Below are 57,671 nucleotides of genomic sequence, written 5' to 3'. Positions count from 1 at the left end.
TGGAATATAAATCGTATAGTCCTTTAGTTTATCTTCCATGATAAACCGGTAGCTGAAAGAGTGAGCGAATCTGATTTTTTCCAATTCAAGGTATCGGGTCAGAAAAGCAATTTCTTCTTCCAGTGAGATATAGGATTTTCTGGAATTATTCAGCATCTGACGCATCAGCGTAGCAAAATCTGCCAGAAAATTAAGTGCTTGTTTTTCTTCTTTTTCAAGGATCAGATGCTGTACAGAATTCAGCGAATTAAATATGAAATGCGGATTCATCTGGTTGGTTAGCGCCTTTGCTTCCAGTTCGGCAATTCTTCTATTGTATTCTGTTTTACGTTTCTCTGCCTGCTTAATCCGCCGTACAATATAGCGCAAAATTACCAGTATTACCAGCAATCCTAATAATAAAAGTATTCCGCGTGCCCACCACTGCTGATACCAGCGTGGCAAAATATTCACATTGATAGTCAACGGCTGCGACCAATCGCTCTTATATTTCCTCGCCCTTACCATCAGCTTGTAGGTACCTGGTTGCAGGTCCGGGAAAGGAATAATATTAGACATGGTTGTTACCCAACCGCTGCTACTGTCAGTAGAGAAATTATATTGATACTCCACCATGTCTGGCAGATCAAAGACAATGGTTCCGAACTCCGCTTCAAAGGAGGCTTTGCGTTGGTATAGATGTACGAAATCCTTACCTGGAAGGAAAGTGCTATCACCATACCTGATATTGCTCAGGTAGATCACCGGCGGTACTGAATCTATTGGCAGATGATCCCCCTGAAAATAGCACAAACCATTACTGGTAGCGATATAGAGCATACCATCATCTGAATAAACGCCCCTGATATCGTCTGACATCAGGCCATCATTAGAGGTGATATTCCGGACAATATGCTGGGTTTTGACATCTATAACAGAAACGCCCTTATTAGTAGCCACATAGAGATTGCCAACGCCATCATAATATAGTTGCTGGCAAATATCACTTGCCAGATCATTGGCGCTGGAAAGATGCTTCACCACTGAATCATGGTGCATCACATAAATACCCTGATCACTGGTACCTATCCAGAGATAGCCATTGATCCATTTCAGGTCTTTAATGCTTTGCTTCAGATGCGTATTATTTCCAGGCCTTACCAGTTGCCGGTTGTTATCATCACAATAGTATAATCCATTGTTGGTGCCAACAAAATAGGTAGAGTCATCGATGCAGGCAATAGATGTTACCAGCATGTCCAGATCGTTGATACTGTAGTTATCAAGACAGATCACCTGGTTCTTGGCGGCTATACGAATTTTGCCTTTGGGCGAAACATCTACATCTTTCAACATCTTCACAGCCTTCAGTAAGGAGGGCTTCTGCGTAAGTGTATTAAACTTGAAAAGTGCATTATCAGTGGCTACCAGCACATCATTATCCTTATAAGGCAGGATAGAGAGCAGGCTATTGCGGCCGGTGGTAGTATCCAATGTGAACTGCCGGATAGCACCTTGCGCATTCATCGTATTGAGGATACCCGCATTTTGCCCTATCAGCAACAGGTCATTTTTTTTATCCTTGTAAATGCTGAAGATCGAGTGAGAATATAGCCCGTTGGTATTATCAAGATATCCGAAATAGAAATTTTTATAAGGAATATAGTATACGCCATCTCCGAAGGTGGTGATCCAGATATTACCATCTCTGTCTTTCAGCAGAGAAGTGATATAGTGGTTCTCAAGCAGTCGGGTAACTTTCTTTTCTCCCTTAAAAAAGTTTTTAATGAGATATAAAGCCTTTTGTGTGCCTACCCAGAGATTATTACCATCCAGGCAGATGTTGGAAATATCTTCGCGAATCCCCCATTCACTGCCGTTGAAGAAACAGATAATTTCTTTGGTGGTGAAGGAGCAAATTGAGTTTTTTACAATTACCAGCGGGTTTGTTTTGAGTCGGGCCCGGAATGTGGAATCATCCAGTGGTATTGGCGGGGCGGTTACAATTCGTTGGTCTGTACTGGTGTTGGGGTCTTTTACTGATTCGAGATTAAATGCGGTTTGCAGGGGTTTGAATATCGTATCATTACGAAGCATGAAATAGATATCACTTTGCGTGGCTCCCAGTTTGTCGTAGATAATCTGTTTCCCGTTGTATTGCAGGATGCGGTTGTTGGTATTGAGAAACCAGATATATCCTGTTTTTCCTTCGAAAGCGTATTGTATATAATGACTTCTTGGATTAAAGGCTAGCGTGGTGTCATTATCTTCGTTATGGATAACGGAGTTGGCATAAAAAGAAGGTTTGCCATTGAGCGTAAAAAACCATACCCTTCCTTTGGAATCTGCTGCTAGCCGGACTACATCATTGTCTGTGAGTCCATCTTTTTTGGCGTAGTTCCTGAATCTCTTTCCATCAAATTTGCTAACGCCGGTGGGAGTAGCGAACCAGATAAATCCATCTTTATCCTGTACGGCCGCATAAACAGTGGCATTGGCCAGTCCGTCCTTTACGTTGTAGTTTCTGATCATCAGCCCCTGAGAGCGGGCAGCAGTACTCACGCAAAAGAAGGCCAGCATCCAGAACGGTATGTAGCGGATAAAGGGCATCGGATAAATTTAGTGGTTTCTTTTGAATGCGGGGAAAGAAATTATAATTAATTGCAATGAATTGCCGATTTATGGGAGTTTATCCTATAAATCAACAATTCATTACACATATAAATATTTAGTAAGCTCTTGCAAAGAGTACACGCTCTTTAGAAGGTTTGCCGGTAAGCACGCATTTACCTTCTTCCTGAGGGTTGTCCAGCGGAATACAGCGGATAGTAGCTTTGGTAAGCTCTTTGATTTTCTCTTCTGTTTCCGTTGTACCGTCCCAGTGAGCGGAGATGAAGCCTGTTTTTTCATCCAGGACTTTCTGGAATTCTTCGAAAGTATCTACGCGGGTGATGTGGGAATCGCGGAAAGCTTTTGCTTTGTTGAAGAGGTTCTGCTGAATTTCTTCCAGGAGTGCCTGGATACGGTCCGCCAAACCATCAAGCTGCATGCTTTCTTTGGTTTTTTCGTCGCGGCGTGCCACTTCAGCAACACCGTTTTCGATATCTCTTGCACCAATTGCTACACGCACAGGTACACCTTTCATTTCGTATTCTGCGAATTTCCATCCTGGACGTTGGTTGTCGCTATCGTCATATTTAACGCTAACGCCTAAACGTTTCAGGTCGGCCACCAGGGCATTCACTTTAGCGTCGATGAGGGCTTTCTGTTCTTCTCCTTTAAAGATAGGAACGATTACCACCTGGAGTGGCGCAATGCGTGGAGGCAGTACCAGACCTTGATCGTCGCTGTGGGTCATGATCAAACCACCAATCAGGCGGGTAGAAACACCCCATGAAGTAGCCCAAACATATTCCAGTTTATTTTCCTTGTTGGAGAACTGTACATCAAAAGCTTTGGCGAAGTTCTGTCCGAGGAAATGGGAAGTACCGGCTTGCAGTGCTTTACCATCTTGCATAAGCGCTTCGATGCAATAAGTATCGATTGCGCCGGCAAAACGTTCGTTCGCGGTTTTCACACCACGGATAACTGGCATTGCCATGTATTGTTCTGCGAAATCGCCGTAAACATTCAGCATCTGGGTAGTTTCTGCGATAGCTTCCTCAGCGGTAGCGTGTGCAGTATGCCCTTCTTGCCAGAGGAATTCGGCTGTGCGCAGGAAAAGGCGGGTACGCATTTCCCAGCGAACTACGTTTGCCCATTGGTTGATGAGCAGCGGGAGGTCGCGGTAAGACTGGATCCAGTCTCTATATGTATTCCAGATAATAGTTTCAGACGTAGGGCGAACGATCAGTTCTTCTTCGAGTTTGGCGGTAGGATCAACTACAACGCCGCCGCCGTTAGGATCGTTCATGAGGCGGTGGTGAGTCACAACAGCACATTCCTTGGCGAAGCCATCCACGTGAGCGGCTTCTTTAGAGAGGAAGCTTTTGGGGATAAATAACGGGAAATAGGCGTTCTGGTGTCCGGTGTCTTTAAATTTACGGTCCAGGATGTCGCGCATGGCTTCCCAGATTGCATAACCGTGTGGTTTGATAACCATGCAACCTTTTACGGCAGAGTAATCTGCCAGTCCACCTTTCTGCACCAGGTCAGTATACCATTTGGAATAATCCTGGGACCGGGCGGTGATCTCTTTACTCATAGAAAATTTATATAATTTATATACGCTTATTTTTAAGCTAAAAGATTATTAATTTATCGAGCTATAAAATTTCTTTATATCAGGAAAAACAAATAACAAATTGGCTTAATTTTTGACTAATATTCAAAAAGAAAATGCTACAAACCTACGTGAAAATCATAAAGAGACAAATATTTAGGCCAAAATAAAAGAGGGATGTCGGCAAATTGTAACTTTACGTCGATAAATTCCGTTAAAATAGAGTAGATTTACGTACAGATCACGCTTAAATTATATTTCAAATGAAGCCTATATCATATTCCATCATGCTGGCCGGAATACTTGCCCTGGGGGCATGTTCCAGCGCCTATAAAACGGCGTCTACCCCGGATGATGTATATTACTCACCGAGGCAGCGTCAGCAGACACAAGGCTACGCTACCAATAATCCATCCAATGGCAATACCCGCCAGGACGATAATTCATTCACTGCTGTGCCAGCTTCAGAAGATGATGGTGGTACCTATGTAACCTACAGCGATGAGCAGGGCGATTACGAACGCCGCCTGGATCGCTTTGGTGGCAACGGTAATAATTATTCCGGCAATTACATGGATGGTTATAATGCTGGTTACTCTGCCGGCAGTATGAATTATAGCATGTCTATGGGATATGGCTACGGCTATGGCATGGGATATGGCTATGGCATGGGATATCCTTATTCCGGCATGGGCATTGGTTATGGCTACAACCCTTATTGGGGTTCCAGCTGGAGCCTTGGCCTGGGTTATGGTTGGGGAGTCAACCCATGGTATTATGGTGGTGGCTGGCCTTATTACTCCTACTACCCTTACTATGGTGGCTACTATGGTTATCCATATTATGCAGGTGGTGGTTACTATGGTCACGGTTCTTACTACAGCCGTTCTACCTACGCTCCAATAAACCGTGTAAACAACTTCACCCGTCCTGACGGTTCCAGTGGTGTTCCGCGTCCGGGCAGAGGTGGTTACCAGCCAGTATATTCCAACACCGGTAACGGAGGCAGTTACTCCCGCCCTAGCAGGATTAACTACCAACCTTCCAACACCAGCGGCGGTAACAGCGGTGGTTATACAGCTCCTTCCAACGACAGACCACGCAGGATTTTCCAGCAGTCTGGCAACGAAAGACCAGTATATCAAAACAGCAACAACAACAGCGGCAATAACGGTGGTTATAGCCGTCCATCAAGAGTTGAATACAGCAGACCAAGTCAGCCTTCCTACTCTCAACCTAGCTACAGCGCGCCTAGCAATAGCGGCGGTGGCGGCGGAAGAGTGAACAGCGGCGGCGGTGGCGGCGGTGGTTATTCCCGCCCATCCAGAGGTGGTCGTTAACCATATTTGAGATAAGCGTAGCCTGAAAAACTACGCTTATCTTTTATACACCACATACGATTACAACGTTACGGAGCGTTTATAGCCAACTACACAAAGCAAAAAGGTTAAGCAATCATTTATTCCATCCGCAAATCGCATTATTTAAGATCTAGCAATATGATTAAGAGTATCTATCCTCTTTTGGGAGGGTTGTTTTTATCTGTTTCCGCTATGGCACAGACTCCATCAGGAGCGCTGTTGTTCTCTAACCAGGACCCTGTCGGAACAGCCAGGACACAAGCATTAGGAGGCGTTTCAATAGGTCTGGGCGGTGATTATTCTTCCGCATATTCTAACCCTGCCGGTATCGGCTTTTTCAAGACAGGTGAGTTTCTTATTTCCGGCGGTGTAGGCATTACCGGCAATACTTCCACCTATTTCCCAATGGCGGCACCAGAAGATAAAAAAGGTAGCCGTACCAACTTTCAGGTTCCTAATATCGGCGTAATCTTCGCCAGCAACAGAAACAGTGGCGCTAACACCTGGAATAACTTCAGCTTCGCTGTAGGTATGAATCGCCTGGCCAACTTCAATAATAACATCAACATCGGTGGTGTTACCAGCACTACTTCCATTACAGAAAACTGGATCGATGATATGTGGGCCGCCGGCATGGATCCGCGGTATGCTTCTTCCATTGGTGCATCTCTTGCCTGGGACCAAAAGCTGATCAGCACCTTCACCAATTCAAAAGGCGAAACTGATTTGATTTCACAGGCATCTCCTGCAAGACAAATCCAGACGCCTAATCCACTGACAGCGATTTATCAGCGCGCCAATATTCAGACACGTGGTGGCATCAATGACTACAACTTTGCTATGGGCGCTAACTACGGCGATCGCCTGTACATCGGTGGTAGCATCGACTTCCCTAATGTGAACTATAAGGAAGATATGCACGTATCTGAAGATGATAATGATTCACAAGCTAAATCCAACAACTTCGGTTACCTGGATTACAATCAGTATACACGTATGTCTGGCCTGGGTTTCAGTGCCAGCCTCGGTCTGATTTATAAAGTGGCAGACCGTTTTCGCGTAGGGGCTTCTTTCCACCTGCCTACCTGGTATAGCCTCAACGTTACCCAGAGCGGCGACCTGACCACCAATACAGAAAACTGGAATGGTGTACAGTCTGGAAGCGCTGCTGGCAGCGGTTACCTGAAAGATTTCAGCTATAACTTAAGAACACCTTTCCGCGCAGGGGCAGGTGCATCTTACTTCTTCGGTAACCTGAAAGATCCAAAGAGCGTAACAGGTTTCATTGCCGCAGATTATGAATATGTAAACCACTCTTCTTCCAAATACAACTACCCTGATTATAAGGCATCGCAGGATGCTGCCAACGCAGGCATCAAGCAACTGTTTACCAATGCCTCTAATTTCAGAGTGGGTGCGGAAGTAAAGTTCCTATCTCTCTTTGCAGTGAGAGCAGGTTATGCGCAAACTGGCAACCCATATTCCGGTGATAACTATAATATGAAGGTAGACGCTAGCCGTAAAACATACAGTGGTGGTGTAGGTTTACGTACTAAAGGTATTTATGTAGATCTTACCTACAGTTATACACAAACGAAAGACTACTACCAATTATACACTACAGAGATTGCGGACCTCTACCCTCCTGCAGCAATGCTGGATTATACAAGGAGCAATATCATGGCTACAGTTGGCTTTAAGTTCTGATCTGTCCATAAATAATTCTATAAAAGCGGAGGCAACCCAGGTGGTTGTCTCCGCTTTTTTTATCTCCCTAAAACCTTAACAAAGCTATAGCAACAATGCCTTTTCCGCAGGTGTTACCTCATATAGATTAGCCTCAATAGCAATGCCAATGCGACAATAGCTCAAGTAAAACAAGATTCACTCATCAGGATTATTACTTACCAGATTATTCATCGAAAATCAAGCATTATGACAAAACAATTTTTTCTTGCTTTAGCTGGTATATTGGTAATACATACTGCTATTGCACAGAATTCAGCCACATTGACCAAAAAAGAAACGAGGAAAGAAGAAAAGGCTATCAAAAAAGAAGAAAAGCCTGAGAAAAAAGAGGAAAGAAAAGCTATGAAGCACCTGGAAGGAACGGAGGTCAGCCAGGCGACAAGAAATCAGTTTTATGAAGACTTCGGTAAGGTTCCCGTATCTAAATGGGAAAGAGATCCTTATCTTGACCTGATTTACTTCAATAAGGATGGCGTGAATGCCATTGCTTACTATGATGCGGACCATAACCTCGTTGGTACCGTTTACGACAAAACTTTCGCTGATTTGCCTGAAAAGGCCCAGAAATATATCGACGATAAGATGTCTGACTACACAAAAGGAAAAGTTATCTATTATAAGGATAATGAACAGAACGACACTGACATGATCCTCTACCGTACCCAATTTGATGATGCCGATAACTATTTTATAGAATTGGCTAAGGGTGGTAAAACAAATGTCTATGAAGTAAGTCCTTTAGGAAATGTTACTTTTTTTAGTGTAGTAGAATAAAAAAATTCGGGCTGAACAGATGACCTGTTATTTGTTCAGCCCATTTTAAAATCGGCCACCATATTGATTTTGCCAAGAGATGATGGCATATTACGAACCGCGCGGCTGATATTCTGACGTTTCTTTAACAAAATTCCCGGAACAATACGGGCATACCTGCTGTTATACCTTCTGCATTAACAATTGAATAACCAGATTAATCGAAATGACCAGTTGACCCGCAATTCTAAAGCATCGATAGCCCCGATTTAGGACTGACAGACTCATCACCGTGATTCATTTCAAACATATTGTTAACCGTATTTTTTCGTACCGATTAACTATCCAAATTTCTAATTAACCGAATTATCCGAAAATCCGATTTATTATGAAAAAGCTATTTTTTCCTGTAATAGCAGGGGTGCTCTTCGTGCACACTGCTGTTGCACAAAGTAATATTGATCCAGCCAGTGTGGCCTTTAATACGCCAGCCGTCATTTCTTCCGCTACCCTTGCTGCTACCCCTGCCGCTTCCTCAAAAGCCATGATGCGTGCCGATAAAAAAGCAGAAAGAAAAGAATTAAGAAAACTGGTGAGCCTACAAACGCAGAATCAGTTTTATTCTGATTTTGGAGAAATCAATGTATCCAAGTGGGAACGTATGCCTTACTTTGATAAGGTATTTTTTGAAAATGACAGCGTAAGCGCTGTAGCCTTCTATGATACAGAATCCAAACTGGTAGGCGTTGTTTACAACAAAACCTTCGGTGATCTTCCACCAAAAGCCCAGGATTATATCAATGAAAAGATGGGAGAATACACCAAAGGAAAAGTCATCTATTACCGTGATCTGACAAGATTTAACAATGCTACTGTGGCTTATCGTGCGCAGTATGACGATGTTGACAATTATTATATAGAGATGTCGAAAAATGGCAAATCTGCCATTTACGAGATTACCCCTGTGGGAAGCGTAACCTACTTTAATACCTTATTACATAAATAGACTGGTTAAGAAATTGCGGCTCGATTAATCCCTAAAAAAGGCTATCTCGATGGAGATAGCCTTTCTTTTTAGCTAATAAAAATTACGTATTTAATAATTGACTGGTAATCCATTTCTCCATCTCCTCTCCTTCTCTGGCATCAAACCATTGGTATTCCTTATCTTTTCTGAACCAGGTAAGCTGGCGTTTGGCGTATTGGCGGGTATGTACCTTAATATCTTCCAATGCCTGTTCCAGTGTGCCATTACCATCGAGGTAGTTGAATATTTCGGTGTAACCTACGGTACGCAATGCATTGTGGTTGCGGTAAGGGAGTACGGATTGTACTTCTTGCAGCAGGCCTGCCTGTGCCATGAGGTCAACGCGTTTGTTGATATTCGCATGGAGCAGTTCTTTAGGCAGCGTGATAGCCGTTTTAATGATACGGAAATCGCGTTGTCTTTTAACGGCGGTGCGGAATTCGGCGATGGATTTACCGGTGGCTTCAAGCACTTCCAGTGCGCGCATAAGGCGGGCGGGATTCTGGGTTTCGGCGCTGGCGTAGAATACAGGATCTCTTTTACTGAGTTCTTCCTGCAGCCATGGGAGACCTTTTTCCGCAAATTGTTCCATGATGGCGTTGCGGGTAGCAGCGGGGATTTCCGGCATATCGTCTATCCCTTCTGCGAAGGCTTTTATATATAGGCCGGTGCCACCGCATAGGATGGCCACATCTTTTTCTTTAAAAATATCGGCAGCGTATTGCAGGGCTAGTTTTTCGTATAGGCCTGCATTGACTTCTTCGCGGATGCTGTGGGAGTCAATAAAATAGTGAGGCACTGCTGCCAGCTCTTCGTGAGATGGCTTTGCAGTGCCTATGCTAATTTCTTTATAACATTGCCTGGAGTCTGCCGAGATAACGGAAGTATTGAACAGCTTTGCCATTCGTATAGCCATGGCCGTTTTTCCGGAAGCAGTGGGTCCTGCAATGACGATTACTGTTTTTTGCATACTAGAACATCAGGTCATCCTCTGCGCCCATTTCTTCAGCTTGGTCGCCGGAATCTTCTCCTTCTTCACCTTCTTCTCCAAAGCCATCCTCGTCTATACCTTCTTTGTTGAGGTCATATTTTTCTTCCATTTCAACGAGTTTATCGCCAACGAGGCCTTTGGTACCATATTGACTTGGCGCCAGGCCTTCTTTACGAACGCAGGTAGGATAAGAGAGTTTAATATTTTCTTCTTTAGAAACACCGATCAGTTCTACGAGGAAAGTCCAGTTTTTAGCGAAATCGTATACGTATATAAATTTCTGGTTAGGATCTTTTACGGCAGCACCGATAGGTACTTCAGACATCAGCAATGGTTCAACTTTGCGTGGGCTATCATCCTTTTCAAGAATGATTTCTCTGCCACGTTGCCAGTTATCGTTGCTACGGAAGAATGTTGCTTTATGCTTAGAGTCGAATTCAAATGCTTGCAGTATAGCTTGATGAAACTGGAGGAACATTTGATCAGGCTTAATAACTATATCTCTGTAAACACTTTCGTCTTCTTCCCAGTAGACTCTGAATTTCAAAACCGGCATGACAAATTAGGTTATAAGTTAGTTAGATAAATATATAAAGATTTAACACTCGTTGCAGAGTATTGTTGTTAAGTTAATATCACTTCCTGAAACAACAGTGCCAATATTGTAAAAATACCAATTTTATTTTACAGGGGTCAGGTTGTATTCCTTTGCTTTTTCGAGCATGAAGTTATATGCAGCGTCGTAGGTATTGGGGATGATGCCGTCGAGAATAGCTTCCCTGATGGCATTTTTCAGATCGCCTACTATGCGGCATGGTGTCAGGTTAAAGGTTTCCATTATCATTTCACCTGTAACGGGAGGCTGCCAGTTGCGGATGCGGTCTGTTTCTTCCACTTCCTTCATTCTGGCGCGTACCAGTTCGAAATTTTCCAGGTAACGTTTTACTTTCGCCTTGTTTTTGGAGGTTATATCTGCTTCGCAGAGCATCATCAACCCGTCTATATCATCGCCGGCATCGAATAATAATCTACGAATAGCCGAGTCAGTTATATTTTCTTTTGTGAGGCTGATAGGTCTAAGGTGCAGTTCTACCAGTTTTTTCACCAGTTTCATTTTATCGCCCAAAGGCAATTTGAAGCGGGAGAAAATGCGGGTAGTCATTTTACCACCCACGGCATCGTGGCCGTGGAACGTCCAGCCATGGCCGGGTTCGAACTTTTTAGTCGCTGGTTTTCCGATATCATGCAATAATGCTGCCCAACGGAGCCAGAGATCTTTGGTATTTTCTGCGATATTATCGACTACCTGTAAGGTATGATAGAAATTATCTTTATGTCCTTTGCCTTCGTACATCTCTACTCCTACCAGGTCTATCATCTGTGGGAAAATAATTTTCAGGAGGCCTGATTTATAGAGCAGGTCCAGTCCTACAGAGGGTTTTGGTGAGAGCAGGATTTTATTGAATTCGTCGGTGATTCTTTCCTGGGTGATAATTTTTATTCTTTCTGCATTTTCCTGGATGGCATTGAATGCTTCAGGGATGATGGTAAACTGCAGTTGGGAGGCGAATCTCACGGCACGCATCATACGCAGCGGGTCGTCGCTGAATGTTTGTGCAGGTTCCAGTGGTGTGCGTATAATTTTGGCTTCGAGGTCTTCGAGGCCATTGAATGGATCGAGCAGGGAGCCATAGTCTTCTTCACGGAGACTGATGGCCAGTGCGTTGATGGTGAAATCGCGGCGGTTCTGATCATCCTGCAGGGTGCCAGCGGTTACTTCCGGGTTGCGGGATTCGCGCTGGTAGCTTTCTTTTCTGGCACCTACGAATTCTATTTCGAAGTCGTGCCATTTTACCTGCGCTGTACCATAGGTTTTAAAGAAGTTTACATGAATATCGGGACCAAGGTTTTGGGCTACTTTGTGCGCAAGTGCGATACCATCGCCGACACACACAATATCCATATCTTTCGTTCTTCGGTTCAGCAATTTATCGCGCACAAAGCCGCCAATCAGATAGGCAGGCACGCCTAAATCCTTGGCTGCCAGTGCTATCTTTTCCAGTACTTTTCTTTCCTGCAGTGAGCAGGGAATATCCATCGGCTTGTTGCTTATCATATTAAAATTATCCAGTTAGGGTTGGTCTGTTCGCGAAAACCAGGGCGCAAATGTAAGAAATAAACGCCTTTAGTCGCGAATTATGGTGATAGTACCGTCTTTATGGATCTTAATTATCCTGGAAGCCTTGGCAGCGGCGGCCTCAGACTGACGATATTTCACTACATAGTCTACCCCATTGACGATGGCTGGGTCTACTTCTGCAAAAGAGGCCGGGGATGGCTGTCCGCTGATATTTGCAGATGTAGAAACCAGTGGTTTACGTAATCTTTTGATCAGGTGCCTGCAGAACGGATCTTTTACAATACGTATAGCGATGCTACCGTCGGTATTGATCACATTGGGAGCCAGGCCCAGTGCACCTTCATAGATGACGGTGGTAGGGCGATCAAATTCGGCGATTACCTCGGCGATATCGGGGCGAGGGTTAGCCACATAATGTAGCAGGTCGCGGACATCTGCCAATAATATTACCAGGCTTTTGCTTTCTTCCCTTTGTTTCAGGCCATATACTTTTTTCACGGCAGCTTCGTCTGTAGCATCACATCCAATGCCCCAGATGGTATCTGTAGGATACAGGATCAGGCCACCAGAGCGGAGTACAGGCATGGCGGCGCTGATGTCGTCTTCAAAAATCTCCATCTTCACAAATTATTTTAACTGGTTATAAACATTCATCATGGCAGCGGCACATTTTTCAGGTGCAAAGCGCTGTGCATGTATAAACCCTTTGTTACGCAGGGTATCAACGAGGGAAGCATCTTGCTGGATCTTTATCATTGCATCCGCTATGGTAGCTGGTTTAAGTGGATCCACATAAATAGCAGCATCTCCTGCTGTTTCTCCAAAGCAGGAACCGGCGGAGGTAATCACTGGCGTGCCACTCCACAGTGCTTCAAGGATGGGGATACCAAAACCTTCGAAGAGGGAGGGATATATCAACGCCTGGGCGCCCTGGTATAGCAGGGGCAGTTCGGCATTTTCCAGTCTTGCTTTTTCGTTGAGGAAGATCACGTCGTTGGTCATGCCATTGGCTTCCAGTGCAGCTTTCACTTTCTTTTTATAGCTGCTGCCATTTCCCAGCACTACCAATGGTAAGCGCTGTGCCGGTGAAAGTGTATGCATGGCCGTTACTATGCCTAATAGGTTTTTACGTTCTGTGAGGGAACCTACGTAGAGGAAGTATTTAGGTGGCAGCTGATATTTCTGGCGGAAGGCCTCCACGGCCACTTTGGGGTGGATGGTGGCGAATGCCGGATCGCAGCTTTGGTAAACTACTTCTATTTTTTCGGCAGGCGTATTATAGTAAGTAATGAGATCTTCTTTTGTTTGTATGCTGATGGCCACTATTTTATCCGCATATTGGCAGGCGTAGCGTGCTTTACGGCGGTAGGTGATCACATCGATCGGGTTGTATTGTTGCGGGTAGCGTTCAAAAATCAGGTCATGCATGGTTACTACTGATTTCACGCCGCTGCTATGGATACCGAAAGGGATTTCGTGACTGAGGCCATGATAAATCTGGATACCTTTTTCCTGCAGGGAGGAAATTACATATTTCGTTCTCCAGGCGGATTTGAACCAACGATGTAATTTTTTTTGTGGGGTGACCAGCTGCATATCGGGATGCTTTTTCCAGTCGTACATGATGGTTTCCTTAGGAGCGAAAAGGTAGTAATCATTTTCCGGGTAGCCATAAGCCAGTGCGTCGATGAGACTGCGGCTATAGTTTCCCAGACCGGTATTGTTTTGAAAGGCGCGTTTGGCGTCGAATCCGATTTTCATGGCTGCAAAATAGTGATTTCGGGCAACTGTTCTGCTTTTGGGGCAACAATTGCATGAAACAAAAATTCGCACTATGTTTGCAAAAAAATAAGAAGATGGATTTACAACAACAAATACTGGCTGCCTGGGCAGATCGTAGTCTGTTACAGGAAACAGTGTATTCAGATGCAGTCAAAACGGTTATTGAAGCGGTTGACAAAGGTCATCTGAGAGTTGCTGAGCCAACCGAGAACGGCTGGCAGGTGAATGAGTGGGTAAAGCAGGCCATCCTGATGTATTTCTCCATTCAGCCAATGGAAACGATGGAACTCGCACCATTTGAGTTTTATGACAAAATGAAATTAAAGACCAACTATAAGGACCTGGGCGTTCGTGTGGTACCTCATGCAGTAGCACGTTATGGTGCTTATATTGCTAAGGGTTGTATCCTGATGCCTTCATATGTAAACATCGGTGCTTATGTAGATGAGGGTACTATGGTGGATACCTGGGCTACAGTAGGTTCTTGCGCGCAGATTGGCAAACACGTTCACCTGAGTGGTGGTGTTGGTATCGGCGGCGTACTGGAGCCACTGCAGGCTAGTCCGGTAATCATCGAAGACGGTGTTTTCGTTGGTAGCCGTTGTATCGTTGTAGAAGGTGTAAGAGTAGAGAAAGAAGCAGTACTGGGTGCAAACGTAGTATTGACACAGTCTACCAAAATCATTGATGTGAGTGGTCCGGAGCCTATTGAATACAAAGGCCGGGTACCAGCCCGCAGTGTGGTAATTCCAGGTACTTATACCAAGAAATTCCCTGCAGGTGAATACCAGGTTTCCTGTGCACTGATCATTGGTCAGCGTAAAGCATCTACTGATCTGAAAACTTCCCTGAATGATACCCTGCGCGAATTTAACGTGGCGGTGTAATCTTTATTAAGGATATACGAAAAGCGGCGAAATCAATGATTTCGCCGCTTTTTTTTGTCATAACTGTGGGTAGTAATATCTCGCGATAGCGATTATTCTGCTTTTAAACTTTTTGCAGGATTAATTAAGGCAGCACGTACAGACTGCGTACTTACGGTTGCCAGTGCGATGAACATTGCTATCATGGCTGTTCCCAGGAATACCCACGCGTTGATGCTGATATGGTATTCGTAATGTTGTAACCAGTTATTCATCAGGTACCAGGAGAATGGACTGGCGATGATACAAGCTAGTAGCACTAACCATATAAATTCTTTGGACATCAACACCCAAAGCTGTGTGGTAGTGGCTCCCAGTACTTTGCGAATACCTATTTCCCTCGTCCTTCTTTCTGCCATGTACATGGCAAGGCCAAATAATCCAAGGCAGGAAATGAAGATAGCAAGGGCTGCAAACAAAGTGGAGATCTTTGCTACCTGTTGTTCCATTTCAAACTTCTTTGCAAATTCTGTGCTGGTAAAACTATACGAAAATGGTACTGTTGGATTATATTTCTCAAAGATCGGGGAAGCTGCAGCCAGTACCGCTTTCATGTCTGCATTAGCTTTGGGTCTGAGGAATACGGAATTGTAAGCATCCTTTGTATACATGATTATCATTGGCTCCACCGTACTGAATGGATCTGTCAGCAGTACATTATCTACCACTCCTATCACATGTAATTGTTTATCTCCCAGTCTTACAATTTTATCTAAAGGATCTTTAAAACCCATTACTTTCATGGCAGCTTCATTTATCAGAATACTGCTGCTATCTGTTGCAAATTGCTGTGAGAAACCACGTCCCTGTTTGAATTTGAGCTTCACGGTTTTATCAAAGTCGAAATCAGCCATGATCACGCTAATGGCTATATCTACATTCTGATCTTTGCCTTCCCAGTTAAAATCACTCCAAATATTGTATATGGCCGTCATTGGCTGAGAGGCGTGTCCAATGGATTCGAATTGGCCGGTATTCAATAAATCCTGGCGTAGTGCTGTATAATTTTTATTCAGTTCTTCGGTGGTGGTTACGTTGATCAGGTTATTAGGATCGTAGCCTACTTCTCTTGTCTGTCCATGTTTGATTTGCTGGTAAACGATGACTGTGCAGATGATCAGTGCAGCAGAAATGGCAAACTGGGATATTACCAGTGAGCGGCGGAACCAGCCGGAAGCGGCGGTGAGCTTCATGGTACCTTTGAGTACATCCAATGGTTTGAAGGAAGAAAGATATAATGCAGGGTACATACCAGCGACAATACCAGTGCCCATGCATACTGCCAGCATAATCAATATCAGTTTGATGTTGATGGCATTAAGATTAATATGATCAAAGCCAACATTGGAAAGCAATGGGAAAAGCAGCAGCATTATTATCAGCGAGAAGAAAAATGCGATGACTGCGGTGAGCATTGATTCAGCGAGGAACTGTATCATGAGTTGTCTGCGACTGGAGCCTGCAGCTTTACGTACGCCTACTTCTCTGGCTCTTTTGGCAGATCTGGCGGTGGTCAGGTTCATGAAGTTCATGCAGGCAACCAACAGTACGAACAGGCCAATTATGGTGAAGAGTCTTACGTACGTGATTCTTCCACCATCCAGTTGCCAGTTTTTGTAGTTATCATACAGATGTAAAGTAGTAAGCGGTTGTATGGTAAGCAGACGATTTTTTATAGATGGATCTCGTTGTGAGGGCAGGTGCGCAATTTTATTACTGAGGGCTTCCAGGCTGCTGTTATCCTTTACCTGTACTATGTTCATGAGGAAATTATTCCCCCAGTTGCTGCGGTTCCTTGCTTTGAATGGGTCTATTTGAATCTGAAAATCGTAGGCGCCGAGGAAATCGAAATTATAGGTAGAATTTTCAGGAACATCTTTCAGGACGCCTGCTACCAGCATATTGTATTTGCTATTAAGTTTAACGGTTTTACCGATGGGGTCTTCGTTACCAAACAATGCTTTGGCCATGGAGGCGGTGACGAGGATACTGTTAGGATCATGAAGCGCTGTTCGGATATCTCCTTTTTCCAGCGGGAAGGTGAACATCTTCAGAAAATCCGGATCTACGTACATCCCGTTTTTGATGATTTTTTTGTCGCCGGCCATGATGCTTTCCGGGAAGGCCCAGGACATACGGGAGTTATAGGCGATTTCGGGATAGTTGTTTTTCAGTTCGTGATAGAGAGCTAATTGGGTAACAGGCTGTGAGCTACGTTGGTGGTTGAACTCTGTATGCTGTATTACCAGGCCGATTTTATCTTTGTTGACATTAAAGTCATCGAAGCTTCTTTCGTGTAGCACCCACATATATATCAGCAGGGCGAAAGCCATACCGGTGGCTAATCCGAAGATATTTATGAACGACAGCATTTTATTCTGTCTGATATGGCGCCATGCTACTTTCAGGTAGTTGGTAAGCATATTGAAAATTAGTTTAGGGTAATATGATATGTCCCCAGGTTCAACAAGGATACCAGAAAGCGAAGCAATTACGAATCAATTACTTACATGGCATTGTTGTATTGATAGCTGTCCGCTATCAATACAACAACTGTTCATAAATGGACAGGAAGTTAAACCTTCCTGAAGATAACGATTCCGTTGTGTCCACCAAAACCGAAAGTGTTGCTCATGGCTACGTTGACGGTTTTTTCCAGGGCATTGCCTGTAACGATCTGGATACCACTTGGGATGGCAGGATCGAGATGGGTGGTGTTGATGGTGGGCGGCACGATATTGTTGCCGATACTGAGAATAGAAGCGATGGCTTCTATAGCGCCTGCGGCGCCCAGTAAATGCCCTGTCATAGATTTGGTAGCACTTATATGCAGATGTCCGGGATCGTCTCCAAAAAGGCGGGAAATGGCCTTTATTTCGCTAAGGTCACCAACTGGTGTGGAGGTGGCGTGTGCGTTGAGATAATCGACTTGTGTTGCATTGAGTGCAGCATCTTCTAGAGCGAACTTCATGGCCTGGAAGGCGCCGAGGCCTTCCGGGTGAGTGGCAGTCATGTGATATGCGTCGGCGGTCATGGCGGCGCCGGCGACTTCTGCGTATATTTTAGCCCCTCTGGCTTTAGCGTGTTCGTATTCTTCGAGGATGAGGGCGGCGGCGCCTTCCCCCATGACGAAACCATCGCGGTCTACGTCGAAGGGACGGGAGGCAGCTTTAGGATCGTCGTTGCGGGTGGACATGGCCTTCATGGCAGAGAAGCCACCAACAGAGGCGGGTGTGATGGGCGCTTCAGATCCACCGGTGATCATCACTTTGGCTTTGCCGAGGCGGATATAGTTGAGCGCGTCCATGATGGCCGTGTTGGAGGTGGCGCAAGCGGATACCGTTGTATAATTGATCCCCATGACTTTGTAGCGCATGGAAATCATGCCGGAAGCCATGTTGGCGATGAGCCGGGGTACGAAGTAGGGAGAAAAGCGCGGATTAAAATCACCTTCCACATATTCAGTTACTTGTTCTTCAAAGGTTTGCATACCACCTTGTCCGCTTCCCCAGATGACGCCCGTATCGAAGGGGTCCATGGAGGAGAAGTCTATGCCGGCATCGGCTACAGCTTCTGCGGCGGCGGAGAGGGCGTATTGCGTGAATGGGTCTGTTTTACGTATTTCTGCTTTATCCAGTGCCAGGGTTGGATCGTAGTTTTTGAGTTCACAGGCGATCTTCGTTCTGAAGCGGGATGCGTCGAAATGTGTAATGGTGGCGGCGCTGCTGGTTCCGGCGATGAGGTTGTCCCAAAAGGATTTCACGTCATTGCCCAGTGGTGTGATAGCGCCGATACCGGTAACTACAACTCTTTTCATATGATTAGATTTAAGGCAGGATGTCGTCCAATAGCTGGCGGGTGATCCTGGTAAATTTATCGGGGCCTAGTACTCTGGAGAGCAGCAGGCCAGACTGAAGATTAGTGATAATGAGCAGGGCGCGGTTTTCGGCACTGCCATTGAAGCTGAAGTATTTTTTCTTTCTTCCGTTTTCGAGACACTTAGTGAGCCATTCGAGAATATCTGTTGCCATTTGTTCCACTTTAAGCTGCAGTGATTCTTCGAAAGTGAAGAAGTCTGGCGCCAGTGAGCCCATTAAGCAAACATTGCCAGCGTGACAATGTTTAGTGAAGACTTCGCAAAGATTTTTTAGTTGCTGGTCTTCGGGAAGTTTTGCCCATTTGCTGGTGTTATGGTGGAAGCTGTTTGTTTCCATGTCTACCACGGTGACGCCGAGGTCTGTTTTTGTAGGAAAATGGTAGTGGACAGCGGCGTTTTTAATAGCTAGCGGTACGGCAATATCTTTGTAGCTAAAGTCATTAAATCCTTTAGTACGCACGAGTTTGTCGGCCAGCGCTACTATTTTATCTTTTGTTTCTGACATAGTTTCATCTAAAATCCATTGTAAAAATACTTACTTACTAGTAAGTAAGCAAATATATTATTCGTATAGTCTTGATAGTTAGATATAATAAGCTTTTAAAAAAATATTTGGCAGAATAAAATCAATCCTTATCTTTGCAGCCCTGAAACACAAAATCAGTTGCCCAGATGGCGAAATTGGTAGACGCACTGTGTTCAGGTCGCAGCGCCTGCAAGGGTGTGCTGGTTCGAATCCAGTTCTGGGCACTAGAAAGGCTTGTAAGAAATTACTTACAAGCCTTTTTTAATTCTTTCAAGTGTCAATTTTCGCGCTTTCTTCTACTATTATTGACAGTCAATTTTTTCAACTCTTACAGGGTAACACATAATGCAGCACATCAGCTTCTTGCGCCTTGTTCATAAAAGTTATTAAAAATAATACGGTGCAGCCGTTTCGGCGAAACTCCGCCATTGGTTTTATTTCTACCATGCATCCATATGCGATCGTGCAGCATATATCCTTGTCCTTTATTCAATTTAATATTGAATTTATGTTTATCAATTACCTGCTTTAATTTTTCAGACCAAATATTATCGGCATCATAAAGCAGGCTAAAAAATTCTTCATAATTATCTTGTCTGATATCCGTATAAATCAGTTCCTTAATTCTGAGCGCAACACTTTTAGGCAAAGTGCTTACCTGCGGAAAAACCTGCTCAAATAAATCATCGAGTCTTAAAAAAGCAGATGCACCACTCTTATCTTTTGGTACACTTTCATATACATTGAACAAAATTTTAGGGATATAGAGATCGCAGTGCATAGGAAAATCACTTTCTGTTTTTCCAGCAGTCAACGGCGAATACAATGCTCCCATTTTATCCTTAGTAATCTGGATTATCGTAGACCTGAACAGCGCAAATAAAAAATGAAACAGCCTGGCATTTATCTTATTATCTATTAGATCGGAAAAAAAGATGATCTTCTCACCAGGATTAAAGTGGTATAGTGCGTATGCAAAATTCCAGAAATCATGTAAAAAAGATTTATCTATTCTGGATAGCGGTACAGAGAAACTGTAATTATAGTCTTTATACTTTTTCAAGTAAATAAAATCCACTTCTTTTATCTTTCTCAACTGTGTATCAAAATGCTTATAATCATTTCTAAAGCTGTCACTCCAGGTCAACCAGGTAAGATTATTCGCATTTGAAACCATTTTATGGTCAGCCTTAGGCTCAATTTCTTTAAAAAGTATCATAAATAATATTTTGGGGTTAGTGAAGATAATGCTGTAGAATAATGGGGCTGTTGTTTATACAGTTAAATTTAGAACATTTAAAGCATTTTTTTGTTCTGTAACATTTTTTGTGGCTATATAATTAAAGGGATCAAGCATAACCCAATCCAGTTGTGGGAACTAAAAACGCCTTTCTTTACTGAGTAAAGAAAGGCGTCTTGTTTTGGGTGAGGAATGAAATCTAATAGCTATTCATTACGATTCAACTGCTGCCATTAATTTAGGTTAATGGATTTCATTGGGCGTCTTATTAATGCAGCATTCAATCATTGCAACCTTCTTCGGGGATATATATTTTATAACAGCTCAATGGATTTCATAACCATCTATTAGCACGTGTTGCTTCAATACTATTGAATAATGCTGTTCATCCGAACAGCTGTCTTGATGGCGGCAACATAACACGCTGACATCACTTGTTTTCATCAAATAGGCATAAAAAAACCGCAGCTCATGGCTGCGGTTTTTTTATGCCTATTTTGTCACAATAATAAAATCACTATGTTCTTTATTTTTGTAACTGGACTTGAAGTCTTTCAAGTGAGAATGTTCATTGTCTCCCATTACCTCAATCTGGCTATGTTCTTCATACGCTTTTTGTAAAAATCCTATTAGATCCTGTATTTCATCTAGCGTTACCACAAGTGCGACTTCTGATAATTCCAAGGGAGTTAATTCGTCGTCACCAATAGCATACCCGAATGCGTTCATAAAAATTTATTTTAGATTTCTATTAGTTCTATTGTGAATACAGCATTACCCAACCTCAATAATATACTGCCAATCACGATTATCCTGATCCCAGATATGTCGTTTTTTATCGAATCTGGAATAACTAACTGCTTCTTTATTCATATCTCCGAATAAGAAAAGATATTTGGAAAAGTCAACGCGGCCCTTTGTTAGTGCAATCTCAAAGAAGAATGGCTCTGTCCATTCCTCTGTCGTGCCTCCTACTCCCCAGATTGCAATTCCTCCGAGAGACAATTGCTGGTCTGTTATCCAGATATCAGTAATTAAACAATCGTCCATCCACTTTGCCTTATCCCACTCGTTTCCATCTTGTCTTAAATGAATTTGAAGCAATCCTACTAACATGTATGAAACCCCATCGAGATATTTATTATAGGATGTCTCACGTTCTATTATACTCATGATCACAGGAATACTGCTATTTAAGGCAGATTCAAGGGTTGGCCTAATATCTTCAATTGGTATTGATTTCAATTTTCTAATCTATTACTTGGAAAAGTTGTGAAGAGAATATTGTCCACTTAAACCGATAACGGTGGTCGTTTTCTTCACTCTTTTTATCACGATGCGAAGAACGTTATATACGAACAAAGAAAATCGAATAATTTATAATTAGTCAACAACAAAAAACTCCTATCAGGTGATAGAAGTTTTTCGTTATTGGCTAAATCAATATCAGAGTGGTTATTTCAAGGTAGCGAGTTTCCAATCAATTAAGATACTATCAGCCTGAAATTTTGTAATGCTTTTTCCAGCTGTACCTTCATGTGAATTAAAATACTTGCACTCCCAATCTCCACCACTGCTAAAATTATAAGTTAGCGTTAATTGCTCATAAATTTCATTACCAATATGAAGGTAGGTATCTCCATCATAAATGATATTTCCATCTTCGATAAGTATTTCCTTTGCATCCCAAAAATATCCGCTATCAGGTCTGTTTAGTGGATGCCATACCTTTCTATTCTTGTATTTGTCGTTAGTCACCCATGTATCAGGAAGTACGTTTATTCCCAATTTGATACGTACTGAATTATAATCGAAACCATAATTCTGTCCTGGTGGGAAAAGGAAGTTCATTAGCGTGTTTTTCGTCAATAAAAAGACAACAGCAATACATGAGAGAATAAAATATTTTACATTATCTTTTTTCCAATACTTCATTAAGCTAAAAATATAACTATAATTTATAGGTTCATAAGAGAAAAACACAAATTCTTGATAACGCGATTCTGTGCAAGTCCATTCTTCTTTTCATCCAAAAAATGTTCTTGCTTATTTCCTGGCTTAATTTCACGCTTTCCCACTTCACCTATCAGCCGATCCATTTTAACTTACATTTTTTACCAAGGTTATCTATTACCACGAAATTATTTAAATAAATACACATCCCCTCAATATTCATTTCACTTTCACACAAAAACTCGGTCTTATAATATTAACAATCGCATATGCCTACTAAAAAACACCACGGGAACCACAGTACCTCTCAGCACCGTAATTCCCGCAGCCAAAAAATTTGTTCCACTTTATAATTACTGGCGGCTGATACGCCCTGTGCTCAGTTTGCCCTCATTGTTGAGTATCAGCAGGTAGTTGCCACTGCTCATTGAAGACAATGGCACGGCGTATGTATGTTTGCCAGCAGGAAGTTTACCTCCCATGATGTTGCGGACAAATCTGCCACTTACATCATACATGTTTAGTGTAACCCGTGATGGCTGTTTGAGCGTGAACGAAACAGTAGTTTGTGCACCAGCAGGATTTGGATATACCTCCAATGTAGTTTCAGATGCTGCAGCTGATTTAGCAGATAATGTTGTGGCGGTGGAAGTCAGGCTGCTACTGGTAATCGCTTGTACTTCTGCATAACTATTCCATAGATTAAGACTGTTGCCATGTCCGATAATTCGTACATACTTGCCCGTTACTGCACTAAAATTGAAAGTTTCCAAAGCGGTGGTGGTGCCGCTGCTTACCAGTCCGGTGGCGGCGGTAGTAAGACTACTAGTATCGTTGCCCACTTTCACATCAAAGGTACTGGTGCGGGTAGTACCGCTAACGAAAGCGATTTTCACGCCCGTTACAGTTTGACTACTACCTAAACAAAGTTGTATCCATTGACCATTACCATTGGCAGACCAGCGTGTATTCAGGTCATTGTCCAGCACATTTGCAGGTACATTGCCATCATCAGCACTAGCAATTACAGGTACACAGGATGAGGTAGTATTGGTAACTACCTGTACTTCGGTAAAGCTGTTCCATGCATTTAAGCTATTACCATGGCCTACAATACGTATATACTTTGCAGATACTGGTGTAAACGAGAAGGTTTCTAAAGTCCTGGAAGTGCCGCTGCTTACCAGGCGGGCAGCTACAGTACTAAAAGTGCTGCCATCAGTGCTTGCAAGAATGTCAAAAGTACTGGTTCGTGTATTGCCACTATAAAAAGCAATTTTAACAGCAGATACAGGAACGACAGCATCCAAGCAGAACTGTATCCACTGGCCGTCGCCACTGGCAGACCAGCGGGTAGCAGTGTCACCGTCCAGGACATTGGCAGCCACATTACCATCATCCGCACTGGCGCTGGCAGGAACACAGCTGTTTGGCACATCGCTACCATAAACGCCAACCATGGTGGAATCCATGATACGAGCGGTAACAGGAGCAGAAGATACTTCATCAGCACCGATATCGAAAGTGCCTGTGCGTGCTTGTCCGTCCATATCTGTATTCAAAGTAGGATAACTACCGGTAGCAGCATTGATAGCCGGACTACCCGTCTGCAAATGGAAAGTGCCTGTTGCATCTCTTGCCAGCAAAGGATTTGCAGTAGTATAAGTACCAGCAGGAACAGCGCCGGCACCATTAGTATTGTACAAGATATTGCTCGCCCAGGTAGCATTGGTATAAGGGCCGGCAATAGAAGATGCCGGGCCGCCACCTTGAATAATGTTGTTCACAAACGTAGTATAGGTGGCACCTAGACCACCACTACGGCCAGCCTGGACATAGTTGGTAGCGCAATTAACAAGTGTATTAAATGCGATCACACAACGATCAGGCCTGTCATGGCTGGTAAGTGGCGCACCATCGGCTACCTCTCCATCTCCGTTGCCAATGTTGATACCAGGACTACAATTTTCGAAATGATTACTGAAAATTTTATGATCATCACCAAATATGCGGATGCCTTGCGTATTCAGGAAATAGTTGCCATACACCACACAAAAATTGCCATGGCGCAGGGTAAATTGGGATACACAATCTCTGATAGTATTGTATCGCAGGGTAACCGCCGAAGATTTAACTGAAATCATTTCATTTTCTCCCTGGCAGGACTGGAATACATTATATTCTACAATACTGTTGGAAGAAGATAAACTGTAGCCGCTTAAACCGAATTGCAGTGTTTCAGCACCGTTGGCGGTTTGCGGTTGCTGATCATAGAAGTAATTGTGATGGATATAGAGGCGCTGCGCAATCTGACTACCACTACCACGAACGGCAATGTAGCGGCCCATTGCATTTTTATGCTGGAAGGTATTATAATCAACTTCATGATCGCTACCATTCAGCAAGAGATTTTCTCCATCGCCAGGGGTTTCAAATAAGTTACGAGTCCAGCGGCAGAAGCTCGTACCGGCAGCCATGGTGGCCTGGCTGGCATTAAATTTAAATTTAAAACCTTTAATAATGATATACTTTGCTGGACTTGCGATTGTAATACCAGCAGTACCATTGATTTCTACGCCACCTATTGTTTGCGCCTGAATGGTAATCGGTGCAACGGCAGTTCCTTGTTTATTAATGGTGATGGTGGTGCTAGCAGTATAAACACCATTGGCAAGGATAATTACATCTCCTGCAGCGGCGTTATTGATAGCTGTTTGCAGGGCAGATAGAGAGGATACATTGACCGTGGCGGCAGATAGTTGCAACGTACAGAATACCGATAGAAGTAGCAACAAGCACTTGTAGGCACGACGGTTTAACCGTGTGTAAATTACGGGGATCATTTGGGTGATTTTAGATGATGATAGATTTTGGATTACACAACTGCTCATTTGTGTGACGGGTCCTCACACACTATTCTCATAAGTGGAACAAAAATTTTTGTATTCTAAAAATAGTAAAAAAATCAATACAATGCAAACGATTGCAAAAACAGTCATTTTTAAAATAAAAACGGCCACCACAAAAGATTTGAACAATAAATCATCAATAATACTTCCTTCGCTGTTTACAGTACTTTTTTAACCATCTGTTTTTTAGCAGGATTTTTTGTTTGTTATAGATGAGGTCTTAGAAAAAATAACGGCCTGTTTCTACAGAGCAGAAACAGGCCGTTATTCTTTCTCCTCTTTCATCAAGAATGCGCCATTATTTTCCCCGCCCCTGTTTTTCTCAACCACATCTCAAACGTCATCAGGCTTGGATGAATGCTACGTAAGCTGTCCTCATCAGCTTTCGTGGCTTTTCCTGAATTGAGGAATTCATAGCCCCTCGCAAATTTTGGATTTAGTTGTCTTAGCGTTTCCATGGGAAGTAATTCATATTGAATATTTCGTCCGGTGGTTTTATTCATGGCCGCTACCATCTGGGGCGGTGTTAAGGTATCGCCGGAGAGTTCAATAATTATACCATTAAAAGCTGCAGGCCGTGCGAATGCTATTGCAGCGAGTTTGCCGATATCTTCCAAGGCAATCAACTGCATTTCTGCGGTGGGCAATGCCGCGGTGGTAAAGGAATTCCCTTTAAGGCCAAATCTTGGGTCCAGGAAATTTTCCATAAAGGAAGATGGTCGTAATATCGTATAGGAGATCCCCAGGGATTGAATATACTTTTCAACGGCGGCCTTTTCTGTTTGCATACCTGTTAATGCAGCCTGATCTACGCCAATGGCTGAACTATATACCAGATGGCTAACATGATGCGTCCTTGCCGCATCTGCTATATTTTTTCCGGCCTGCACTTCATCCTGATGAACATCTAACGGTCCTGGATGTACGTAAAATATGCCATAAACATTTTCCATGGCAGCATCGATAGAAGCGGTATCATTCAGATCTCCCTGGACCATTTCCACACCTAATGCAATTAAAGCTTGTGCGGCTGCACTGCTGGCATCTCGTGTAAATCCTCTCACCTCCCATCCGTCTGATAATAACACACGGGCTACAGCGCCCCCCTGCTGCCCGGTGGCGCCGATTACTAAAATTCGGTTTTTGCTTTGCATAAAATTATAATGGTTTCTTTACAAAGCTATTAACCACCGCCTACTTAAAATTGTATCATACCGACATTCCTGCTGGTGAAGCACTACAAACCTGGAAATGTTTAGGACTCACTCCTGTAAAGCGTTTGAAGTCAGCGATGAAATGAGACTGATCGAAGTATCCTGCCAGATGGGCAATATCGGTGAGACGCTGAGAAGGCAATGCTGCAATGAGTTGCTGCGCTTTCTCAAAGCGCGCCACCTGCAAAAAGCGGCCGATGCTGACACCAACGGAACGTTTGAAATTTCGTTCTATCTGACGTACACTTAATGGCAGTTCCTTTAACAATTGGAACGGAGATCTATCTACTTCTCTTTTTATACTATCTGCTAAATCAAAAATAACCTGATGTGAAGCATATGGCGCTATAAAACGCTGCAAGAGAAATGTTTCGAACAGAGATACTCGTTCTGCAAAGGGCAAGGGCTGCAGCTGTGCGTAAAGTTGATGAAAACCATTACCAAAAATATCTTCCCCTGTGACCATGCCATGGCTCAGCTCCTCCATTGAAAGCTTTGTAAAAACACTTAACCCATAAGGCGTAAAACTGATAAAAAATTTGTCTGCAAGCATAGGCTCAGCGGTAACAGGATGCAGCTGCAATACATTTTCTCTTCCGACAAATAATCCCGCGCTCAATAATTGTCCATCATAAAAAGTAGCTTGATCAAAATCAATAAGAAAAGAAGTATTCAGGCGGGAATAGATGGATTTCGAAAAAATACCAGCGCCTTGCAGTTGAATGAAACGGTCAACATATGGCGTTAATAGCTGGTGATGCGGTTTTGCATACTGGTAATTAAACATGGCCCGATTTTTTAAGAGAGGAAATCTACCCTTGGTAAAGGTAGTAAAAGTCTATTGGAACTTCATTGCTTGATGCATGGGGCCAAAAGATTGCTATATTTAATCACTATACCCTTTAAAATCAATAGACTTGACAACTTTAACTAACTGTCCCAATTGCGGCGCTAAATTAAAAGATGGCATTTTCGGTACGAATACACTGTTAAGTGACGTAAAATCAGAGCTGATGGCGGAAGTTTATCGTTCCCCAAAAATAACCGGATGTCAAAAATGCTTATCCGAAAGCTATGATAAAGCACTAAGCCAATACATGAGCAGCAGGAAAGCTGTGCAGGAAGAAATGGTAGAACATATCAAAAATGTACCGGTAATTACCAGCCATAGTCCTTTTAACTGGGATTATAATGTGATGGGACTAGTTACAGGACAAAGCACTACCGGAACAGGACTCTTTGCAGAAATAGGCGCATCCTGGACAGATTTATTTGGCATGCAATCTCAAACATATAATAAGAAAATCGCTGCCGGGGAAGATCTCTGCTTACAACAACTGCGATCTAAGGCACTGCGAATGGGCGCCAACGCAATAATTGCCGTTGATATCGATTACAGCGAGTTAGGCGCAGAGAAAGGAATGATCATGGTGTGTATGTCTGGCACCGCCGTGAAACTGAATAACCTGGACGTACTTGATCCGTATAAAATAGATTCTATTCGTAAGATCTCCTATCTGGCAGATAAATTGAGCGCAGGAAATAACAAATATGGCGATTTACTCCAAGGCTCCTGATGAAACACAGGAATGTCTTTACTGAAAAGGCATTCCTGTGTTTTAATATTGCAGTGTCCATAGCGTATCAGTTAATTCAGTACAGCCATTTTCTCTTGCTCCTTCAAAAACTGCGCTACATAAGGTATTGCATCTTTCCCTATTTCCTCGGGCGAATTATGACCGCTGAAATCGAACTTCACTACTTTATTTTCCGGGAAAGCACTTTTCCAATTGACAAGGAATGGTTCAGGGAATCCTTTGTCTTTCAGCCCCCACAGCAGCAGTGCAGGAAGCTGATCTAATGCACTTCTCTTCTCCCATAAACCAGCCAACCAGTGATCCTGTTTTAAGAATGATGCGGGGAAAGTCCAGGTACCTTTCCTTGTTTTGGGAGATGGAAAAGGTTTCACATACTGTTCATGAATTGCTTTAGGGAAGCGGCTTTTATCGCCTACATCTCCTTTGAGCAAGACCTTTGGAAAAAAGTTAAAATACTTGCAAAGCATTCTCCCGAATGCGGAGCCCAGAAAGCCACTGAACATTTCTAATGTTTTAACGCCTTTGATGGACCAGAACCAGCTGTTAAACGCAATGACAGCTTTTACATTTTCACGGTGACGTTCAATATAATTAATGCTTATGGGGCCACCCCAATCATGCATTACAATGGTGATATCTTTTAAACCTAATTCCTCAATAAACCACTCAAGGTTAGCAGCATGGAATTGTGGTAAGTAAGAAACGTCATAAGGTTTATCAGACAAGCCAAAGCCAATATGGTCAAGGGCTATGCACCTGTAGTTTTTACTGAAATTTTTGATCAGTTCCCGATATCCGAAAGACCAGTTAGGATTACCGTGAACAAAGAGTATTACTTCACCTTTTCCTTCATCGATATAATGCATTTTACCATGGGTGGAATCAATATATTTTGATTCAAAGGGATATTCATTTTTATCGACCCAATTATATGTTGTTTTCATAGTTGTATTGATTATTTAGCGTTATAAGCAAATGCGAATTCTTTCGCAAAGGCATCAAATTTTATTTTTCCTGACAGAGCAGTTCTTTCTTCAAAATATGTTTTCAGCAAACTACCATCCTGTAGCGCTTTGCCCATATTGATTACATAGGTGGTAGCCATTTCTTCCGTCATACCTTGCTGCAGAAGGCTTTGGAGCATTGCCTCATCTGGGAAGCGCACCCAGTTTAGTGCAGGGTTGCCAATAGCAGTTCCCAGGTGTTGCGCTATTTCTTTTCCAGATACTTCGTCACTCACGATATACCTATATGCATTGCCGGAGAAATTTCGGTGGTGGATTGCATCAAAGGCTGCATCTGCAATATCTCGCGGATGGGTTAAGGCGAGTATTACATCTGATTCAAAATTATTTCCGATAATATGCTGATGTTTGATCAAGTCGATGAAGCCGTAGAAGTTTGAGTAAAACATACCTGGGCGAAGATGCAGCACCTGCGTATGTTCCAGGGTACGAAACAGATTTTCAATGTGATGGTTAGCGCTGGAAGGGCCCGGACCATCTGGGAGATGAGCTCCGATACCACTGAGGTTTACCACATATGGGACCTTGTTATTGGCAATGGCGTTGGCATAAGTTTCACCTACCTGCTTAATTAATGCTGGTGTGCCATAATTAGGTGGTACCATGGTGTATACTACTTCTGCACCTTCAAACGCGTTATTTACAAACTCGCGGTCATCTACCTTTCCGATTACCGGGATGGCGTTCAACTGCAAAATTTCTGCGGCTCTCTCTTCATTGGAGGTAATTACTTTTACTTCATGGCCTGCTGCTGTCAGCTGCTGAACAAGGCTACGGCTGATGTTTCCTAAAGATCCTGTTATTGTTGTTTTCATTTTTTTGTCGTTTTTAAATTTCTTGTACAAAAGTAGAATTGTACTTACTTTTGTACAAGTACTTACCCTTTAGTATGTATAAACATGACAGCAATAAAAGAGACCTCCGTTATACAGGAAAATAAGACCAATGCCTTTGCGGCCTGCCCGGTAACCTTCGTCATGGAGCGCATTGGCGGCTACTGGAAGCCTATCATCCTATTCAATTTACTGACCGGAACAAAGCGATACAGTGAGCTCAAAAAGACGATTTCCACCATCACAGAGAAGGTGCTGATCCAGCAGTTAAAGCAATTAGAAGCAGATGGACTAGTGATCCGTAAGTCCAAGCCTGTGGTGCCGCCTTATGTCACCTATGAGCTTTCAGCTACCGGCAAGGCTTTGAGACCAATACTATTTGAGATGGCGCAATGGGCTGTTAAAAACGGTGGTAAACAATCCAGGCAATTTAAGAAGCAGATGGCGGATTTTCCGGAGTAAAAAGAAGTATCAGGACGATACATTCAAGAATAAAAATAATGGGAAACAGGCAACTGTTCCCCATTATAAAAAACTATAAGTAACTGAATGTAGTTATTATCTTACCTGCGTTATCTAACAGTACAGCTTTGTCGCCACCCTGATTATTCCAGACAGCATGGTTCAGCCCCCAATACAAGTTATGCTCATCATCAATTCCCTGCCCAGTCCATACTGATATATCCTGACCTGGTGAAATGGAGACATTGCCAAATACGTACGTCCATGGGTTTGAAAGAGGGTGATTTGCTGAATCATGAAGTATCCAGTTCTTTAATGATACGGTAGTCGGGTGATCATTTCTAATCACTACCCTTTCATTGGCAACTTCGTCACCTGGAGGATCAAAATCTATGTAGGTAATTCGTAACTCCTTCGTTTTATCGGGCCCTAATTCCCAAATCCGGACCATTACATTCTGACCAATTTGTTTTTCAAATCGTATACCAACAGAACCATCCGGTGTGATTATCGCAGGGTCTTCCGGTGATTCAAGGCCTTGCCTTCCTGTCTCCAGTGCATATGAGCGGGAGTCGCCCGGCCTTGTTTCATGGATAACAATAGTTGGACGCCTAAGGCCCCAGTCCCATTTTGAAACATCATGAAGTTCAACCCAATAAGTATTGGTGCGCCGGGATGAAGGTGGAATTTTGATCAACAATGCGCCAGGGATGTCGCTATGCCCCAATGGCGCCAGCATTATTGTTGTTGCAGCACCGACAGCCGGCACCAGTTGTAGGCGGCCTGCCGGAATCCCTCCAAGTTGGTTTACATATACTCCATTAAGCGCAGGACCAGCCTCCATATTTATATTCATAAATGGCAGAACAAACCTGAAACCACGCGTTGCATAACTCATGATGCAATAGTTGTCAAAGTAGGCAGTATCGGTTGTTCCTGTGGTATTATATGCTTCATTCAGGCCAAGCGCATGTCCAAATTCATGCGCCATACGCGAATGACTCCAATCATTTTTATTTGTATGTGTCAATAATACTGACTTTCCATTGCTCACCCCTCCCCAATCAGATTCCTGATTGATGATAACTACTTGTCGTTTAAAATTATCAATATTTATTTTGGTTTTACGTGCAGCCTCTATACCCCAATTAAAAGCCTGCGCGCGCTGTTCCCAATAATGCATAGCGTTATGTTCTGCGATGGTGTGGCCAATATCGAGCCAGCCTATCACCAGCCCTGTAATATTTATATGGCCATGCGTCACATCATCATAATAGTCGCGAAGGCTACCGCCTACATGACGGCCCAAAAAAACATCATGATAAAACATATAGTCGGCCACTTTTTCCGTAAGTGAACCATCATTATTCCTGAATCGACATAAGATTATACAAGTAGTTTCTTCATTTCCGGTGGTTATAGCATTTCCATAAAATACTGCATCACCATAACAATAGACACGACCGTCAGCAGCGGCCAGCCAATAGCCTTTGCCACTGCGGGTTGCTGCAATACCTACGATGGTACTGCTGAAGGGCTCCCCGACAATCGATCCATAAAATGCAGCATCGCCGAAAGAAAACACGCCACCATCACCAGCAGCCAGCCAATAACCTCTACCAGTGGGAGTTACAGCGATACCTACTACTGGTTTATTCAATGGTTCTCCACCCTTGGAGCCAAAAAATCCAGCATCGCCAAAAGAAAACACCCCACCATCACCAGCAGCCAGCCAATAGCCATTGCCAGTTGGTGACGCCGCAATTCCTACTACTGGTTTGTTTAAACGTAGATCCGGCAAGGATCCTAAAAACGGAGCATCGCCAAAAGTAAACACGCCACCATCGCCGGCGGTCAACCAGTAGCCTGCACCAGAGGGAGTAGCAACTATTCCAACCACTGGCTTGTTTAGCGGTTCACCACCTTTGGAGCCGTAGAATTGAAGCGTACCCAATGTAAACACGCCACCATCGGCAGCAGTCAGCCAATAACCATTTTTGCCAGGTGACGCCGCAATACCAACAATCGGCTTATTTAAAAGTTGGCCGGCCATAGAGCCATAATACGTGGCGTCTCCAAATGCGTAAACACTCCCATCGGTATCGGTGAGCCAATATCCTTTACCAGAAGGAGTTCTTGAAATTCCTACAATGTACATGGATGTAATTTTGGGGTTAATGATTAATAATACTAGAACACTGTTATTCATAGCAAACTTTTGCACAGCTATTTTTTGTCGAATCATTGGTAATGAAGAAAGTATCAATGCTACGCCTGTATACTATTATAGCAATAGTATTATTACATAGCATTAAGGATGACTATGCATCATGCTTAGAAAGATTTTTACCTATAAGTTGCACTTTATAAAGTAACAAAAATGGAATACATTCTTTGAAAGGCGCTACAGTATTAGCTTCTACAAAATTTAAATCAAAAGACATCGGGGAACAAACTACTTAATGGGGAAGTTTGAGCATAGTCAAATTAGGTAAAAACACTGCAATAATACTGCAACCAGCATGTCCTAAACAAAAGACACTAGATATGTTAACCATCAAATCGTATTATCAGGTTTAAAATCCTCAATTTGGTAGCATTTATATAAGAAAGGGAAATAATTACAATTAAGCGGGAAAATAGCTATCTGTCTATCGAACCATCTCTTCTCATCTTTGTATCACAAAACAAATTAATCACATCTCAAAAAAATAAAAAGATGAAAACAACAACCCTTAAACACAGTATCCTCGCAGTAGTTATCGCGCTTTTCTCTGTTGCAGTATTATCCATGAAAGCAAGTGCACAACAAATAAAAAATGTGGTATTGGTACATGGCGCATTTGCAGATGGTTCCGGCTATAGAGCGCTGTATGAAACCCTTACCAAACAAGGATATCATGTAACTGTAGTACAAAATCCACTGAGTTCTTTAGCAGATGATGTAGCAGCTACCAAGCTGGCATTAGACAAGCAAGATGGCCCGGTTATCCTTGCAGGACACTCCTGGGGCGGTGTCGTAATCACCGAGGCAGGCAACCATCCTAAAGTGGCAGCCCTGGTATATATCGCAGCATTTCAACCAGATAATGGAGAAACAGCACTGCAGTGGTTCCAGACCGCCAAACCAGCTCCAGAAAACGGCGTATTACCAGCAGATGCCAATGGCATTGTTTATTATGATCATGCAAAATTCCATGCAGGATTCTGTGCTGACTTAAGCAAAGCTGATGCTGATTTCATGTATGCTTCACAAGGTGCTTTTGCTGGTAAATGTTTCGTAACACCAATCACTGAGGCTGCCTGGAGGACCAAGCCTAGCTATGGTATCGTTGCTACTGAAGATAAAAGCATTTTACCTGAAATCGAACGTAATATGTACAAACGCTCCAATACAAAAATCACGGAGATAAAAGGTAGTCATGTGGTATTTATGTCACAGCCTCAGAAAGTAGCTGATGTTATAATGAAAGCAGCGAAAGAGGTTTCCAAATAAACAGGATATTTGTCTGAATGAAAAAACGGCTTGTAAGTTAACCTTACAAGCCGTTTCGTTTTATGTGAAACCTGATTATTTACTAGTAACAAAAGAGGCCATTTTAGGGATCATATTCGCTAAGCAAACGCCTATATTAAAAGCAGCTGTAAAGTTCTGCGCTTCTGTTTTCACGTTACCATTTGCATCTTTGCCGTTTACATCATCATCAAAATGTCCTTCTCTGTCTGTAATACCTGACATAAATATGAATGGCGCCTTGCACAGCAAACGGATAACACCATGCGTAGTTTCCACGGAGCCTACAGGCAATTTATTACCAGTATTTGCAAGCGCCTGAAGACCGCTTGTATCAGAAGTGGCATAATCTGCATAGTTGGTGATATTCACTACGCTAACGCCTATATAATCTTTGTCGGACATCACCTGGATATTAGCTGCGGGATTGCAGAAAGGCTTCAGTAACCGCGCTCCTATTGCACTAGTGGTTGCCTGGTCCAGAAGTTTGAAGAAGTTAGGAGAGATAGCAGAAGGAAGTACTTTCTCAAAATCGTTAGGATCGTCCCATTTGCTTTGTGGATTTTGTCCGTTAGGATGAAAATTATGAATGAAGATATTACTACCCATCACCACGCAACCATTGTTGTTACCGCCATCCAGGCCAAGTGCCGCAGTACCTAATGCCACTACGAGATCCGGCGTTTCCTGGCGATAGTGCAATACTTTAGGCAGGTCGGCATGCTTGCCCTGGGAGCTGGAAGGGTTCCATTGGGTATCCATGATATCCTGGATGCACCAGAGTTCAATGGTTACACCAGGGAAATTATCCCAGATAGCGCGTGGCTGCGGAGAACCAGGCAGGAAGGTCCAGGGATAGTTCAGATGAGTAGGATTCGGAAGTTCTGCGGGGCGCATTCTGACATTTAACAAGGCATTTAAAATGGGTTCTACTTCCCATGATTTGTTACCAATTAACAGGACTCTTTTAAGACTCATAATTTGAGATGTTTTATTATGAATGAAACAGTGAGACTGTGTTTAAACAGGGGCTTGAATTACAGTGGTTAATTGAGGCGTTTAAATTTAACCTGGCAGGCCAAATTTCGCAGTTGTAATAACATCGGAAGAACAAAAAGGTTTTGTTGAGATCATCTATTATTCAAATTCCATTTTAACTTACCTTTATTAACTAACCCTAATTCCCTATAAAGGGAAATATATACAACAAATCAGGTAATCTACTAAATATCCCACCCTGTTAACGGGTGTACCTTTGAATCATCAAACAAACATTAACCTTAAAACTTACCTCAAATGGCAAATCAAAATGTAAAAAACGTCGTATTGGTTCATGGTGCTTTCGCTGATGGATCTGGTTACAAAGGTGTTTATGAATCCCTTACCAAACAAGGATATAACGTTACCATAGTACAAAATCCTTTAACATCTCTGGCAGATGATGTAGCGGCTACACATACCGTACTTGACAACCAAGACGGCCCTGCCATTCTTGCCGGCCACTCCTGGGGCGGCGCCGTTATCACAGAAGCCGGCAACCATCCTAATGTAGCAGGTCTTGTTTATATCGCGGCCTTCCAACCTGATAACAATGAAACTGCTTTGCAGTGGTTCCAATCGGCCCCTCCTGCTCCGGAAAATGGCGTGCTGCCTCCAGATAGCAAAGGCATCGTGTATTATGATAAAGACAAGTACCATGCAGGATTCTGTGGTGATCTATCCAAAGAACAAGCTGCGTTTATGTATGCCTCTCAAGGCGCCTTCAAAGGCGAATGTTTCTTAACTCCTATCTCCAATGCCGCCTGGAGAAATAAACCTACTTTCGGCATCATTGCCACTGATGATAAAAGCATCAACCCAGACATCCAGCGTAATATGTACCAACGCTCCAACACACAAGCAAAAGAAATCAAAGGCAGTCATGCTGTCTATATCTCCCAAGCCGAAGAAGTGGCCAATGTAATTGCATCCGCTGCACAGCAAGTAAGCAATTAATCTTTCTATTTGCTGCATCCCGGCTGCTGCATACTCGCTGCAGCCGGGATGTTGTTTACAAAGGATTTTCGTATATTCGATTTGCCCGTAAACCGGTATATACAGGTTAATCGATATAAATATGAAACTGAAAATATCTGACGACAGAACAGGTGGGGAATTACTACTGATGAAAGATGAAGCTGCCATTGACAGAAAGCCCTACATGCGGGATCGGTTTCACAAATATTTTACCATTGTATGGAACCCAGGCCCGGATCAAACAGTTACCATCGACGGAACTGAAAAAGCCTTTCCTTCCAATACCTTACTGACACTGCTTTTTGATCAGACATTTAGCTTTGAGGATTCTGCTTCCTTGATCGCCTGGCAATTTAACCGCGAATTCTATTGCATCCTGGACCATGACAGTGAAGTAAGCTGCGTGGGATTCCTCTTCAGTACTACCGATCACCTGCTGATACAACTGGAAGAAGAGGCGCAGCAAAAACTTAAACTCCTGACGGAAGTCTTCATAGAAGAACTAAAAACAACAGACCATATCCAGCATGAAATATTGATAGTGCTACTTAAAAGGCTGATCATCTATATAACGGGATTGGCTAAACTGGGTTATGTTCCCAGTAAAAAGATTGATGAATCCCGGTTTCACATCATCCGAAAGTTCAACCTATTGGTAGAAGCCCATTTCAAATCTGAGCACATGGTCAACTTCTACGCACAGCTGCTTTATAAATCTCCCAAAACATTATCTAATCTCTTCTTGCTCTTTAATCAAAAATCACCCTCTCAAATTATCCAGGACAGGATTATACTGGAAGCGAAAAGGCTGTTATCATATACAGATAAATCAGTGAACAGTATCACCTACGAACTGGGATTCAATGATGTTGCATATTTCTCCAATTTTTTCAAGAAAAAATGTGGCGTGTCGCCATCGGATTTCAGGAATATGGTGCCGGTGGAAACGCTGGCGCAATAAGGTATCACTGGGCTATTTATCTCCGTTGAAAATAGTATATTTACTGCATGAATATTGTTTTGTCGGCCGGACATTATTTTGGGAAAGAACAACAGTGTAATGATGCTGGTCTGTTCCGACTGAACATTACCGACTATCAGCCAGAAACACATATTCACAAGCACTATCATGAAAATGCTTACCTGAGTATGCTAATCAGTGGCGGCTATCGGGAGATCAATAATAAAGCAGAAGATATAATACTTCCCGGGCAGGTGCTGTTTCGTCCTTCTGGATATACACATGCCAACCATTTCCATGCACAGCCTGGCCGATGCCTGAATATAGAATTCAATCATGAAGCATTACAGGAAATATTGCCAGACAAAAGACTACCAGGCGCTTTGATGATTTTTAAAACCGGCGTATTGGAAGATTTATATAAGCTGTTATATACGTTTTTACAAGATCCACACAGCAGTTTATCAGAAGAGTATATGCTCAATTGCCTGGCAGATATGACGGCGGTTACGATTCCCAGCCGTCTGCCCTGGTTTGGGACAGCACAAAAAATCCTTGAAAACGATTTTGACACCCATCATACCATCAAGTCTTTAGCTGCCAGTGTTTATGTGCATCCTATTTATCTGGCAAGAGCTTTCAAAGAACGTACAGGCCTTACCGTAGGAGAGTACCAAATGAAAATGAGGACCCGCAAGGCGATGCAATTATTACTCAGCTCTTCCTTATCAATAGCGGATATTGCTTTTGCTGCTGGCTTCGCCGACACAGCCCATCTTATCAGGTCATTCAAATCGAAATACCGTATCACACCCCTGCGGTTCAGGAGGTTGTTGAAATAGTTAATCTGGTTCAATTTTTTCTGCACGGACTGGTGTTTCTTTGTAAAAAAAGAACATGCGCCGACTTATAGCCCTACTGTATTTGTTATCTCCCCTGACGCTGTTTGCATGGCAAAAGCCGGATTATCAACTACAAGTAACTGCCGATCCTCAACATAAAAGCTTTGCTGTAAAAGGCACGCTTACATTTGAAAGCAGCCCTGCTTTTGCAGATTCAGTTGCTATTACTATCAGTAAAGCTAAAGGCCCTGTAAACATACAGCTGAAAGGCGCCGTTGGCAGTATGGATACCAGCCTGAATGCCTCCGGAGATGTGGTCTATCGCTGGCGTTTTAAACATTCCCTGCAATCAGGCACCCGCCTGACTTTCAGCTATGCTTACGACAGAGGCGATGCACCTGCGTTTCAATATTATATGGATAGCAGCTTCTGTATGGCCGGAGGTTATGGTGCGTCGTGGTACCCTCAGCTGTTATCTCCTGCCGCTGATGGAACAGACGATCCTACCCGTGGTACCGGTACTATTCGTGTAACCGTTCCCGTTGGCATGATGCCTGTAATGGCTTCCAGCAAGGTTAGCAACAATAATAGCACTTATGAATTCCAGTATACCCAACCAGACATTTTTTCTTTGTATATAGGAAGATATTCCCGCAGCGAATACCAAAGCAAAATTCCGTTTTATGTATATAGTCTGAATAACACCAGCAACCATGATGATATTTGTCGCAAAGCCGCTGCAGTACTGGATTACCTGACCACTAAGTTTGGACCACTCGATATTCCGAATTTCTCCGTTATTGAATTTCCAGATGTAGTATCTGAAAACACGGGTATAGGTGGCGCCAGCATATTGGGCGGTGTGGTGATGCCAGCCAGCGCGTTAAGAGATTTTAACTATGCATTGTTTGGCCATGAAATAGGCCACCAGTGGTGGGGAAACAAAGTATTGTCGAATGGCAGCGCCGGCGCAGATATGATGTCGGAGGCCATGGCACAGTATGGATCTTTGCAGGTGGTTATGCAGTTCGACAGTGCTAATGCTTTGAAATACCGTACCACAGGCTATCCTGGCTATATTTCCAACCAGAGTGGTATTGGCTATTTGAAAAATGTGGCAGCAGGCAATGATGAACCACTGACCCGGATGACTGGCGGCAATGGTCATATAATTGGTGACAGCAAAGGATTTCTTGCCTGGGAATTGTTATCCAATGTTGTTGGCAAAGATAAATTTCATAAAGCGCTGCAGCGTATAGGCGAGAAATATGGAAAAGATGGAATTAGCTGGAATGAGTTTCTCCAAGAGATTTCTTCTGCCCACGGCAGCAACCTGCAATGGTTCTACCAGCAATGGTTTGAGCGCACCGGCGCACCGAAATGGGAAAGCAACTGGCATCAGCAGGAGCATACCTTACATCTTACCATCAATCAAAAAGACAGCCTTTACCAACTGCCTCTGGAAGTATTGATCACCTATAGCGATGGTACAACGGCCTTGCAACAGGTTTCGTTGCAGCATTCCCAGGATATGTTCATGTTACCGGTAAATAAAACAGTAACAGCAGTAAAAGTAGATCCATATTTCAAGGTGTTGCACTGGGATGAAATGCTGACGCCGATGGCTACTGCACAAGCTAAAGTAATCCGTGTTGTTAATCTGCGTATTCAACAAAAGCCCGCTGAGGCTGCGGCGCTGGCAAAGTCTTACCTCGCAGAAGGCATCCCTGATGATCAGTATGGTGTGGCGTTTTCTTTATATTTCCATCTGGGGCGTATTAGTTCCGCTTCCGGAAAACCAGCAGAGGCAATTGGTTATTATTGTCAGGCCTTGCAGTGTGTATCACGTCCGGCGGAGTTATTAGCTTATACATATTATCGTATTGCGCAGCTGGCAGCGACTATCAATGACAATGCCCAGTTTGAATGGGCATGTAAGAATGCGGTGCTGGCGGATGAAGCCAATAATAAATTTGATGGTATGGAAGAGAAGGTGGGGTTGATAAGAAAGTAATTTTTCTGCCTCTCATAAGCAAAACAAAAGGCTGCCTCTAAGCGGCAGCCTTTTTCGTATATTCTTAACTGTTATATGCTTTGTGATAAGGAAGTTCAACGTGCACAATCTCTGATGATGTAGTGCACGTTGATACTAATTACTCAAAAGAATCGCTCAGCATCCACGGCAGGTTCCCAGCATGGTGTGAATTGGATCACAAGGATAGTCAGGATCAGCAGTCAGTCGGCCGGCTCCTTTAGCGTTTTTGCTAAGGCCTGCAATTCTGATTTTGTCGAGATGTAATTTGCGCACAACTTTCTTTTTCATAAAACAGTGGTTTAAAGGTGACTAAATGAGTAACTCAATTTAAGCAATACTCGAGGCATCTTTTCTCCCGTAAAGAAGTGATTTTTGTTGCGGGGGTATGCAGTATCCTTCTTCCCTCTTTGAAATAAATTTAGTTTCAACGCAAAATAAATTTTGAAAATTAAAATGAGTGCTTATCTTTGCAACCCTGAAACACAAAATCAGTTGCCCAGATGGCGAAATTGGTAGACGCACTGTGTTCAGGTCGCAGCGCCTGCAAGGGTGTGCTGGTTCGAATCCAGTTCTGGGCACGTAAATGGCTTGTAAATCATCTGATTTGCAAGCCATTTTTCTTTAGCATATGGTCGAATAATCACGCCTATTCCCTCTCTTTTTGACATGCACTTGTAGTTACCTCCTGTTGGCAATTTGGCGTTGTCTATTTCTCCTCAAAAAAATAATTTTGATATTCACCTTTTACACCTATAAGTCAATACTGACAAGTGTTATGCAGAAAATCATTATAACTGACGGTAACAATCCGCATATGAGTACGTTGAGAAAGTAAGTAACTTACCCCAAACCCAATCCATATTGAGACGTTGGATCCCAATTAAACTGAATACAAACTATAAACATTAAGACCTATATCATGAAAAAAAGAGTCCTGGCCATAATTTTTTTTACGGCCTTTTCAGGTAAGTCATATGCCCAGTTAAATGTAATCACAGGTGCGAGTGCAGGCAATGACTTGTCGGCTATTTATGGCGAAACCCAATCTCAACAATCTTCTGTTCTGTCAGTTTACAATCCCGTAAATGGCCCAAGCCCTAGCATTGCTGGCGTCCTGGCAAACTTCAAGTATGATGTTAATTATGGTTTTCAATTACTGAACCTGCACTCCGACCTGGACAACTTATACTTCCGCTATCGCGTAAGTAGTCAATATCAACAATGGAGAAAGATATGGCATTCCGGAAATTTTAACCCCGACGCTGAAACACTGGATAAAATAACAGCCCGTGGAAATTTTGCCAATTCTCACATTTATATCAATCAGGGAGCCAATTTATATTTAAAAAATGATGATCCAGGCGATGTTGTTTTCATGTCTTCTAATGAAACCGAGTATGGTCGTATCTACTGCAGTCCTTCAGCATTATATTTCAGTGTTGGCAGCGTTCCTGTTCCTTACATGGCGATGCAAAAGAATCCGGATATACCTAATACCATGCGCCTACAATTGAATGGTGATATTATTACCAGAAAGGTAAAGGTCACTTCTTCCGGTTGGGCAGATTACGTATTCGCCAATGATTACAAACTTCCCACTTTTGAAGGACTAGAAAAATTCATTGCTAACAATGGACATCTACCCGGTATTCCATCGGCGACTACCTTAGAGAAAGACGGGCTGGACATAGGCGACATGCAGAAACGACAGATGGAAAAAATCGAAGAGCTCACATTATTACTTATTAAAGTAAACAAACAGGTAGAAAAGCTGGAGGAAAAAGTAAGTCAACAGCAGGTGCTGATTGATGCACAACAGCAATTTATCCTACAAAATAATAAATAAATTATCATGGAGCTAACGAATGATGGTTCTTGCCTGTGCATTATATTCACACCTGTCCCGTTCATTGCAGTCACCATTGAATAGATAACTTCACCTAATTTTTATCCTGTCTTCTGAAAAGTTAAGACAGGCTAAAAATATTTCTGTCTACAATCTACTGTATGAGGATTAAATACCTTTAACAGCGCATGATGCGCAAGTATCTAGATCCCCCTGCAAGATCATTTACACCATATAAAATCCAATAAATCGAAGATAATATGCAAACCAAGGAATATTTCGAATAGATTGATTCCCAGTGGTATGTTCGTTAATCCGCCGGTTAGAAATTCGTACTGCTAAAATCCTTCGTTTGCTTTTCGACTAATTAATAAAACCTGCCAATACCCTCCGGCTATATTTTTCATCATAACATACTTATTCCCCAATAAATTTCTTATTTTAGTATAACATCATTTCATTGTTATCAATTATCCACTGCACAAAAGATGCATCATGATAATTGGTAGAAGAGCCAAAATCCATAGTATCGTTGCTTAACTAATGCTTAACACCCTTATTCATCAGAATAAAATAGAATTGTATCCATTAATTTTTTAAGGCCTTGCCGCTGGGAAGCTTTTACAAACACCTACAACCGTTGAACAGATAAGGGTCATCAAAAATCATATACAGGTATTATTCATCATTTCAGATCAACTTAATAACATGCGCCCATTGCATCTTTTTGAAAATCCCTCTTAAATATGAAGCTCATCATTGTATTAATCATATCGTGCTTGATAATGGGATGTACCAAAGACCTCACACAGGTATCCATATCAAAGATTAACAAGAATTTTTTTAGTGAGGAAATAATGGCGAACATCAGAGGATATACAACGCAGGAAAAAATTGCGATAAATGTCTCACAAACTGGAGATACCTTACACCTGATACGCATTGAAGGGGCTTCCAACCCTTCTGATTCTACTTATAGCCTCAATGTATTACGCCCGTTTGCAGATATGGTTTGCAATATGTTAAGATCCAAAAATGGTTTTAATCAGCCCACCCAATTTGTTGTCAACTTTCAGGTTTATTCACCCATCTGGAAAACGCAGGGATGGGATTTTATCGAAAATAATTTCTATTATCAGGTTTGGGTGTCATACAAGGACTACCCTTGTACGCTCGACATGAATTACGCCATCAATTAGGTAAAAAATCAATATTTACGTCTTAAAAAATTCATTCAAATGAAGTCTGACTGAGAAAATCCTGCAGATAACATTTGATTTCCTCTCTTTCTTTATCAGGAATACTATTCTCCCTACTTTTTTTTGATCTGACGACAGTTTCATTGCCGCTGAAATTATTAGGCCAGACAATTTCTTCGCGACTTAAAAGATCATATATTTTTTGCTGATGCGATGCCTGCAAGTCGCTATCCTCCAGTATCTCCAACACCACCGACACATCTTTACGTATGGAAATCATCGCATTTTTTAAACTTGAAAGATCTTCCAGATAAAAGGCAACTTTCCCTGATAGATAATTTACCAGACGTTGTTCATCAAAGGTAGCGTACCTGCAAAATGCGGCAACATCTATCACCCCAGACGATAAAATTTCGCATAGCCGTTTGAGTTGGGCAGAATCAGTAGCAGTGGTGATGTTTTTAGGGAAATTATAATATAAATATCTATTCGGAATTCTGTTTTTGAATCTCCAATTTAATATAACCTTAGGGTTTAGGTTGAATAGCTGTATGATATCCCTGGCTGTTTCTTCAATAAAGCGCATTATTTCCTAATGTTTTTATTTCAGTAAACGAGGTAGCTCAAAGAGTATTGGTGCTACCTTTTAGCACTACACGAAAATTCGTCTCCGCGCTATAATCAGGTACGTGAAAAATCACTTTATAGATTGCGATATTAATTTTGTTAATACAATCTTATTAGGCATGGCTCAACGAAAATTTTGAAAAAGTATTATTTCTTAAACAACATGCTCATAATTATCTTTTCCCGTTCTTCTATCAACTTTTGAAAATCCTTACCAGACAAGTGAAACAGCTTTTTATAAAGTGGCGCCATGATCAAAGGATAAGACAACAAGGAAAATAAGTTCATCAGGAAGTGAGCAGGATTCATCTGCTCAATATTACCCTTTTCCATTTCGCTGGCAGCATCTTGTAAATAGGATTTTACAGGAGCAGACTGAATATTATTGATCAGTTTATGACCAAGTGTATTGATCTCCGTTATAAGAAAGGTCTCTTGATACGGAAAAGCTATCATATGCTTCAGGAACACTTTAATAATGTTTTCAGTCCTGGCTTTAAATGGTTTATCGGATAGCATGCATTCGTTCAAACGTTGGCTCAAATCCTGCATAGCATCCTGGAATATATCTGCGATTAACTGATCTCTTGAGCGGAAATAATAATGCAGCGCCGTTCTGTTAACCCCAGCAGCATCGGCTATTTCCTGGGTTGTGGCGTGTAACTTTCCTTCTGCAAAAAGCAGTCGTTTTGCGGTCTCTTTTATATGTTGCTCTGCACCTGTATTTTTGAGTGGCATACTTTTAAGTTATACTTATTTTATAGTCAATCCCTATTTCGTTGATAAAATAATCATCATGCGAAATTACAATCAAAGTACCTTCAAATTTCTTTACTGCCAATGTCAGCACTTCCAGGCTTTTCACGTCCAGGTTATTTGTCGGCTCATCGAGGATTAGTATATCCGGCGACACATTACTTACCAACAGGCAACTCAAAGATAATTTCATTCGCTCTCCCCCACTTAGTCCTGCAGACTTTTTGTCAAAGGTATCCGGATTAAACTGCGCATATACTAATAACTCCCGTAATTCCTGCTCATCTAAGCCTCGCTTATTATAGGCCTGAACTTGTTCATAGATATTCAACATCGGATCAATCATCGAATAGTTCTGATCGAGGTAGAAATAGGAGAAATCAGCATGATGATAACTACCTTCTTTCGGCTGCAACTCTCCCGTGATAATCTTTAGCAAAGTCGTTTTCCCACTTCCATTCTCTCCCTGAATCTGCACGCGGTCACCGGATTTAATTTGAAAGCTAAGATTATTCCACAGAAAGTCATCTCCGTATTTAAAATTAATGCCTGCCATGTCTATCAGCACTCTTTCAGGGCTGGGCGCTGGCGATTTGATTTCCAATTTAAGCATTTCATATTCCTCAATTTGAGCTTTGGTGGCTTCAATATTCATCTGCAAACCTGCTATTTTTTCTTCATGTGCATTCAACATCCTTGCTGTACTGCGCTCTGCTTTATTTTTCAGCCCTCCTGCAATAATGCGGGGGATGGAACTACTCATACCTGCGGACCTGGACTCTTGCTGCGCCCTATGGCTAGTCATGTCTGCGGCTTTCTTCTCGGAAGCTTTTAATGCTTTGGATTGTTCGTTTAGCCGTGCCCGTAAAGCGGTTACTTTTTCCAGTTTTTTCTGCTGATAAAAATCAAAGTTCCCCCCGAATACTTCTATTCCGTGGTCATTTAGCTCAAACGTTTTGTTCATGAGATTCAATAGTGTTCTGTCATGACTAACGATTAGCATGGTGGATTTACTTTGCTGTATCAGGTGATAGAGTTTAGTTCTGGTATGGAGGTCCAGGTGATTGGAGGGCTCGTCCAGCAGGATCAGCTGAGGACTATTCAGGTCCATGGCTGCGAGGAAAACTTTTGTTTTCTGACCACCGCTTAGCGTACCTAACAATCGATTTTCGCGGATATGCCCCAGCCCCCATTTTTGAAGCACTTGTTGTACTTTATGCGCAATATCCCAATCATCATTCAGCGCTGTAAAGTGCCGTATATCCGTGTCTCCATTCAAGATCGCCTGTAATGCCTCCAGTTGCATATCCACCCCCAAGGCCTTCGCAACAGTCCAGGTGTCATACTCACCCAAATGCTGTGGCACATACCAGGGTTGTTCAGTATGCGTAATACTTCCTGCTGTCGGTTCAATTTTCCCTGCGATGATGCGTAGTAAAGTTGATTTCCCTGCACCATTTAGGCCTATCAAGGCCGCTTTCTCCCCATCATTCAAAATAAAGCTCAGGTCCTGAAACAAGTCTTCATTATCCGGATGAACATAATGCAATGACTTTATAATTAAACTCACCAGATTTATATATTAATATTCAAATCTAGCAAATAAACATTTTTGTTAGACAAAATTGTTAAATATAAAAACAGAAAACAGGAGATAATCAACATAAATTATTTTCAATAATTGATTTATATATAATATAAACTCAAACTATTATTTGCATTTATCAACAAATAAATGCAAATAATAGTTTGAGTTTTATTACTTTGCCCATCTTACAAAAGATTTCCATTGAAAAAAGTACTGAAAATAATTGCCTATATACTCCTTTCGTTTCTGTTGTTAATTGGATTGTACCTGTCGTCTGCGTTTGTGCTTTCGCGTATGAGCACTCCTAAAGAGGAAGTTGCTGATGCGGATATTACCATTTACATACTCACCAATGGCGTACATACCGATCTTGTAGTGCCTGTACGCACTGCGCAAATAGACTGGAGTACACGGATCCCATTCAGTAATACTATCGCTAACGATAGCAGCGCGCAGCTGCTGGCTTTTGGCTGGGGCGATAAAGGTTTTTACCTGAACACCCCCACCTGGGCTGATCTGAAAACCAGTACGGCATTTAAGGCAGCGTTCAGTTTAAGCACTTCCGCCATACATACCACTTACTATCGACGCCTATACGAAGGTGACGATTGCCGTAAGATTATGATCAGCAAATCACAATATACAAGGCTGATAAACTACATCAATGCGAGCTTTAAAACCGGCACCAACGGCCTTCCCATAAAGATTGACACGCATGCAAACTATGGAAACGATGACGCTTTTTATGAAGCAAACGGCAGCTATAACATCTTCCATACCTGTAATACCTGGGCCAATAGTGGATTAAAAAGCTGTGGGCAAAAGGCCTGCCGCTGGACCATCTTTGATACAGGGATTTTTTATCAATACCGCAAAAAATAGCCATCTACGTTAGTAATATAATATTATTAAAAGCCTGTAAGCCATGCTCACAGGCTTTCAAATTTCATGCAATGAACTTTTGACAGGATTACCTGTTAAACTAATAACAGTCCCTCCTAAGCAACAAAATTTAGCAAAACAGCAGTCATCCCGAAACCCAAATCCCGGTGTTCACAGTTAATCCGGACTTTTATGTTGTATGCTAATAATTGCTTCATTGATATAAGCAACCGCATTTACGGGAAAGTTTGCTCCACCAGGTCATACTATCAGTATGGCAAATCACTCCTGTATACTACCATAGCTGTTCCTGGCTATGGATGTGGTCACCCGCCATAATATACTTACTCTTTCAGCTTATCCACCATTTTATGACACAAAAATCTAAACGATGAAACGCTTTGTGATAAAAAAATTAGCTATAACTGTCCTTATGATTACTGCCATTGCCAGTATTTGTACTGCACAGAAAAAACCCAATATCCTGGTGATATTCGGAGATGATATCGGACAAACAAATATTAGCGCCTATTCCTTTGGGGTCATGGGTTATACAACCCCTAACCTGGATAAACTGGCGCATGAAGGTTTGATGTTTACAGACTATTATGCAGAAAACAGTTGCACTGCCGGCCGCGCCACTTTTATCACTGGTCAATGCGCCAAGCGTACCGGCTTATCGAAAGTAGGGATTCCGGGCGCTCCGGTAGGTCTGCAAGAAAGAGACATCACCATTGCCCAGGCATTGAAGCCACTTGGCTATATGTGTGGGCAGTTTGGGAAAAACCATCTTGGAGATAAAGATGAATACCTTCCTACCCGCCATGGCTTTGATGAATTCTATGGAAACCTCTATCACCTCAATGCAGAGGAAGAACCAGAGCATCCTACCTGGCCTAAAGATGATCCGGCTTTCACCAAAGCCAATACGCCAAGAGGTGTAATCCATAGCGTTGCGGGCGGCAAAATTGAGGATACTGGCCCACTTACTATCAAACGAATGGAAACTGTTGATGACGAAACTACCGGCGCTTGCATGGATTGGATCAAGAAACAGGTGGCAGCCGGCAAACCATTCTTCTCCTGGATGAATTTTACGCGCATGCACTTCAAGACGCATGTAAGGCCGTCTATGCTGGGCCGTGCCGGCATGCCAGGCAACTATTACGCAGATGGCATGCTCGAGCTGGATGATAACGTAGGTAAGTTGATGAAGTTATTAGATGATCTTGGCATCACAGAAAATACCATCGTCATCTTCACTACCGACAATGGCCCTAACCAGTTTAGCTGGCCAGATGCAGCCACCACGCCTTTCCGCAGTGAAAAGAACACCAACTGGGAAGGCGCATACAGAGTGCCTGCATTTATTCGCTGGCCCGGACATATCAAACCCGGCATGACTAATGAAATCTTTTCCGGCCTGGATTGGTTCCCTACTTTGCTCGCTGCGGCCGGCAACACTGACATCAAGCAAAACTTGCTGAAAGGCGCCGGTGTTAACGGTAAATCCTACAAAGTACATCTGGACGGCTACAATCAGCTGGACTTCTTAACAGGAAAAACAAATAAGAGCTTCCGGAAAGAATTCATCTATTTCAATGATGATGCGCAACTGGTGGCTATACGATATGGCGACTGGAAGACAGTTTTCCGTGAACAATCAGCCCCTTATGGTTTTAACGTATGGAAAGATCCATTCATCACCTATCGCGTACCAAAGCTGTTCAACCTCCGTATGGACCCGATGGAACGTGCAGATCAAGCCTCTGATAAGTATTACGCCTGGCTGGTAGATAATGACTTTCTGGTTGGTCAGGGTAGCTTCCATGCAATTGAATTCCTGGAAACGTTCAAGGAATATCCTCCTTCCCAATTGCCTGCCAGCTTCTCTCCTGACGGCATAGAATCTGAAATAGATCTGATCAATTCATCCAGGCTGAAAATAAATGCACCTGGTTCAGGTATGAAGTAAGGAATTATTGGCAGATAGGATTTGTAAAATAAAAACGTCTGTAAGCAATGCTTACAGGCGTTTTTTCGTGCTGATAATTTTCACCAGGACATCCTTGCTTTCTTATAGATAATTTTATCTTCTATCCCTTTGTTTAGTAAAATACAATGCTCTTCAGAATCTGTTCCACCCCGAATACTTTTCAGCTCCCGAAATATACTCGGAAAGATGCAAATCTCTTGCTGAAGATATACCTGAAACTCCTTCATCACCATGGTAAATAATCTGGATTTTTCCACTTTATTATACCAGGGATTCTTTCCAATGGGAGTAATTACACCGTGAAAATCGAATGCTTTCAATCGACTATCTTCCAATTTGAAATTGTCAAATTCACTTATCTTAATACCTTCTGCTCCCAACCAAATATCTATTTCCGGATAAATTGGCGTCATCAATACTTTCAACTTTTGAATATCCATTGTTGAAAGTCTTTTTTGGGTAACAAAAGCCCCAAAAGGAAAATTATAAAAACCAGTAATTGTTAAATTAGCAGCAGCTGGTACCGCTACGGTGGAGGTTTGTCCATCAGGTTCTATTAGAACCCAACTGCAGGAAAAAACCTCATCATCAGTAGCAAGTAACCTAATATTATTCTCCTTTGCCAATAGTTTTAATAGTGCAATTTGCTGTATTAGTGTTGTTTCATCTTTACAATAGCTAAAGACCCTGTAACAATACTTAAACTCCTGTTCTTCTATGTCTACACCAATATATATTGTATCCATATCAGGTGCTTCTCCAGATATAATAAAATCAAAAAAATCAGAGATAACACGAAATTTACCGGAACCGAAATGCCTGGAGAGGAAGTTCTCCAAGCAGGAAAGATCAAGCTGAATTGCTGAAAAGAAGTCTAGTAGGAATCTCACGTTTAGAGTTTGAAATAATAATCGTATTATCTGCTGAAAATATCTCAGCTCATATACCAGCCACCATTCACGTTTATCGTCTGGCCATTGATATAACCATTGGTGGCTAGCATCAATACGACTGATGTCACTTCTTCGGGTTGACCAAATCTTCCGATAGGAATTAGTGTTGGCTTAATGTTGGGATTATCTTTAATCATATCTGTTTCAATCAATGCAGGCGCGATCGCGTTAGCGGTTATTCCACCATAACGCGCGAGCAAGGAAGCATAGGAATGCGTTAGTCCAATTAGTCCTGCTTTGGATGCAGCATAGTGAGGCCCGATAACACCACCTGTCTGCGCTGCTACAGAAGAAATATTAATGATCCGTCCGTATTGCTTTGCTATCATGGAAGGAATCGCCTGCTGCGTGGTCAGAAACGCAGATGTCAGGTTAACATTCAAGGCCTGTTGAAAATCAGACAGGCTAACTTCAGACAATGATCTGCTTGGGTTGATGCCTGCATTATTTACCAGGATATCTACATCGCCAGCCGCTTCACGAATATTTTCAAACAAGGAAATGACAGCTGCTTCTTCTGCTACATTTGCCTGAAATGCGAATGCTTTACCTCCATTGGCAACAATATGCTGCACAACGGCTGTTGCCTGTTCTTCATTTTTGTGAAAGTTGATGATGACCGTGGCGCCGGCATTTGCCAGATGAATAGCGATATCCTTGCCTAGCCCCCTGGACGAACCTGTCACCAGTGCTACTTTATGTTGAAGCGATTGTTCCATCGAATTATTTATTGTATAAAAAAGACATCGTCTTTTAGCGATGTCTTTATAAAAATTAAAAGTAGATATCTACATAATCGACTACATTATTTCCTTCGCAGTTATCCATCTCCTGTAGTCGCCAATATTTTCTGGCTCCTTTAGCCAGGAAATGATAGGTACCTTTTTTATCACATACCTTGCCATCATTCACGCCACTGTAGCGTGTGAGGATAGTGCCAGTAAACAACAGCTCCTGCGGTGTTTCCACTTTTATCACGCCATCGATGGTTACAAAATCATGTTTGTCGGCACTATATTGATCTCCTTTGATATTATAGGTACCATCCGCATTTTTGGTGATGGTTACTTTTCCGGGATTATCCCAGCTTACCCATTGTAAGGTGAAGTTATGTTTTCCTTCGCGGAGCGGTTTAACTGTTTGCGTCGATTGTGCAATAGCGCCATAGCTAACAAATATCGCCACCAGTAAAGAAAAGGCCAGTTTTAGTTTCATTCAGTTAATTTTTGATTGGTGATATGGTAATATCAAAGATAATAAATTAGCGACCCAAACAAATAGTAAGGCCCGGCTGCAGTAGCGACCGGGCCTTTATCTAACAATCATTTATTATCCTCTTCTGCCACCACCATGACCACCACCTCCGTGGCCGCCACCGCCACCATGGCCGAATCCCATAGACCGACCACCGGCATCAAATCGTTCGCCACCAGGCATGCTCTGACTATGAACGGCCGGACCTTGTCCACCATTGTGAAACTGTCCTCTATCGTTCATCCAGTTTTGTTCATGCTGTACCTGTTGCTGACGAGGTGCTGTACGCGCATCTACACGCATTGCTTTTTCTTCCTCCCTACCAGGTCTGTAGTTAGAACCATTAGGGCCATTGAAGCTTGCTCTATGCGTATTATTGCTGATGTTGACATTGTTGACATAAGTGTTATGAATACCTCCACCTACGTGCCATACTGCGGTGTTATACATAAAGTGTCCACTTTCCCAACGACCGCCATAGAAGCCGGTACCGAAGTAACCAAAACCATAGTTGATACCACCATAATAACCTACTCTAGGTCCCCAGTAACCTGGATGCCAACCATAATAACTACCATAGAAACCCCAATAACCAGGTGTCCATAAAAGGCCTATGGAAGGCGGTAATACCCAAACGCCGGGCACCCAATAATAACCGCTGCTAGCCCAGGCCCAATACCCTGGTGTCCAGAGATAACCATCACCCGGACAGGGCGGTTGAACGTAATCAGGCAAAGCAGGAGGCGCCTGCTGTGTTTGTACGGTAACGTACGACTGATCACCATTATAATAAGTAGCATCTTGCGCCAGCGCTGCTTTTACAGCAAAAGCACTGATACTAAAAAGAAATAGCAGCTTGATTGCAAATGAAAGCTGGAGATGTTTATGCCACCTCTGTAACAGAAGAGCCGGGCCCGCACGAAACAGCTTGTTGTCAAAGATCAATTCTAGCTTATTCATTTTTAATGCGTTTTATTTGCTTTAACCAAATATTTCATAAAAATTCAATCGCTTATTTTTAGGTAGATGATATCAGCGAAATCATCTCAAATGAGCTTTGTATTTGGAACAATGTTTACAGCAGAAGGTTTACTCTACAGCCTTTCTCATGGTGAAATTTTAACGTTCTGAAAGCAGATGAAAGCACTTTTTTCTAACTATTACCACTAGATGAAGGGTAATGGCACCAGTCGCTACAGTTATGATATTTTTGCGTTAGATTTGAATTACCCAAAAAATATTACCATGCTTGTATTTACTTCCGTATTCAGTAGTTTTTCTGTAGATGACCTGGACCGCGCCAAAGCTTTTTACCAAGATTTATTAGGCATCCAGATTGAAGAGTCGCCGGCGCCAATGTCGCTGCTGACACTCAAATTACCGGGCGGACATACCGTTATGATCTACCCAAAGCCCAACCATCAGCCGGCCACATTTACTATCTTAAATTTTAAGGTAGATGATATTGATAAAGCAGTCGATGAGCTTATTAAACAAGGGATCGTTTTTGAGCAATACAGTGGAGAAATTCAAACAGATGCAAAAGGTGTAATGCGAGGCAAGGGGCATTCCATTGCATGGTTCAAGGACCCTGCGGGAAATATACTCTCTGTGCTAGAAGGATAATTCCTTTAAAAAAAGAAAGGCTGGTATTACCAGCCTATTCCATAATCTTCTCCGTTATTACTACTACCTCCCCAGATGGTACCGTGTCTGGTATCCAGGAATATAGCATTTATTGGACCACTGGTTCGATCGCCAAAGCTCAGATGATAACCCATCTGTTCAAGCCTCGTGCGCGTTGCCGGCGTTGTCTGATTACTGAGTAATATGCTACCAGGCCTGGGCTGCCTATCTTTCACCGTGCTGCCACCCAATGATAACCATAGCTGGTTGGTATTAATATTGGCAGCTTCAGTAGCCTGTTGTACAGTCATTCCAAATTCGACCATATTCAGGAAGAACTGCAAGAGGTTCTGATCTTGCGTATCACCACCTTGTACACCGAAACATAGAAAAGGCTTACCATCTTTCAAAGCCATACTAGGCGTGAGCGTTACGCGTGGGCGTTTCCCCGGAGCGATCACATTAAATGGACAAATAGCCGAATCCAGTACAAAACTTTGCGCACGCTGGCTCATACCTACGCCTGTTTTCCCAGCGATACATGCCGGCAACCATCCGCCACTGGGTGTTATAGAAACTACCCATCCGTCTTTATCAGCAGCTTCCACACTGGTGGTGCCACGCCAGAGACGATCCATATAGGCGCTGTCAATATCGTTAATAGCAAATAGGTTGGTATCTGGCCTGAACATATAAGTAGCATCATGTTTAGGAACGAAGCCTCCAGGCTTTCTGCCGTTGGTAGTGTCCATCATTTCCTGCCTGTCTTTCAGAAAATGCAGGTATGGATTAGACTTGCCCATAAAGGCATACGGATCACCAGGGCCAGCATCCGCATTGTTATGGTCTGGATTGATTTCTTTTGCTCTGGCTTTTGCGTATTCCTTATTCAGCAAACCTTGTATCGCAGGATTTTTATTGAATGCAGGATCTCCATAATAAAAATCACGATCAGCGAAAGTCAGGTTCATAGTCTGATACAGTGTATGGATATATTGAGGAGAGTTATATCCCATTGCTTTAAGGTCAAAATTTTCGAGGATGTTGAGGCTTTGCAATAGCATAGGTCCTTGCGTCCATTCCTTCAGCTTATAGACTTCTATGCCCTTATAATTAACACGCAGTGGTTCTTCTTCCTGTGGCTTCCAGCGGGCAAGATCTTCCATGGTAATGAGGCCGCCCTGCTCCTGGCAGCCGCGTACAAATTCTTTAGCGATATCTCCTTTGTAGAATCTGTCGTAGGCAGCCATGATAGCATCTTTGCGGCTTTTATGATTTTTAAGTGCCGCTGCTTCTGCTGCTACCATTTTAGTGAGTGTATTCAGCAGATCTTTCTGAACAAATATCTCTCCGGCCTCTGGTGCTTCTCGCTGTTGTCCTTCGTGGGTAAGGAACACCGCGCGACTATAAGGCCATTCTTTAATATATTTTTTCCCACGTTCCATGGAGTTGGCCGTTTGTGCTTCGATGGGATAACCGGCAGCCATTTCCATAGCTGGCGCCAGTACTTCTTTGAGGCTCATGGTGCCATATTCCGCGAGCATGTAACATAACCCACCTACGGTACCTGGTGTCACTGCTGCCAGTGGCCCGTATTCAGGGGGAAAATCATAGCCTTTGGATTTATAAAATGAGGCAGTAGCTCCTGTTGGCGCTACACCTAACGCATTTATAGCGATTACTTTTTTTGTTTTAGGATTATATATCAAAGCTTGCGTTTCACCTCCCCAGCTAAGCACATCCCACATGGTGCAGGTAGCTGCCAGCATAGCGCAGGCAGCATCTACGGCATTACCGTTTTTCTGAAAGATCATAGCCCCGGCAGTAGCTGCCAGCGGCTTACCAGTAACAGCCATCCAGTTTTTACCATGCAATGGTGGCTTCTGTGTTTGCTGTGCGTATGCAGATAGCATGTTACCGATCAGCAGGAAAGATAAAATATATACCCTCATGGCTGAAAAATAATAAAATCAGTTAGAAAAACATATACCACTAAGGTTATGGCTGACACAGCACACGTACTGTCACCAACAGCTGCCCAGTGTGCCGCATGGTATGCTCTGCTGCATGGAACAACAGTCCCTGTACCGTTGATGGCAGCTGCTTACGGCCAATACCACGAAAATCGGTAAGGGTACTTTCATTGGTGGACGATAACTGTTCCAGCGCCAAATTCGTTTGTGCGTTGTAGTGGTCCAGCAATTCTTCTAAAGTGCCTTTTTCCTGATCTTCCGATTTCAGATACTCCATCTGCTCCGGCGTGAGCAAATTACCTTTTGCATAAGTAAAAAGCCTGTCTAACACACCTGCCAGGTGCTTCAGATGAAAGCCAGGAGAAGCAACGCCAGAAGGCCTATCCCAAAGCTGCTCTTCAGGGAATCCCATCATGAGGCGGTTGATCTCCGCCCTCGCCTGCAACAACGTATGTGCAACAGGTTGCAGTAATGCCGGAATATTTTCTACCGGCCCACGCATCCAGAATTCTGTATCCATGGTATCTTTTTTAAACAAGTTAATTTATTTCAATCAAAAACAGAACATAGTTAGATATCCTAATCATACAATAATGACAATTTATAAATAGCGAGAAAAAATAACTTATCACTCCTTTTTATTATCTTCGAAGTCTTATGCCCTATAACGCTTTTCTCCAAACGATGGTGGCCACACATCTGGCCCGTAAGTCTAATCTTCCTGAACCGGTATTCGACAACTTCGCGTACTATGAAACGCGTTGGATGAGCTTTTCAGAGCTGGGACCATTTGAAACCTATAGTTTTTTATACACTGCCTGCAATGATGAACAGCATTTCAGGGAATGGCTGGAAGCGCTCAAAGGCACGGCCTTTCTGCAGGAAGCTGCAGCGAAATATGAAGCGTGGCTTGGTAGTGCTCAAAATACTGTCAATGAAACCATCACTACAACTATACTTTCTGAAGAGCAGTTTGCATTTTGGGAAGCCAATGGTTATCTACGAGTGAGCGGCCTAGTGCCAGACCAATACTGCGATGATGTGACCGGGCTTATATGCAGTGCTTTGGGCGTTGATGTAGGCCAATCAGCCACCTGGTATCCAAATGAACCCAGCTGGCATGGGCTGATGTTGCAGCTGTATCAGCATCCTGCCATTGCTGTCATCAGAAATCATCCACCGCTGAAACAATTGTTTACAGAATTGTATGGCACCTCACAGCTAATTGCCAATACAGAAAAGGTGAGTTATAATCCACCAGAAACGGCATCCTGGCGATTCAGGCATGAAAATATTCACTGGGATATAGATCCCAAACAGCCAGTATCTCTTTACATACAAGGACTGATTTACCTGGAAGACGTACCCGAAGAACGTGGGCCCATAAAGGTTATACCTGGTTTCCAACACCAGTATGAAAATTATATCGCGGGGTTTCCGGAATTTGTAGAAGCACAATATGCCATCAAACAGCACCCTGGCACGGTAAAAGTGCCTGGCAAAAAAGGCGATATTGTATTGTGGCAGCATACTTTACCACATTGCGCCACCGCCAACAGGGATAAGGTACCAAGATTTGTACAATATATCAGTTTCACGAAGATCTAAACGTATAGGCAATGATGGCTGCTGCGGTTGCGGAGTTGATGTACAGCGTTCCCCACATATTGCCATGATTGGAGGATAAACGATTATCGCAAAATGTATTTGCTATGTCGGCAGGTGCAATATGTATCAATTCTATAGCCTGCATGGCCAAAGCCATATGTGTGGCGATATTCCTGGCATTCATCTCCAGCGATTGCTGGTCTTGCAGCAGTGCTTTTAAGTGAGTAATATGTTTATCCAGCTGTGGATGCTGCCCTTTAGCCTGCTCAAAATAATGCATGACAGCCTCCATGCTTTTAGGCTCGCGCTGCATAGAACGCAGGATGTCCAGCGCCTGAATATTCCCAGAGCCTTCCCAAATGGCATTTACCGGTACATCGCGGTATAGGCGCGGCAGGACAGACTCTTCCACGTAGCCGTTACCTCCGAGGCATTCCAACGCTTCTCCCATGGCGAGTACCGCCCTTTTTGTATTCCAGAACTTACCAACAGCAGTGGCTATACGAATAAAGTGCATTTCAGCTTCATCACCGGCAGCCGCATCAAATCCTTTTGCCAGTCTGAAAGCCAGCGTGGTGGCAGCAATAGACTCCAGGCAGAGATCAGCAAGCACCTGCTGCATCAACGGTTGATCTATTAGTAGTTTACCAAAAGTTTTGCGATAATGGCAGTGATGAATCACTTCTGCCAGGGCGCGCTGTAAAGTGGCAGCAGAGCCGATGGCGCAGTCGAGGCGGGTATGCCTTACCATCTCCATAATATTAGCGACACCCCTTCCCTCCTCTCCGATGATTTGAGCCCATGCGCCGTGGAATTCTACTTCTGAAGAAGCGTTGGACTTATTACCCAGCTTATCTTTTAGCCGTTGGAACCAAAGCTGGTTTTTAGTACCGTCCGGGAGGAAACGCGGTACCAGAAAACATCCCAGTCCTTTTTCTGTTTGGGCCAGCACCAGGAAGGCATCGCTCATGGGGGCGCTGCAAAACCATTTGCGGCCAGTAATCCTATAGGCGTTGCCGTTAGGAACGGCAAAGGTGATATTACTGCGTACATCGCTGCCACCTTGAGGCTCGGTCATCGCCATACCAAAAGTAACCCCTGTTTTTTGGAACCAGGGGAGATGACGGGCATCATAACTGTTGGATAATACCAGTGGTAGCCAGGCTTTTGTAATCTCCGGTTCCAGTTGAAGCGAAGGCACTACAGCAAACGTCATGGTAAGCGGACAACTGGTACCTTCATCTATTTGTTGTTTGAGATAAGAAAGCACGGCATGTGCCATGTAGCCCCCGGGGCGCTTACTATTCCAGGCAATAGCATGCACGCCATTGCGAATGGAAACGTCCATCATCTGGTGATAGGCCGGGTGAAAGCTTACAGTATCTTCTCTATTGCCAAAACGATCGTGCGTATGTAATACAGGCGTGT

The 57,671-nt window shown here is 42.9% G+C and carries 50 protein-coding genes and 2 tRNA genes (2 of these 52 running past the window's edge); 20 read left to right on the top strand and 32 right to left on the bottom strand.

Annotation, left to right across the window (positions count from 1 at the left end; translation table 11 throughout):
- Both ACE38W_RS05995 and proS read right to left on the bottom strand, forming a co-directional pair.
- Window positions 1-2,589 carry the 5' portion of a histidine kinase gene (locus tag ACE38W_RS05995; protein ID WP_375829473.1) on the bottom strand. Its footprint begins 345 nt before the window's first position, so only the first 2,589 of its 2,934 coding nucleotides appear in the window; it begins with the start codon at window positions 2,587-2,589; its stop codon lies off the left edge, out of view.
- 118 nt (window positions 2,590-2,707) lie between these two features.
- Window positions 2,708-4,183, bottom strand: coding sequence for a proline--tRNA ligase (gene proS / locus ACE38W_RS05990; protein ID WP_375829471.1), 1,476 nt, complete (start codon window positions 4,181-4,183; stop codon window positions 2,708-2,710).
- 281 nt (window positions 4,184-4,464) lie between these two features.
- Between proS and ACE38W_RS05985 the strand changes: the two genes are divergently transcribed.
- From ACE38W_RS05985 to ACE38W_RS05970, 4 genes are all read left to right on the top strand, one after another.
- Window positions 4,465-5,541, top strand: a complete 1,077-nt coding sequence (locus ACE38W_RS05985) for a hypothetical protein (protein WP_375829469.1) — start codon at window positions 4,465-4,467, stop codon at window positions 5,539-5,541.
- A 213-nt stretch (window positions 5,542-5,754) separates the two neighbouring features.
- Window positions 5,755-7,269: an OmpP1/FadL family transporter gene (locus ACE38W_RS05980; RefSeq protein WP_375829467.1), complete on the top strand. Its 1,515-nt coding sequence runs from the start codon at window positions 5,755-5,757 to the stop codon at window positions 7,267-7,269.
- Window positions 7,270-7,497: 228 nt separating this feature from the next.
- Entirely contained in the window at window positions 7,498-8,085 is a 588-nt protein-coding gene (locus ACE38W_RS05975) for a hypothetical protein (protein ID WP_375829465.1), read from the top strand.
- Window positions 8,086-8,452: 367 nt separating this feature from the next.
- Window positions 8,453-9,070 (top strand): hypothetical protein, encoded by a 618-nt coding sequence (locus tag ACE38W_RS05970; protein WP_375829463.1) that lies wholly within the window; start codon window positions 8,453-8,455, stop codon window positions 9,068-9,070.
- Window positions 9,071-9,152: 82 nt separating this feature from the next.
- Here ACE38W_RS05970 and miaA read toward each other — a convergent pair whose 3' ends face one another.
- The 5 genes from miaA to ACE38W_RS05945 form a co-directional block, all read right to left on the bottom strand.
- On the bottom strand, window positions 9,153-10,061 hold the full coding sequence (miaA, locus tag ACE38W_RS05965; RefSeq protein ID WP_375829462.1) for a tRNA (adenosine(37)-N6)-dimethylallyltransferase MiaA: 909 nt from the start codon (window positions 10,059-10,061) through the stop codon (window positions 9,153-9,155).
- A 1-nt stretch (window position 10,062) separates the two neighbouring features.
- Window positions 10,063-10,638 (bottom strand): hypothetical protein, encoded by a 576-nt coding sequence (locus tag ACE38W_RS05960; RefSeq protein WP_375829460.1) that lies wholly within the window; start codon window positions 10,636-10,638, stop codon window positions 10,063-10,065.
- Between the two features lie 123 nt (window positions 10,639-10,761).
- Window positions 10,762-12,198 carry a CCA tRNA nucleotidyltransferase gene (locus ACE38W_RS05955; RefSeq protein WP_375829459.1) on the bottom strand — a complete coding sequence of 479 codons (1,437 nt, stop codon included), beginning with the start codon at window positions 12,196-12,198 and terminating at the stop codon, window positions 10,762-10,764.
- Window positions 12,199-12,267: 69 nt separating this feature from the next.
- Complete coding sequence (locus tag ACE38W_RS05950; RefSeq protein ID WP_375829458.1) at window positions 12,268-12,840, bottom strand: L-threonylcarbamoyladenylate synthase; 573 nt, start codon at window positions 12,838-12,840, stop codon at window positions 12,268-12,270.
- A 9-nt stretch (window positions 12,841-12,849) separates the two neighbouring features.
- A complete protein-coding gene (locus tag ACE38W_RS05945; RefSeq protein WP_375829457.1) occupies window positions 12,850-13,983 on the bottom strand; it encodes a glycosyltransferase family 4 protein in 1,134 nt (377 codons plus the stop codon).
- 95 nt (window positions 13,984-14,078) lie between these two features.
- Here ACE38W_RS05945 and ACE38W_RS05940 point away from each other — a divergent pair, with 95 nt between their 5' ends.
- Complete coding sequence (locus ACE38W_RS05940) at window positions 14,079-14,891, top strand: 2,3,4,5-tetrahydropyridine-2,6-dicarboxylate N-succinyltransferase (protein WP_375829455.1); 813 nt, start codon at window positions 14,079-14,081, stop codon at window positions 14,889-14,891.
- A gap of 92 nt (window positions 14,892-14,983) precedes the next feature.
- Here the strand turns inward: ACE38W_RS05940 and ACE38W_RS05935 are convergent, their stop codons facing one another.
- The 3 genes from ACE38W_RS05935 to ACE38W_RS05925 all read right to left on the bottom strand — a co-directional run bounded on the left by ACE38W_RS05935 (window position 14,984) and on the right by ACE38W_RS05925 (window position 19,312).
- The gene (locus ACE38W_RS05935) at window positions 14,984-17,353 is read right to left on the bottom strand and encodes an ABC transporter permease (RefSeq protein ID WP_375829453.1); all 2,370 of its coding nucleotides are present in this window, start codon (window positions 17,351-17,353) and stop codon (window positions 14,984-14,986) included.
- 152 nt (window positions 17,354-17,505) lie between these two features.
- Window positions 17,506-18,747, bottom strand: a complete 1,242-nt coding sequence (fabF, locus tag ACE38W_RS05930; protein WP_375829451.1) for a beta-ketoacyl-ACP synthase II — start codon at window positions 18,745-18,747, stop codon at window positions 17,506-17,508.
- A 10-nt stretch (window positions 18,748-18,757) separates the two neighbouring features.
- The gene (locus ACE38W_RS05925; protein ID WP_375829450.1) at window positions 18,758-19,312 is read right to left on the bottom strand and encodes a TetR/AcrR family transcriptional regulator; all 555 of its coding nucleotides are present in this window, start codon (window positions 19,310-19,312) and stop codon (window positions 18,758-18,760) included.
- A gap of 161 nt (window positions 19,313-19,473) precedes the next feature.
- Here ACE38W_RS05925 and ACE38W_RS05920 point away from each other — a divergent pair.
- A tRNA-Leu gene (locus ACE38W_RS05920) sits at window positions 19,474-19,557 on the top strand.
- A gap of 131 nt (window positions 19,558-19,688) precedes the next feature.
- On the opposite strand, the gene ACE38W_RS05915 is transcribed toward ACE38W_RS05920, so the two are convergent.
- The 7 genes from ACE38W_RS05915 to ACE38W_RS05885 all read right to left on the bottom strand — a co-directional run bounded on the left by ACE38W_RS05915 (window position 19,689) and on the right by ACE38W_RS05885 (window position 27,436).
- Window positions 19,689-20,552, bottom strand: coding sequence for a hypothetical protein (locus ACE38W_RS05915; protein WP_375829449.1), 864 nt, complete (start codon window positions 20,550-20,552; stop codon window positions 19,689-19,691).
- Window positions 20,553-21,065: 513 nt separating this feature from the next.
- Window positions 21,066-21,302, bottom strand: a complete 237-nt coding sequence (locus ACE38W_RS05910; RefSeq protein ID WP_375829447.1) for a hypothetical protein — start codon at window positions 21,300-21,302, stop codon at window positions 21,066-21,068.
- A gap of 45 nt (window positions 21,303-21,347) precedes the next feature.
- Window positions 21,348-21,818, bottom strand: coding sequence for a hypothetical protein (locus tag ACE38W_RS05905; protein WP_375829446.1), 471 nt, complete (start codon window positions 21,816-21,818; stop codon window positions 21,348-21,350).
- Window positions 21,819-22,028: 210 nt separating this feature from the next.
- On the bottom strand, window positions 22,029-22,508 hold the full coding sequence (locus tag ACE38W_RS05900) for a hypothetical protein (protein ID WP_375829445.1): 480 nt from the start codon (window positions 22,506-22,508) through the stop codon (window positions 22,029-22,031).
- A gap of 371 nt (window positions 22,509-22,879) precedes the next feature.
- Window positions 22,880-25,369 (bottom strand): discoidin domain-containing protein, encoded by a 2,490-nt coding sequence (locus ACE38W_RS05895; RefSeq protein ID WP_375829444.1) that lies wholly within the window; start codon window positions 25,367-25,369, stop codon window positions 22,880-22,882.
- 350 nt (window positions 25,370-25,719) lie between these two features.
- Window positions 25,720-26,589 carry an NmrA/HSCARG family protein gene (locus ACE38W_RS05890; protein ID WP_375829443.1) on the bottom strand — a complete coding sequence of 290 codons (870 nt, stop codon included), beginning with the start codon at window positions 26,587-26,589 and terminating at the stop codon, window positions 25,720-25,722.
- Between the two features lie 55 nt (window positions 26,590-26,644).
- Window positions 26,645-27,436 (bottom strand): helix-turn-helix domain-containing protein, encoded by a 792-nt coding sequence (locus ACE38W_RS05885; RefSeq protein ID WP_375829442.1) that lies wholly within the window; start codon window positions 27,434-27,436, stop codon window positions 26,645-26,647.
- A gap of 130 nt (window positions 27,437-27,566) precedes the next feature.
- Between ACE38W_RS05885 and ACE38W_RS05880 the strand changes: the two genes are divergently transcribed.
- Window positions 27,567-28,226, top strand: coding sequence for a heavy metal-binding domain-containing protein (locus ACE38W_RS05880; protein ID WP_375829440.1), 660 nt, complete (start codon window positions 27,567-27,569; stop codon window positions 28,224-28,226).
- A gap of 71 nt (window positions 28,227-28,297) precedes the next feature.
- Here the strand turns inward: ACE38W_RS05880 and ACE38W_RS05875 are convergent, their stop codons facing one another.
- Both ACE38W_RS05875 and ACE38W_RS05870 read right to left on the bottom strand, forming a co-directional pair.
- The gene (locus tag ACE38W_RS05875; protein ID WP_375829439.1) at window positions 28,298-29,191 is read right to left on the bottom strand and encodes an alpha/beta fold hydrolase; all 894 of its coding nucleotides are present in this window, start codon (window positions 29,189-29,191) and stop codon (window positions 28,298-28,300) included.
- 11 nt (window positions 29,192-29,202) lie between these two features.
- The gene (locus tag ACE38W_RS05870) at window positions 29,203-30,087 is read right to left on the bottom strand and encodes an NmrA family NAD(P)-binding protein (RefSeq protein WP_375829438.1); all 885 of its coding nucleotides are present in this window, start codon (window positions 30,085-30,087) and stop codon (window positions 29,203-29,205) included.
- Window positions 30,088-30,171: 84 nt separating this feature from the next.
- On the opposite strand from ACE38W_RS05870, the gene ACE38W_RS05865 reads away from it, so the two are divergent.
- Window positions 30,172-30,567: a winged helix-turn-helix transcriptional regulator gene (locus ACE38W_RS05865; RefSeq protein WP_375829437.1), complete on the top strand. Its 396-nt coding sequence runs from the start codon at window positions 30,172-30,174 to the stop codon at window positions 30,565-30,567.
- Between the two features lie 73 nt (window positions 30,568-30,640).
- On the opposite strand, the gene ACE38W_RS05860 is transcribed toward ACE38W_RS05865, so the two are convergent.
- Window positions 30,641-32,725 carry a lamin tail domain-containing protein gene (locus ACE38W_RS05860; protein ID WP_375829435.1) on the bottom strand — a complete coding sequence of 695 codons (2,085 nt, stop codon included), beginning with the start codon at window positions 32,723-32,725 and terminating at the stop codon, window positions 30,641-30,643.
- A 561-nt stretch (window positions 32,726-33,286) separates the two neighbouring features.
- Between ACE38W_RS05860 and ACE38W_RS05855 the strand changes: the two genes are divergently transcribed.
- Entirely contained in the window at window positions 33,287-34,063 is a 777-nt protein-coding gene (locus ACE38W_RS05855; RefSeq protein ID WP_375829433.1) for an alpha/beta hydrolase, read from the top strand.
- A gap of 75 nt (window positions 34,064-34,138) precedes the next feature.
- Here the strand turns inward: ACE38W_RS05855 and ACE38W_RS05850 are convergent, their stop codons facing one another.
- Window positions 34,139-35,059 carry a hypothetical protein gene (locus ACE38W_RS05850; protein WP_375829431.1) on the bottom strand — a complete coding sequence of 307 codons (921 nt, stop codon included), beginning with the start codon at window positions 35,057-35,059 and terminating at the stop codon, window positions 34,139-34,141.
- A gap of 318 nt (window positions 35,060-35,377) precedes the next feature.
- Here ACE38W_RS05850 and ACE38W_RS05845 point away from each other — a divergent pair, with 318 nt between their 5' ends.
- From ACE38W_RS05845 to ACE38W_RS05830, 4 genes are all read left to right on the top strand, one after another.
- Window positions 35,378-36,076 carry an alpha/beta hydrolase gene (locus ACE38W_RS05845; RefSeq protein WP_375829430.1) on the top strand — a complete coding sequence of 233 codons (699 nt, stop codon included), beginning with the start codon at window positions 35,378-35,380 and terminating at the stop codon, window positions 36,074-36,076.
- 121 nt (window positions 36,077-36,197) lie between these two features.
- Window positions 36,198-37,058: a helix-turn-helix domain-containing protein gene (locus ACE38W_RS05840; protein ID WP_375829429.1), complete on the top strand. Its 861-nt coding sequence runs from the start codon at window positions 36,198-36,200 to the stop codon at window positions 37,056-37,058.
- 47 nt (window positions 37,059-37,105) lie between these two features.
- Entirely contained in the window at window positions 37,106-37,900 is a 795-nt protein-coding gene (locus ACE38W_RS05835) for a helix-turn-helix transcriptional regulator (RefSeq protein ID WP_375829427.1), read from the top strand.
- Window positions 37,901-37,955: 55 nt separating this feature from the next.
- Window positions 37,956-39,914 carry a M1 family aminopeptidase gene (locus tag ACE38W_RS05830; protein WP_375829426.1) on the top strand — a complete coding sequence of 653 codons (1,959 nt, stop codon included), beginning with the start codon at window positions 37,956-37,958 and terminating at the stop codon, window positions 39,912-39,914.
- Between the two features lie 156 nt (window positions 39,915-40,070).
- Here ACE38W_RS05830 and ACE38W_RS05825 read toward each other — a convergent pair whose 3' ends face one another.
- Complete coding sequence (locus ACE38W_RS05825) at window positions 40,071-40,223, bottom strand: hypothetical protein (protein ID WP_375829424.1); 153 nt, start codon at window positions 40,221-40,223, stop codon at window positions 40,071-40,073.
- A 206-nt stretch (window positions 40,224-40,429) separates the two neighbouring features.
- On the opposite strand from ACE38W_RS05825, the gene ACE38W_RS05820 reads away from it, so the two are divergent.
- The 3 genes from ACE38W_RS05820 (at window position 40,430) to ACE38W_RS05810 (ending at window position 42,980) form a co-directional block, all read left to right on the top strand.
- Window positions 40,430-40,513, top strand: a tRNA-Leu gene (locus ACE38W_RS05820).
- Between the two features lie 341 nt (window positions 40,514-40,854).
- Entirely contained in the window at window positions 40,855-41,781 is a 927-nt protein-coding gene (locus tag ACE38W_RS05815) for a hypothetical protein (protein ID WP_375829422.1), read from the top strand.
- Window positions 41,782-42,638: 857 nt separating this feature from the next.
- Window positions 42,639-42,980: a hypothetical protein gene (locus ACE38W_RS05810; RefSeq protein WP_375829421.1), complete on the top strand. Its 342-nt coding sequence runs from the start codon at window positions 42,639-42,641 to the stop codon at window positions 42,978-42,980.
- Between the two features lie 31 nt (window positions 42,981-43,011).
- Here the strand turns inward: ACE38W_RS05810 and ACE38W_RS05805 are convergent, their stop codons facing one another.
- From ACE38W_RS05805 to ACE38W_RS05795, 3 genes are all read right to left on the bottom strand, one after another.
- Window positions 43,012-43,566 (bottom strand): hypothetical protein, encoded by a 555-nt coding sequence (locus ACE38W_RS05805; protein WP_375829420.1) that lies wholly within the window; start codon window positions 43,564-43,566, stop codon window positions 43,012-43,014.
- Between the two features lie 188 nt (window positions 43,567-43,754).
- Window positions 43,755-44,345 carry a TetR/AcrR family transcriptional regulator gene (locus ACE38W_RS05800; protein WP_375829419.1) on the bottom strand — a complete coding sequence of 197 codons (591 nt, stop codon included), beginning with the start codon at window positions 44,343-44,345 and terminating at the stop codon, window positions 43,755-43,757.
- A gap of 4 nt (window positions 44,346-44,349) precedes the next feature.
- On the bottom strand, window positions 44,350-45,933 hold the full coding sequence (locus ACE38W_RS05795) for an ABC-F family ATP-binding cassette domain-containing protein (RefSeq protein WP_375829417.1): 1,584 nt from the start codon (window positions 45,931-45,933) through the stop codon (window positions 44,350-44,352).
- A gap of 219 nt (window positions 45,934-46,152) precedes the next feature.
- Between ACE38W_RS05795 and ACE38W_RS05790 the strand changes: the two genes are divergently transcribed.
- Window positions 46,153-46,833 carry a TIGR02117 family protein gene (locus ACE38W_RS05790; protein WP_375829416.1) on the top strand — a complete coding sequence of 227 codons (681 nt, stop codon included), beginning with the start codon at window positions 46,153-46,155 and terminating at the stop codon, window positions 46,831-46,833.
- Window positions 46,834-47,266: 433 nt separating this feature from the next.
- Window positions 47,267-48,808 carry an arylsulfatase gene (locus tag ACE38W_RS05785; RefSeq protein ID WP_375829414.1) on the top strand — a complete coding sequence of 514 codons (1,542 nt, stop codon included), beginning with the start codon at window positions 47,267-47,269 and terminating at the stop codon, window positions 48,806-48,808.
- A gap of 80 nt (window positions 48,809-48,888) precedes the next feature.
- Here the strand turns inward: ACE38W_RS05785 and ACE38W_RS05780 are convergent, their stop codons facing one another.
- The 4 genes from ACE38W_RS05780 to ACE38W_RS05765 all read right to left on the bottom strand — a co-directional run bounded on the left by ACE38W_RS05780 (window position 48,889) and on the right by ACE38W_RS05765 (window position 51,996).
- The gene (locus tag ACE38W_RS05780; RefSeq protein ID WP_375829413.1) at window positions 48,889-49,719 is read right to left on the bottom strand and encodes a hypothetical protein; all 831 of its coding nucleotides are present in this window, start codon (window positions 49,717-49,719) and stop codon (window positions 48,889-48,891) included.
- Between the two features lie 44 nt (window positions 49,720-49,763).
- Window positions 49,764-50,501, bottom strand: a complete 738-nt coding sequence (locus ACE38W_RS05775) for a 3-oxoacyl-ACP reductase family protein (protein ID WP_375829412.1) — start codon at window positions 50,499-50,501, stop codon at window positions 49,764-49,766.
- 55 nt (window positions 50,502-50,556) lie between these two features.
- The gene (locus ACE38W_RS05770) at window positions 50,557-50,997 is read right to left on the bottom strand and encodes a hypothetical protein (protein WP_375829411.1); all 441 of its coding nucleotides are present in this window, start codon (window positions 50,995-50,997) and stop codon (window positions 50,557-50,559) included.
- 114 nt (window positions 50,998-51,111) lie between these two features.
- Window positions 51,112-51,996 carry a YXWGXW repeat-containing protein gene (locus tag ACE38W_RS05765; RefSeq protein WP_375829409.1) on the bottom strand — a complete coding sequence of 295 codons (885 nt, stop codon included), beginning with the start codon at window positions 51,994-51,996 and terminating at the stop codon, window positions 51,112-51,114.
- A 285-nt stretch (window positions 51,997-52,281) separates the two neighbouring features.
- Here ACE38W_RS05765 and ACE38W_RS05760 point away from each other — a divergent pair, with 285 nt between their 5' ends.
- Window positions 52,282-52,662, top strand: a complete 381-nt coding sequence (locus ACE38W_RS05760; RefSeq protein WP_375829407.1) for a VOC family protein — start codon at window positions 52,282-52,284, stop codon at window positions 52,660-52,662.
- Window positions 52,663-52,688: 26 nt separating this feature from the next.
- Here the strand turns inward: ACE38W_RS05760 and ACE38W_RS05755 are convergent, their stop codons facing one another.
- A complete protein-coding gene (locus ACE38W_RS05755; protein ID WP_375829405.1) occupies window positions 52,689-54,614 on the bottom strand; it encodes a gamma-glutamyltransferase family protein in 1,926 nt (641 codons plus the stop codon).
- Between the two features lie 46 nt (window positions 54,615-54,660).
- On the bottom strand, window positions 54,661-55,155 hold the full coding sequence (locus ACE38W_RS05750; RefSeq protein WP_375829404.1) for a DinB family protein: 495 nt from the start codon (window positions 55,153-55,155) through the stop codon (window positions 54,661-54,663).
- A 137-nt stretch (window positions 55,156-55,292) separates the two neighbouring features.
- Between ACE38W_RS05750 and ACE38W_RS05745 the strand changes: the two genes are divergently transcribed.
- Window positions 55,293-56,243: a phytanoyl-CoA dioxygenase family protein gene (locus tag ACE38W_RS05745; protein ID WP_375829402.1), complete on the top strand. Its 951-nt coding sequence runs from the start codon at window positions 55,293-55,295 to the stop codon at window positions 56,241-56,243.
- Here the strand turns inward: ACE38W_RS05745 and ACE38W_RS05740 are convergent.
- Window positions 56,230-57,671, bottom strand: partial view of an acyl-CoA dehydrogenase family protein gene (locus ACE38W_RS05740; protein ID WP_375829401.1) — the 3' portion only. 202 nt of this gene lie beyond the right edge of the window; only the last 1,442 of its 1,644 coding nucleotides appear in the window; its start codon lies beyond the right edge, outside the window — the gene reads right to left on this strand; its stop codon occupies window positions 56,230-56,232. The two genes, ACE38W_RS05745 and ACE38W_RS05740, sit on opposite strands and share 14 nt — an antisense overlap.

The sequence above is a fragment of the Chitinophaga sp. Hz27 genome (assembly GCF_042263525.1).
Taxonomy (GTDB): Bacteria; Bacteroidota; Bacteroidia; order Chitinophagales; family Chitinophagaceae; genus Chitinophaga.
The sequence above is the reverse complement of the archived record's forward strand: the minus strand, read 5'-3'. Positions and strand labels throughout refer to the sequence as shown.

Coding starts and splice junctions, on each gene's coding strand:
- proS (WP_375829471.1), bottom strand. CDS start 4,183: ATGAGTAAAGAGATCACCGCCCGGTCCCAGGATTATTCCAAATGGTAT.
- ACE38W_RS05985 (WP_375829469.1), top strand. CDS start 4,465: ATGAAGCCTATATCATATTCCATCATGCTGGCCGGAATACTTGCCCTG.
- ACE38W_RS05980 (WP_375829467.1), top strand. CDS start 5,755: ATGGCACAGACTCCATCAGGAGCGCTGTTGTTCTCTAACCAGGACCCT.
- ACE38W_RS05975 (WP_375829465.1), top strand. CDS start 7,498: ATGACAAAACAATTTTTTCTTGCTTTAGCTGGTATATTGGTAATACAT.
- ACE38W_RS05970 (WP_375829463.1), top strand. CDS start 8,453: ATGAAAAAGCTATTTTTTCCTGTAATAGCAGGGGTGCTCTTCGTGCAC.
- miaA (WP_375829462.1), bottom strand. CDS start 10,061: ATGCAAAAAACAGTAATCGTCATTGCAGGACCCACTGCTTCCGGAAAA.
- ACE38W_RS05960 (WP_375829460.1), bottom strand. CDS start 10,638: ATGCCGGTTTTGAAATTCAGAGTCTACTGGGAAGAAGACGAAAGTGTT.
- ACE38W_RS05955 (WP_375829459.1), bottom strand. CDS start 12,198: ATGATAAGCAACAAGCCGATGGATATTCCCTGCTCACTGCAGGAAAGA.
- ACE38W_RS05950 (WP_375829458.1), bottom strand. CDS start 12,840: ATGGAGATTTTTGAAGACGACATCAGCGCCGCCATGCCTGTACTCCGC.
- ACE38W_RS05945 (WP_375829457.1), bottom strand. CDS start 13,983: ATGAAAATCGGATTCGACGCCAAACGCGCCTTTCAAAACAATACCGGT.
- ACE38W_RS05940 (WP_375829455.1), top strand. CDS start 14,079: ATGGATTTACAACAACAAATACTGGCTGCCTGGGCAGATCGTAGTCTG.
- ACE38W_RS05935 (WP_375829453.1), bottom strand. CDS start 17,353: ATGCTTACCAACTACCTGAAAGTAGCATGGCGCCATATCAGACAGAAT.
- fabF (WP_375829451.1), bottom strand. CDS start 18,747: ATGAAAAGAGTTGTAGTTACCGGTATCGGCGCTATCACACCACTGGGC.
- ACE38W_RS05925 (WP_375829450.1), bottom strand. CDS start 19,312: ATGTCAGAAACAAAAGATAAAATAGTAGCGCTGGCCGACAAACTCGTG.
- ACE38W_RS05915 (WP_375829449.1), bottom strand. CDS start 20,552: ATGATACTTTTTAAAGAAATTGAGCCTAAGGCTGACCATAAAATGGTT.
- ACE38W_RS05910 (WP_375829447.1), bottom strand. CDS start 21,302: ATGAACGCATTCGGGTATGCTATTGGTGACGACGAATTAACTCCCTTG.
- ACE38W_RS05900 (WP_375829445.1), bottom strand. CDS start 22,508: ATGAAGTATTGGAAAAAAGATAATGTAAAATATTTTATTCTCTCATGT.
- ACE38W_RS05895 (WP_375829444.1), bottom strand. CDS start 25,369: ATGATCCCCGTAATTTACACACGGTTAAACCGTCGTGCCTACAAGTGC.
- ACE38W_RS05890 (WP_375829443.1), bottom strand. CDS start 26,589: ATGCAAAGCAAAAACCGAATTTTAGTAATCGGCGCCACCGGGCAGCAG.
- ACE38W_RS05885 (WP_375829442.1), bottom strand. CDS start 27,436: ATGTTTAATTACCAGTATGCAAAACCGCATCACCAGCTATTAACGCCA.
- ACE38W_RS05875 (WP_375829439.1), bottom strand. CDS start 29,191: ATGAAAACAACATATAATTGGGTCGATAAAAATGAATATCCCTTTGAA.
- ACE38W_RS05870 (WP_375829438.1), bottom strand. CDS start 30,087: ATGAAAACAACAATAACAGGATCTTTAGGAAACATCAGCCGTAGCCTT.
- ACE38W_RS05865 (WP_375829437.1), top strand. CDS start 30,172: ATGACAGCAATAAAAGAGACCTCCGTTATACAGGAAAATAAGACCAAT.
- ACE38W_RS05860 (WP_375829435.1), bottom strand. CDS start 32,725: ATGTACATTGTAGGAATTTCAAGAACTCCTTCTGGTAAAGGATATTGG.
- ACE38W_RS05855 (WP_375829433.1), top strand. CDS start 33,287: ATGAAAACAACAACCCTTAAACACAGTATCCTCGCAGTAGTTATCGCG.
- ACE38W_RS05850 (WP_375829431.1), bottom strand. CDS start 35,059: ATGAGTCTTAAAAGAGTCCTGTTAATTGGTAACAAATCATGGGAAGTA.
- ACE38W_RS05845 (WP_375829430.1), top strand. CDS start 35,378: ATGGCAAATCAAAATGTAAAAAACGTCGTATTGGTTCATGGTGCTTTC.
- ACE38W_RS05840 (WP_375829429.1), top strand. CDS start 36,198: ATGAAACTGAAAATATCTGACGACAGAACAGGTGGGGAATTACTACTG.
- ACE38W_RS05835 (WP_375829427.1), top strand. CDS start 37,106: ATGAATATTGTTTTGTCGGCCGGACATTATTTTGGGAAAGAACAACAG.
- ACE38W_RS05830 (WP_375829426.1), top strand. CDS start 37,956: ATGCGCCGACTTATAGCCCTACTGTATTTGTTATCTCCCCTGACGCTG.
- ACE38W_RS05825 (WP_375829424.1), bottom strand. CDS start 40,223: ATGAAAAAGAAAGTTGTGCGCAAATTACATCTCGACAAAATCAGAATT.
- ACE38W_RS05815 (WP_375829422.1), top strand. CDS start 40,855: ATGAAAAAAAGAGTCCTGGCCATAATTTTTTTTACGGCCTTTTCAGGT.
- ACE38W_RS05810 (WP_375829421.1), top strand. CDS start 42,639: ATGGCGAACATCAGAGGATATACAACGCAGGAAAAAATTGCGATAAAT.
- ACE38W_RS05805 (WP_375829420.1), bottom strand. CDS start 43,566: ATGCGCTTTATTGAAGAAACAGCCAGGGATATCATACAGCTATTCAAC.
- ACE38W_RS05800 (WP_375829419.1), bottom strand. CDS start 44,345: ATGCCACTCAAAAATACAGGTGCAGAGCAACATATAAAAGAGACCGCA.
- ACE38W_RS05785 (WP_375829414.1), top strand. CDS start 47,267: ATGATTACTGCCATTGCCAGTATTTGTACTGCACAGAAAAAACCCAAT.
- ACE38W_RS05775 (WP_375829412.1), bottom strand. CDS start 50,501: ATGGAACAATCGCTTCAACATAAAGTAGCACTGGTGACAGGTTCGTCC.
- ACE38W_RS05770 (WP_375829411.1), bottom strand. CDS start 50,997: ATGAAACTAAAACTGGCCTTTTCTTTACTGGTGGCGATATTTGTTAGC.
- ACE38W_RS05765 (WP_375829409.1), bottom strand. CDS start 51,996: ATGAATAAGCTAGAATTGATCTTTGACAACAAGCTGTTTCGTGCGGGC.
- ACE38W_RS05760 (WP_375829407.1), top strand. CDS start 52,282: ATGCTTGTATTTACTTCCGTATTCAGTAGTTTTTCTGTAGATGACCTG.
- ACE38W_RS05755 (WP_375829405.1), bottom strand. CDS start 54,614: ATGAGGGTATATATTTTATCTTTCCTGCTGATCGGTAACATGCTATCT.
- ACE38W_RS05750 (WP_375829404.1), bottom strand. CDS start 55,155: ATGGATACAGAATTCTGGATGCGTGGGCCGGTAGAAAATATTCCGGCA.
- ACE38W_RS05745 (WP_375829402.1), top strand. CDS start 55,293: ATGCCCTATAACGCTTTTCTCCAAACGATGGTGGCCACACATCTGGCC.